43 protein-coding genes and 1 pseudogene are annotated in these 44,608 nt (G+C 66.9%); 29 read left to right on the forward strand and 15 right to left on the reverse strand.

Translation table 11 applies throughout. From position 1 onward, the window contains the following. The 6 genes and pseudogenes from G3O06_RS25405 to G3O06_RS25430 all read left to right on the forward strand — a co-directional run. A pseudogene (locus tag G3O06_RS25405) lies at positions 1–254 on the forward strand (acetyl-CoA C-acetyltransferase); the annotation flags it as partial. Between the two features lie 121 nt (positions 255–375). Next, on the forward strand, positions 376–1,116 hold the full coding sequence (locus tag G3O06_RS25410; protein WP_166964704.1) for a 3-ketoacyl-ACP reductase: 741 nt from the start codon (positions 376–378) through the stop codon (positions 1,114–1,116). 119 nt (positions 1,117–1,235) lie between these two features. Further along, on the forward strand, positions 1,236–1,802 hold the full coding sequence (gene phaR / locus G3O06_RS25415) for a polyhydroxyalkanoate synthesis repressor PhaR (protein WP_027784564.1): 567 nt from the start codon (positions 1,236–1,238) through the stop codon (positions 1,800–1,802). A 415-nt stretch (positions 1,803–2,217) separates the two neighbouring features. Next, entirely contained in the window at positions 2,218–3,063 is an 846-nt protein-coding gene (locus G3O06_RS25420; protein ID WP_205817865.1) for a lysozyme inhibitor LprI family protein, read from the forward strand. A gap of 215 nt (positions 3,064–3,278) precedes the next feature. Next, positions 3,279–4,319 (forward strand): FAD-binding oxidoreductase, encoded by a 1,041-nt coding sequence (locus tag G3O06_RS25425; protein ID WP_205817866.1) that lies wholly within the window; start codon positions 3,279–3,281, stop codon positions 4,317–4,319. Between the two features lie 160 nt (positions 4,320–4,479). Further along, the gene (locus G3O06_RS25430; RefSeq protein WP_205817867.1) at positions 4,480–5,013 is read left to right on the forward strand and encodes a dihydrofolate reductase family protein; all 534 of its coding nucleotides are present in this window, start codon (positions 4,480–4,482) and stop codon (positions 5,011–5,013) included. An 85-nt stretch (positions 5,014–5,098) separates the two neighbouring features. Here the strand turns inward: G3O06_RS25430 and G3O06_RS25435 are convergent, their stop codons facing one another. Both G3O06_RS25435 and G3O06_RS25440 read right to left on the reverse strand, forming a co-directional pair. Beyond that, entirely contained in the window at positions 5,099–5,353 is a 255-nt protein-coding gene (locus G3O06_RS25435) for a hypothetical protein (RefSeq protein WP_174979843.1), read from the reverse strand. Positions 5,354–5,579: 226 nt separating this feature from the next. Then, a complete protein-coding gene (locus G3O06_RS25440; protein WP_205817868.1) occupies positions 5,580–6,521 on the reverse strand; it encodes a hypothetical protein in 942 nt (313 codons plus the stop codon). A gap of 533 nt (positions 6,522–7,054) precedes the next feature. On the opposite strand from G3O06_RS25440, the gene rimO reads away from it, so the two are divergent. From rimO to G3O06_RS25465, 5 genes are all read left to right on the forward strand, one after another. Beyond that, positions 7,055–8,416: a 30S ribosomal protein S12 methylthiotransferase RimO gene (gene rimO, locus G3O06_RS25445; RefSeq protein ID WP_027787268.1), complete on the forward strand. Its 1,362-nt coding sequence runs from the start codon at positions 7,055–7,057 to the stop codon at positions 8,414–8,416. Between the two features lie 3 nt (positions 8,417–8,419). After that, a complete protein-coding gene (locus tag G3O06_RS25450; protein ID WP_174916969.1) occupies positions 8,420–9,346 on the forward strand; it encodes a sugar kinase in 927 nt (308 codons plus the stop codon). Between the two features lie 69 nt (positions 9,347–9,415). Next, on the forward strand, positions 9,416–10,606 hold the full coding sequence (gene bktB / locus G3O06_RS25455) for a beta-ketothiolase BktB (protein ID WP_205817869.1): 1,191 nt from the start codon (positions 9,416–9,418) through the stop codon (positions 10,604–10,606). Positions 10,607–10,624: 18 nt separating this feature from the next. Next, the gene (locus tag G3O06_RS25460) at positions 10,625–11,167 is read left to right on the forward strand and encodes a hypothetical protein (RefSeq protein WP_205817870.1); all 543 of its coding nucleotides are present in this window, start codon (positions 10,625–10,627) and stop codon (positions 11,165–11,167) included. 113 nt (positions 11,168–11,280) lie between these two features. After that, positions 11,281–12,462 carry a cystathionine beta-lyase gene (locus tag G3O06_RS25465; RefSeq protein ID WP_174973033.1) on the forward strand — a complete coding sequence of 394 codons (1,182 nt, stop codon included), beginning with the start codon at positions 11,281–11,283 and terminating at the stop codon, positions 12,460–12,462. 90 nt (positions 12,463–12,552) lie between these two features. Here the strand turns inward: G3O06_RS25465 and serB are convergent, their stop codons facing one another. Both serB and G3O06_RS25475 read right to left on the reverse strand, forming a co-directional pair. Beyond that, the gene (serB, locus tag G3O06_RS25470; RefSeq protein WP_205817871.1) at positions 12,553–13,398 is read right to left on the reverse strand and encodes a phosphoserine phosphatase SerB; all 846 of its coding nucleotides are present in this window, start codon (positions 13,396–13,398) and stop codon (positions 12,553–12,555) included. A gap of 205 nt (positions 13,399–13,603) precedes the next feature. After that, on the reverse strand, positions 13,604–14,542 hold the full coding sequence (locus G3O06_RS25475; RefSeq protein WP_205817872.1) for a LysR family transcriptional regulator: 939 nt from the start codon (positions 14,540–14,542) through the stop codon (positions 13,604–13,606). A gap of 122 nt (positions 14,543–14,664) precedes the next feature. On the opposite strand from G3O06_RS25475, the gene G3O06_RS25480 reads away from it, so the two are divergent. The 3 genes from G3O06_RS25480 (at position 14,665) to G3O06_RS25490 (ending at position 17,117) form a co-directional block, all read left to right on the forward strand. Further along, positions 14,665–15,681, forward strand: a complete 1,017-nt coding sequence (locus G3O06_RS25480) for a zinc-binding alcohol dehydrogenase family protein (RefSeq protein ID WP_205817873.1) — start codon at positions 14,665–14,667, stop codon at positions 15,679–15,681. Between the two features lie 159 nt (positions 15,682–15,840). Continuing rightward, positions 15,841–16,392: a DUF6013 family protein gene (locus G3O06_RS25485; protein ID WP_174916963.1), complete on the forward strand. Its 552-nt coding sequence runs from the start codon at positions 15,841–15,843 to the stop codon at positions 16,390–16,392. A gap of 251 nt (positions 16,393–16,643) precedes the next feature. Then, positions 16,644–17,117, forward strand: coding sequence for a PliI family lysozyme inhibitor of I-type lysozyme (locus G3O06_RS25490; protein ID WP_205817874.1), 474 nt, complete (start codon positions 16,644–16,646; stop codon positions 17,115–17,117). Between the two features lie 41 nt (positions 17,118–17,158). On the opposite strand, the gene fetB is transcribed toward G3O06_RS25490, so the two are convergent. Together fetB and G3O06_RS25500 are read right to left on the reverse strand one after the other, a co-directional pair. Continuing rightward, positions 17,159–17,962, reverse strand: coding sequence for an iron export ABC transporter permease subunit FetB (gene fetB / locus G3O06_RS25495; protein ID WP_174916961.1), 804 nt, complete (start codon positions 17,960–17,962; stop codon positions 17,159–17,161). After that, on the reverse strand, positions 17,959–18,660 hold the full coding sequence (locus tag G3O06_RS25500; protein ID WP_205817875.1) for an ATP-binding cassette domain-containing protein: 702 nt from the start codon (positions 18,658–18,660) through the stop codon (positions 17,959–17,961). Before G3O06_RS25500 ends, fetB begins: the two co-directional genes overlap by 4 nt. A 152-nt stretch (positions 18,661–18,812) precedes the next feature. On the opposite strand from G3O06_RS25500, the gene G3O06_RS25505 reads away from it, so the two are divergent. Further along, a complete protein-coding gene (locus tag G3O06_RS25505) occupies positions 18,813–21,110 on the forward strand; it encodes an AsmA family protein (protein ID WP_205817876.1) in 2,298 nt (765 codons plus the stop codon). A gap of 6 nt (positions 21,111–21,116) precedes the next feature. Here G3O06_RS25505 and G3O06_RS25510 read toward each other — a convergent pair whose 3' ends face one another. Further along, entirely contained in the window at positions 21,117–21,569 is a 453-nt protein-coding gene (locus tag G3O06_RS25510; RefSeq protein WP_205817877.1) for a lipocalin-like domain-containing protein, read from the reverse strand. 170 nt (positions 21,570–21,739) lie between these two features. Between G3O06_RS25510 and G3O06_RS25515 the strand changes: the two genes are divergently transcribed. Beyond that, a complete protein-coding gene (locus tag G3O06_RS25515) occupies positions 21,740–23,332 on the forward strand; it encodes an ABC-F family ATPase (protein WP_174916957.1) in 1,593 nt (530 codons plus the stop codon). Positions 23,333–23,350: 18 nt separating this feature from the next. On the opposite strand, the gene G3O06_RS25520 is transcribed toward G3O06_RS25515, so the two are convergent. Continuing rightward, complete coding sequence (locus tag G3O06_RS25520; protein WP_205817878.1) at positions 23,351–23,488, reverse strand: hypothetical protein; 138 nt, start codon at positions 23,486–23,488, stop codon at positions 23,351–23,353. A gap of 82 nt (positions 23,489–23,570) precedes the next feature. Between G3O06_RS25520 and G3O06_RS25525 the strand changes: the two genes are divergently transcribed. The 5 genes from G3O06_RS25525 to G3O06_RS25545 are packed head-to-tail and all read left to right on the forward strand — an operon-like array spanning position 23,571 to position 28,467. After that, positions 23,571–24,320 carry an FkbM family methyltransferase gene (locus G3O06_RS25525; RefSeq protein ID WP_205817879.1) on the forward strand — a complete coding sequence of 250 codons (750 nt, stop codon included), beginning with the start codon at positions 23,571–23,573 and terminating at the stop codon, positions 24,318–24,320. Further along, positions 24,321–25,313, forward strand: coding sequence for a phosphotransferase (locus G3O06_RS25530; RefSeq protein ID WP_205817880.1), 993 nt, complete (start codon positions 24,321–24,323; stop codon positions 25,311–25,313). Continuing rightward, the gene (locus tag G3O06_RS25535; RefSeq protein WP_241020237.1) at positions 25,258–26,193 is read left to right on the forward strand and encodes a 4Fe-4S cluster-binding domain-containing protein; all 936 of its coding nucleotides are present in this window, start codon (positions 25,258–25,260) and stop codon (positions 26,191–26,193) included. Before G3O06_RS25530 ends, G3O06_RS25535 begins: the two co-directional genes overlap by 56 nt. Further along, the gene (locus G3O06_RS25540) at positions 26,190–27,251 is read left to right on the forward strand and encodes an asparagine synthase-related protein (protein ID WP_205817882.1); all 1,062 of its coding nucleotides are present in this window, start codon (positions 26,190–26,192) and stop codon (positions 27,249–27,251) included. The genes G3O06_RS25535 and G3O06_RS25540 overlap by 4 nt, the downstream gene beginning before the upstream one ends. A 7-nt stretch (positions 27,252–27,258) precedes the next feature. Then, on the forward strand, positions 27,259–28,467 hold the full coding sequence (locus tag G3O06_RS25545; RefSeq protein WP_205817883.1) for a glycosyltransferase: 1,209 nt from the start codon (positions 27,259–27,261) through the stop codon (positions 28,465–28,467). Here the strand turns inward: G3O06_RS25545 and G3O06_RS25550 are convergent. After that, the gene (locus G3O06_RS25550) at positions 28,424–29,113 is read right to left on the reverse strand and encodes a CmcI family methyltransferase (protein WP_174916951.1); all 690 of its coding nucleotides are present in this window, start codon (positions 29,111–29,113) and stop codon (positions 28,424–28,426) included. The genes G3O06_RS25545 and G3O06_RS25550 overlap by 44 nt on opposite strands. 25 nt (positions 29,114–29,138) lie before the next feature. Here G3O06_RS25550 and G3O06_RS25555 point away from each other — a divergent pair, with 25 nt between their 5' ends. Beyond that, positions 29,139–30,104, forward strand: a complete 966-nt coding sequence (locus G3O06_RS25555; RefSeq protein WP_346779554.1) for a phosphotransferase — start codon at positions 29,139–29,141, stop codon at positions 30,102–30,104. 12 nt (positions 30,105–30,116) lie between these two features. Here the strand turns inward: G3O06_RS25555 and G3O06_RS25560 are convergent, their stop codons facing one another. The 6 genes from G3O06_RS25560 to G3O06_RS25585 all read right to left on the reverse strand — a co-directional run bounded on the left by G3O06_RS25560 (position 30,117) and on the right by G3O06_RS25585 (position 35,493). Continuing rightward, on the reverse strand, positions 30,117–30,692 hold the full coding sequence (locus G3O06_RS25560; RefSeq protein ID WP_205817885.1) for a polysaccharide deacetylase family protein: 576 nt from the start codon (positions 30,690–30,692) through the stop codon (positions 30,117–30,119). Between the two features lie 85 nt (positions 30,693–30,777). Continuing rightward, positions 30,778–31,197: a hypothetical protein gene (locus G3O06_RS25565; protein WP_241020238.1), complete on the reverse strand. Its 420-nt coding sequence runs from the start codon at positions 31,195–31,197 to the stop codon at positions 30,778–30,780. A 353-nt stretch (positions 31,198–31,550) separates the two neighbouring features. Beyond that, complete coding sequence (locus G3O06_RS25570; protein ID WP_205817886.1) at positions 31,551–32,360, reverse strand: ABC transporter ATP-binding protein; 810 nt, start codon at positions 32,358–32,360, stop codon at positions 31,551–31,553. Further along, the gene (locus G3O06_RS25575) at positions 32,353–33,435 is read right to left on the reverse strand and encodes an iron ABC transporter permease (RefSeq protein WP_205817887.1); all 1,083 of its coding nucleotides are present in this window, start codon (positions 33,433–33,435) and stop codon (positions 32,353–32,355) included. The genes G3O06_RS25570 and G3O06_RS25575 overlap by 8 nt, the downstream gene beginning before the upstream one ends. Further along, positions 33,432–34,373, reverse strand: a complete 942-nt coding sequence (locus G3O06_RS25580) for an alpha/beta hydrolase-fold protein (protein WP_205817888.1) — start codon at positions 34,371–34,373, stop codon at positions 33,432–33,434. The genes G3O06_RS25575 and G3O06_RS25580 overlap by 4 nt, the downstream gene beginning before the upstream one ends. A 1-nt stretch (position 34,374) precedes the next feature. Continuing rightward, the gene (locus G3O06_RS25585) at positions 34,375–35,493 is read right to left on the reverse strand and encodes an ABC transporter substrate-binding protein (RefSeq protein ID WP_205817889.1); all 1,119 of its coding nucleotides are present in this window, start codon (positions 35,491–35,493) and stop codon (positions 34,375–34,377) included. Between the two features lie 159 nt (positions 35,494–35,652). On the opposite strand from G3O06_RS25585, the gene G3O06_RS25590 reads away from it, so the two are divergent. The 7 genes from G3O06_RS25590 to G3O06_RS25620 all read left to right on the forward strand — a co-directional run. Next, complete coding sequence (locus tag G3O06_RS25590; protein WP_241020239.1) at positions 35,653–36,627, forward strand: helix-turn-helix transcriptional regulator; 975 nt, start codon at positions 35,653–35,655, stop codon at positions 36,625–36,627. Positions 36,628–36,743: 116 nt separating this feature from the next. Further along, the gene (locus G3O06_RS25595) at positions 36,744–38,906 is read left to right on the forward strand and encodes a TonB-dependent receptor (RefSeq protein ID WP_205817890.1); all 2,163 of its coding nucleotides are present in this window, start codon (positions 36,744–36,746) and stop codon (positions 38,904–38,906) included. 49 nt (positions 38,907–38,955) lie between these two features. Continuing rightward, positions 38,956–40,140: an isochorismate synthase gene (locus tag G3O06_RS25600; RefSeq protein ID WP_205817891.1), complete on the forward strand. Its 1,185-nt coding sequence runs from the start codon at positions 38,956–38,958 to the stop codon at positions 40,138–40,140. After that, entirely contained in the window at positions 40,137–41,753 is a 1,617-nt protein-coding gene (locus G3O06_RS25605; RefSeq protein ID WP_205817892.1) for a (2,3-dihydroxybenzoyl)adenylate synthase, read from the forward strand. Before G3O06_RS25600 ends, G3O06_RS25605 begins: the two co-directional genes overlap by 4 nt. Positions 41,754–41,816: 63 nt before the next feature. After that, on the forward strand, positions 41,817–42,692 hold the full coding sequence (locus G3O06_RS25610) for an isochorismatase family protein (protein ID WP_205817893.1): 876 nt from the start codon (positions 41,817–41,819) through the stop codon (positions 42,690–42,692). Further along, the gene (locus G3O06_RS49805; protein WP_254607974.1) at positions 42,689–43,012 is read left to right on the forward strand and encodes a DUF2218 domain-containing protein; all 324 of its coding nucleotides are present in this window, start codon (positions 42,689–42,691) and stop codon (positions 43,010–43,012) included. Before G3O06_RS25610 ends, G3O06_RS49805 begins: the two co-directional genes overlap by 4 nt. A gap of 44 nt (positions 43,013–43,056) precedes the next feature. Next, positions 43,057–44,608: condensation domain-containing protein (locus G3O06_RS25620; protein ID WP_241020240.1), on the forward strand; the 1,552-nt coding region annotated here is incomplete at its 3' end.

The raw sequence follows: 44,608 nt of genomic DNA on the forward strand, positions 1-44,608 counted from the left end.
ACCTGGACCTGATGGAAATCAACGAGGCGTTCGCGGCGCAGGCGCTGGCGGTGCACAAGCAGATGGGCTGGGACACGTCGAAGGTGAACGTGAACGGCGGGGCGATCGCGATCGGCCACCCGATCGGCGCGTCGGGCTGCCGGATCCTGGTGACGCTGCTGCACGAGATGGCCAAGCGCGATGCGAAGCGCGGGCTGGCGTCGCTGTGCATCGGCGGCGGGATGGGCGTCGCGCTCGCGGTCGAGCGTCCGTAACCGGCCGTCGGTCACCGGCGAACCGAATCCGGGCGCCGGCCGATTGCGGTTTCGGCCGGCGCCACGTGAAGTCAGAGGGGCCTCAGGCAGCTCTCGAAACCAAGAAAATGGAGTGAGATTCATGTCTCAGCGAATTGCGTATGTAACGGGCGGGATGGGCGGCATTGGCACCAGCATCTGCCAGCGCCTGTTGAAAGACGGTTTCAAGGTGGTCGCGGGTTGCGGCCCGAACTCGCCGCGCCGCGTGAAATGGATCGAGGACCAGAAGGCACTCGGGTACGATTTCATCGCGTCGGAAGGCAACGTCGGCGACTGGGACTCGACCAAGGAAGCATTCGACAAGGTCAAGGCTGAAGTCGGCGAGATCGACGTGCTGGTCAACAATGCGGGCATCACGCGCGACGTCGTGTTCCGCAAGATGACGCACGAAGACTGGACGGCCGTGATCGACACCAACCTGACGAGCCTGTTCAACGTGACGAAGCAGGTGATCGACGGGATGGTCGAACGCGGCTGGGGCCGGATCATCAACATTTCGTCGGTGAACGGCCAGAAGGGGCAGTTCGGCCAGACCAACTACTCGACCGCGAAGGCCGGCATCCACGGCTTCACGATGTCGCTCGCACAGGAAGTCGCGACGAAGGGCGTGACGGTCAACACCGTGTCGCCGGGCTACATCGGCACCGACATGGTGAAGGCGATTCGCCCGGACGTGCTCGAGAAGATCGTCGCGACGATCCCGGTGCGGCGTCTCGGCGGGCCGGAGGAAATCGGTTCGATCGTCGCGTGGCTCGCGTCGAACGATTCCGGTTTCGCGACGGGCGCCGACTTCTCGCTGAACGGCGGCCTGCACATGGGCTGAGCGTCCGCGCTGCGCGGGCCGGGTGGCCGCGCAGCCGGGCGTTTTCCGAAGGCCCCCGCCTCCCGGATTCGGGCGGCGGGGATTCGTCACTTCCGCTACGCTGCACTCAAAGGCGTTACATGACTACTACAAAGAAGACGGCCGAACGGCTCATCAAGAAGTACCCGAACCGTCGGCTCTACGATACCGAGACAAGCACGTACATTACGCTGACCGACGTGAAGCAGCTCGTGCTCGAGCAGGAGGACTTCAAGGTCGTCGATGCGAAATCCAACGAAGACCTGACGCGCAGCATCCTCCTGCAGATCATCCTCGAAGAGGAAAGCGGCGGCGTGCCGATGTTCTCGTCGTCGATGCTGTCGCAGATCATCCGTTTCTACGGGCATGCGATGCAGGGCATGATGGGCACGTACCTGGAAAAAAACATCCAGGCGTTCATCGACATCCAGAACAAGCTCACGGATCAGTCGAAGAACCTGTACGAAGGCAATGCGATGAATCCGGAAGTCTGGTCGCAGTTCATGAACATGCAGGCGCCGATGATGCAAGGGATGATGACCAGCTACATCGAGCAGTCGAAGAACATGTTCGTGCAGATGCAGGAACAGATGCAGAACCAGGCGAAGTCGATGTTCAGCACATTCCCGTTCAAGCAGCCGGGCGCGTCGGAGCCGGAAAAGAAGTAACGGTTTCGCGGCAGGCCGACCGCGGCGGGCAACCCGTCGGGCGTCGGTGCCGCGAAGCAGCGCGGTGCGGGTCGGCCGATCGTGCGTTCGGGCGCGACGATGTGCGGCCGCCGCCTGCCGGACCCTCTCGCCGACGGTCGTTCATGACCGTCGGTACCGCATGCACGCGCCGGGTTCGGGCGGGCACGACCGTTGTCCAGTCGATCGAGATCCAGTCACCTGCGAAGGAACACCGGGGCGCACCACGCCCGATGGTGTGCGTTCGTGCAGGCGCGCGTACCATAACGGCGCTGCTCGGTGACGCGTGGAAGCCGCCTTCGGCGAAATGCGATCACAGCGCCCGGGCATGACAGGCCGTGACGGGCGATGCCGTATCGATGCAGTGCGGCCAAGAAAAAACCGACTGAGAGAGAGCATGCGTGGGATTCGAACGGCATGGGCCGGCAGGCTGGCTGGTCTTGCTTCGATGTTCATGATGGGCATTGGCGTGGCGATACCTGCCTTCGCGATCGATTGCGCCAAAGCCGTGCAGCCGATCGAGAAGCGCATCTGCGCGAGCTCCGTACTTCGCGCGGCCGACGCGCGCATGAATTCGGCGTACGTGGGTGCGCTGAAGGCCGCGCCGGACACGGCTATCCGCGACATGCTGGTGCGCAGCCAGCGCCGCTGGGTCGACGCGCGCAACAACCGTCTCGACGCCGATTACGAAGGCCGCCCGCTTGCCGTCGACGAAGTGCGCAAGGCAATCGATCGGCGCACCGCCGTGCTGGCCGATCAATCGAACAAAGGGTTGATCGCGCGTGCGCAGGCCGAGCGTAAATGGCTCGCGAATTACACGGGCGGCCCGCTCACCGGTTTCGACGCAAACTGCGATTTCATTCCCGACGATGCGAGTGGCGCGCACATTTCCTATGCGTGCTTCGGCGCGGTCCATGTGCAGCATCGTGCGCGGGTCTGCAGCCAGAGCGAGGACTGGGCGACCGGTGCGGTTTATCAGTACCGCTCGGTGAGTGCGGTCGACGGCGGGAAGGTGCGGCCGGTGGCGTTCTGCGAAGCGCAGGCGCATGCGAGTGCGTGCGACACCGGCGGAAGGCAATCGGCGTGGATGCGTGCGGGGGCGTCCGGTGACGATAACCGCGCTTCAGCGCCGGTGACCGGGTTGCCGCAACTCGATGCGGAAATGTGGCCGATCGGCGATGGAGACGATGCTTTGTGGTTCGATCGGTGCCTGAGGGCGCCGGTGTTTCCGGACATGCGGTGAAGTGCCGAGTCTGGTGTTTCAGCAAGGCCCGCCTCGGCGGGCTTTTTTGATTCGTGAGCCGGAACGGCACGTGCAGCGGATGTCGATTGATTGATCGTCTTGATGCCAGGCGCGAGAAGGCGAGACGATGCGCGATGATAGGTGCCCGGCAACCTCACAGCGGCGAAGAGGGGCGGACGGTATAGTCGGAATCCCGCAACTTCCGGACGTTACTCATGGGAAACAACCCGCTGCGCGTCGTCGTGGTCGGCGGTGGCATCGTCGGGGCATCCATCGCATGGCACCTTGCGCGATCGGGCGCACAGGTCACGCTGCTGGAACGGCACACGGCGCCTGCCGGCGGCGCGACTCATTGGTCGTTCGGCTGGGTGGGTACCGGCAGCGCGCTTCCTTCCGAAAACCCGTCCAGGTTCTCCCGCACGCTCGAAGCACTTCCGGAGTTCGCGAGGCTCGAGCGTGAGCTGGGCCCACTGCCGGTGACGACGCGCGGGGCACTTGTCTGGCTGGACTCAGATGCGCAGACCGCTGCCCTGATCGACGAGCAGCGTGCGGCGGGCGTGCAAATGGACGCGTTGGGGCGTCGAGAGGTGGCCCGGATGGAGCCGCGTCTTGCTCGGCTTCCCGAGTTGATCGCGTGGGCACCGGATGATTTCGTGGTCGAGCCGATCGACCTGACGCATCAGTTGCTGGCCGGTGCACAAGCCGCCGGCGCACAGGTTCGGTGCGGTTGCGCAGTCGAAGCGGTCGAAATGCGCAATGGGCATGCTGTCGGCGTACATACCTCGCACGGGCAGGTGCCGGCGGATGTCGTCGTCCTGGCGAACGCTGCTTCCGCGGTTGCCATCGCCGCGGGACTGGGCGTGTCGTTGCCTGTTCGCGAGGAGCCGGCTGTCTTGATGCGGTTCTCGGCCGAGCCGGGTCTCGTCAGCCACTTGCTCTACGGGCGGGACCTGGAGGTTCGTGTCGGCCCGTCGGGCAGCCTGCTGTCGGCCGCGGATCCACCGGAAGAGGGGCACAGCGGGCTTGCCGATCTCGCTGCCCGTACGGCATCGGATATTTCAGCGCTGTTTGCCGATCGGCCGACCCTCACGCCGCTCTCCGCGAAATCGGCGCTTCGGCCGATGACGAACGACGGGGCGCCGATCAACGGATTTTTGCCGGGCGTTGCCGGGGTTTATGCCGTCGTCGCGCATCCCGGCGTGATCCTGGCGCCCCGGCTTGGGCGGCTGGCCGCGAGCGCGATCATGAGTGCGTAATTCGACACTGGAGAGCGGGGCGGCGATCGACCGGATGGCGGGCGACACCGCACGCGAGCGAATGCCACAACCGTAAACGGGGACGTCCTGCCAACGTCGCGGCAGAGCACGTCGATCGTGGCTATACTCGTCGTCCTTACATTTATGAAAGGATTCCCGTATGCGCCCTCGAGTCAGCGTGTTTCTCGCCCTCAGTCTCGATGGATTCATCGCCGGTGAGAACGGTGATTTGTCATGGCTGGAGGCGTTTTCGTCGGACTCGCCGGATGAAACCGGCTATACGTTGATGATGAACGACATCGACGTGATCGTGATGGGCCGCAACACGTACGACACGGTGATTGCATTTGACCCGTGGCCCTATGCCGGCAAGCGGATGGTGGTCATGACCCGTCGGGAACTGGCTTCGCGCCACGGCGAAGAACCATTCGACGGGGCGCTCACGACGCTGCTCGGCCAGTTGGCGGAGCAAGGCCATCGTCACGTCTATCTGGACGGCGGCATGACGGTGCGGGAAGGCATCGCGGCCGGCGTCGTCGACAGCATCACGCTCAGCTGGGTGCCGATCGTGCTCGGGAAGGGGATTCCGCTGTTCAGCAATGACCTGCCGCAAACGCTGCTGCGGCTCGACGATACGAAGCGGTTGCCGAGCGGGTTGATGCAGGCCCGGTATGTGCCGGCCAGACAGGATTGACGCGGGTTGTGATGCTGACGCAACGCCGGGGCAGGCGCTGCATGGTCATCGGTTCAGACTGGCGTAACGCGACTCTCGTCGTCCGTCAGTGCGCCTGATCGAAATCCTGCTCGCCGTCCGGCGGAGGAAGGTCGAGCACGAGTTTGACGGCGCTGTAGTTGGCCTTGAGCGAAAACACGCGGCCGATCACGAAAAACGTCTGGCGAGAATTCTCGAGTTCGACGAAGTCGCCCGGTTGCGGCACGTGCGCGCCCTGGTCATACGAAAAGCTGGTGCTGGTCTGCTCGCCGATGGCTTCTGCCGCGTGTTCAGTGAATTCGATCGTGATGTGAGTGGTCATGCGAACCCCGTAGTAGGTGGATTGAAGTGGTCAACGGGTTCGATTTTCTCACCAGATTGCGGCGGCAGATGACATTCGAGGCGGGTTGTCGATCATGTCCTTCGGGCCGGCCGACAGCGGACTGCAGCTATCGGCCGGGCGCGTGCCTGATCCGCGATGCAGGCGCGCTTACGGCCCGTTGAACCATCCGGGACCTTGCAAACACCCTGGCATGCGCCCGATTGCGTCAATTTGTTGCCGTCGATGCCTCGGGAACGGTTTGTACCGGCCCCCAACTGCCCCCGTCGAACGTTGCATAATGAATGCTCGAGTTGTTGGCATCCTTGTAGGCCACGTACAGCTCGTCTTTGAAAACCGCCAGGGTGACTGGTTCGCTGGTGATGGCGCCGGAAATGCCGGCGTCCGATCCCCAGCTGGCCCCATCGAACGAATTGAAATAAACCTGATTGTCGGCGCCGCCGCCTTTATGCGCCATATATAATTTTCCCTTGAATGGCGCTAATGCTACCGCTTGAGTGGTCCAGTCCCAGTCGTTGATTTTCTTGGGGCTGTCCCAAGTATTTTCGTTGAGATTGTAGCGAGTGTAATAAATGCTGTTGTTGTCGACGCCTTTGAATGCAAGGTACATCTTGTCGTTGAAAACCGCCAGGGCCACCGGCAGCGTGGTCTCGGCGCCGGCGACACCGACATATCCGCCCGAATGCCAGTTTGATCCGTCGAACGAGTAGAAGTGAATGCGGGTGTCGTTCGAGCCTTTATGCGCCATGTACAACTTCCGGTTGTATGTCTGCAATGCGACCGGCTGGAGTGTGCTGTCACCGGGGACGGTGTGTTCCCGAGCCGGCCATTGCGTGCCATCGAACGATGCATAGTAGACGTGGTTGTTGTCGAGGCCACCCTTGTGCGCCATGTACAGCTTGCTGTCGAATGCTGCCAGCGTAACTGCCTGGGTGGTCCAGAACGCGCCGTTCTTGACGATCGTATCCCGTGACCAGCTTTTTCCGTCGTACCATGTGAAGTGAATGTTGTTGTCGCTGCCGGCGCCTTTGTGTGCCAAATACAGCGTGTCGTTGAGTACCGCCAGGGAGGGCCAATTCAGTACCTGAGCGACGCCTGAAGAAATGGCGTGATTAATGCGCTCATCAATAAATTGAGTATGATCATTCATGATATTTCTCGATTTAATGTTTATAAGATAAGATTGGTCGATTTTTAAAGGTCGGCGATACTCGGGCTCTCAGCGTGAAATTTGAGAATTCACGTGCAATAAACTTAGTCTTGCTCGTGCTGGATATCCATTACACTCGATTACGCGTTTGCGCCGTCTGGATGTGGCACGATTCAATTGATTTGCAGACGTTGATCCCTTCGGTGCACCAAGCGAAAGACATAACGAAGACGGCGCCGAAGCGCCGTTGTTCTCATGCAGAGGCGGGTTTCGACAACATTTGAATATGCTCGCCGCCGATCGGTGCGCAGGAGGTCGCCAAGCGCCTCTTGCTCGAGGCACCGCTGACGACAGGCCAACAAGGTTCTGATCCCAATGAGAAACGGACGGATCCGCCCCGTCCACAGAATCCGCCGCCGATCGGGTGCCTGTCCGATCAGGCATGCCACGGCCGCTTTCCCCCGCTCATTTTGGCTCGCCGCCCCTAAATCGCTGTAAACTCACGCTTTTGCTGCCACGCCCCCACATTCCAGATGTCCCAATCCCCCAAAGTAGGGTTCGTATCCCTCGGGTGCCCGAAAGCGCTCGTCGACTCCGAACAGATCATCACGCAACTGCGCGCCGAAGGTTATGAAATCTCCGGCACGTACGACGGCGCCGACCTCGTCGTCGTGAACACCTGCGGCTTCATCGACGAAGCCGTGCAGGAAAGCCTCGACGCGATCGGCGAAGCGCTGACCGAGAACGGCAAGGTGATCGTCACCGGCTGTCTCGGCGCCAAGTCGAGCGCCAGCGGCTCGAACCTGATCGAGGAAGTCCACCCGAAGGTGCTCGCCGTCACCGGCCCGCACGCAGTGGGCGAAGTGATGCAGGCCGTGCATTCGCACCTGCCGAAGCCGCACGACCCGTTCACCGATCTCGTGCCCGCGGCCGGCATCAAGCTCACGCCGCGCCACTACGCGTACCTGAAGATTTCCGAAGGCTGCAACCACCGCTGCACGTTCTGCATCATCCCGTCGATGCGCGGCGACCTCGTGTCGCGCCCGGTCGCCGAAGTGATGCTCGAAGCCGAGAACCTGTTCAAGTCGGGCGTGAAGGAACTGCTCGTGATCTCGCAGGACACGAGCGCGTACGGCGTCGACGTGAAGTACCGCACGGGCTTCTGGAACGGCAAGCCGATCAAGACGCGCATGACCGACCTGGTCGCCGCGCTCGGCGAACTCGCCGCGCAGTACGGCGCATGGGTGCGCCTGCACTACGTGTATCCGTATCCGAGCGTCGACGAAGTGATTCCGCTGATGGCCGAAGGCCCGTTCAAGGGCCACGTGCTGCCGTACCTCGACGTGCCGTTCCAGCACGCGCACCCGGAAGTGCTGAAGCGCATGAAGCGTCCGGCGAACGCCGAGAAGGTGCTCGAGCGCGTGCAGAAGTGGCGCGAGATCTGCCCGGACCTGACGATCCGCAGCACGTTCATCGCGGGCTTTCCCGGCGAGACGGAAGAGCAGTTCGAAACGCTGCTCGACTTCATCCGCGAGGCGGAACTCGATCGCGTCGGCTGCTTCGCGTATTCGCCGGTCGAAGGCGCAACCGCGAACGAACTCGACGGCGCGCTGCCGGATGAAGTTCGCGAGGAACGCCGTGCGCGCTTCATGGAAGTTGCCGAGGAAGTGTCGGCGAACCGCATCCAGCGCAAGGTCGGCAAGACCCTCAAGGTGCTGATCGACGAAGTCAGCGAGGAAGGCGGCATCGGCCGTACGGCCGCGGATGCGCCGGAGATCGACGGCGTCGTCTATGTCGAGCCGGCGGCGAAGGCATCGAAGCGCTACAAGGTCGGCGATTTCGTGTCCGTGAAGATCACGGGCGCCGACGGCCACGATCTGTGGGGCGAGGTGTAAGCGATGACCGCCGCATTTCCGGAGATCCTCGCGCTCGGCGAGGCGATGATCGAATTCAACCAGTCGCAGCCGGGCCGGCCTGAATTCCTGCAGGGCTTCGGCGGCGACACGTCGAACTTCTGTATCGCCGCGGCGCGCCAGGGCGCGTCGACGGGCTTCGTGTCGGCGATCGGCGACGATCCGTTCGGCCGGCTGCTGGCCGACATGTGGCGCGCGGAACACGTCGACGCGACGTACGTGCGTGTCGATCGCACGGCGCCGACCGGCGTGTATTTCGTCACGCACGGCGCCGACGGCCACCAGTTCGACTACCTGCGTGCAGGCTCGGCGGCGAGTCGCTATGCAACGGGCGACCTGCCGCTCGACGCGCTGGCTGCTGCGAAGGCCGTGCACCTGTCGGGCATCAGCCTCGCGATCAGCACGGCCGCATGCGATGCCGCGTTCGCGGCGATCGACCACGCGCGCCGCAATGGCGCGAAGGTCAGCTTCGACACGAACCTGCGGCTGAAGCTGTGGCCGCTGGCGCGCGCCCGCGCGGTGATGCGCGAAGCGCTGCGCCAGACGGACATCTGCCTGCCGAGCTGGGACGACGTGACGGCGCTCACGGGCGCGAACGATCGCGACGCGATCGTCGATGCGATGCTCGAACACGGGCCACAGGTCGTCGCGCTGAAGCTCGGCAAGGAAGGCGCGTACGTGGCGACGCCGAACGAGCGGCGCGTCGTGCCGGGCTTCGCGGTCGAGGCCGTCGATGCGACGGGCGCGGGCGACTGCTTCGGCGGCGCCTTCGTCGCGCGGATCGTCGCGGGCGACGATCCGTTTGCGGCGGCGCGTTATGCGAACGCCGCGGCGGCGTTGTCGACGACGGGCTACGGCGCGGTCGCGCCGATCCCGCACCGCGATGCGGTGGAGCGCCTGATGCAAGGCTGATGCGGGATGCGCACGCCGGCCACGGCACCGCACGAACGATTCATTCGATCAGCAGGATGAGGAGACGACATGCAACGTGAAGTGGTGGTGGTGAGCGGCGTGCGTACCGCGATCGGCGATTTCGGCGGCAGCCTGAAGGACATCGCGCCGACCGCGCTCGGTGCGAAGGTCGTGCGCGAAGTGCTGCAGCGTGCGCAGGTGTCGGGCGACGAGGTCGGCCATGTGGTGTTCGGCAACGTCGTGCACACGGAGCCGAAGGACATGTATCTCGCGCGTGTCGCCGCGATCGATGGCGGCGTCGCGCAACATGCGCCGGCGCTCACGGTCAACCGGCTGTGCGGCTCGGGGCTGCAGGCGATCGTGTCGGCCGCGCAGGGCGTGCTGCTCGGCGACGCGGACATCGCGATCGCGGGCGGCGCGGAAAACATGAGCCGCGCGCCGTATTCGATCCCGGCCGCGCGCTTCGGGCAGCGCATGGGCGACATGCGTGCGGTCGACATGATGGTCGGCGCGCTGAACGATCCGTTCCAGACGATTCACATGGGCGTGACAGCCGAGAACGTCGCGGCGAAGTACGGCATTTCACGCGACGCGCAGGATGCGCTCGCGCTCGAATCGCACCGTCGCGCGTCGCATGCAGCAAAGGCCGGCTACTTCAAGGAGCAGATCCTGCCGGTCGAGCTGATCGGCTCGAAGAAGGGCACGCCGGTGGTGTTCGATCACGACGAACACGTGCGCCACGATGCGAGCCTGGAGGATTTCTCGAAGCTGCGACCCGTATTCTTGAAGGAGAACGGCACGGTGACGGCCGGCAATGCGTCGGGCATCAACGATGCCGCTGCTGCCGTGCTGCTGATGGAGCGTGGTGTCGCCGAGAAGCGCGGCGCGCAGCCGCTCGCGCGTCTCGTCGCGTATGCGCATGCGGGTGTCGATCCGGCCTACATGGGGATCGGTCCCGTGCCGGCGACGCAGAAGGTGCTCGCGCGCGCGGGGCTGACGGTCGCCGATCTCGACGTGATCGAGGCAAACGAGGCGTTCGCCGCGCAGGCATGCGCGGTGACGCAGGAACTGGGTCTCGACCCGGCAAAGGTGAATCCGAACGGGTCCGGCATTTCGCTCGGCCACCCGATCGGCGCGACGGGTGCGTTGATCACCGTCAAGGCGCTGTACGAACTGCAGCGTGTCGGCGGCCGATATGCGCTCGTGACGATGTGCATCGGCGGCGGGCAGGGCATCGCCGCGATTTTCGAGCGAATCTGAAGCAAGGAGCAACACAAGGTGGGTCGATATTCGCAATGGCAACGGGCGCTCGTCGTCGCGGGCGCGCTGGCGGCGGGCATGGCGATGCCGGGCGTGGCCGCCGCGCAGGCTGTCGCGCCTGGCGTGCAGCAGGATGAACCGGCAATGGCGCGGCCGCTGAAGCCGAATCCCGAGTTCGCCCGCCTGCCGCGCTATGAAGGCACGCTCGGCGACCGGCCGATCGTCGTGCATCTCGGCCCGAAGACGGACGAGGAAGGCGTGCACGGCGAATACCAGTTCGCCGATACGGGCGAGGTCGTGCTGCTCGCGGGCGATCGCGACGGCGACACGCTCGAAATCGAGGAATCGAACGACGGCACGAACATCACGGGCGTGTGGGTCGGCCGCTTCGACGCGACGGGCGACCTGAAGGCCGACCGGATGAATTCGGACGAGTCGGATCCGCAGCCCGTCGTGCTGCGTCTCGCGCCGGGCAAGCGCGCGGCGCTGCAGGTGCGCGACGGCCGCGTGCAGGAAATCGAGACGGTGAGCGGCGTCGTCAACCTGCGCACCGACGACTGAACCCGCGCTGGCTCGGTGCGCGCGGCGCGCATTGTACCGGGCCAATTGCGCCGATTTTGGCTAATCTAGCGACATATTCCGCAACCGAACGGCCTCGTGCCCGGCTTCCTGTCATGACTGCATCCACTCCCAAGCGCGCGCTGCAAACCCGCATCGTTCAACCCGACGACGTGATCCCGGAAGGCTTCCGTTCGTTCGTGCCGCCGGTCGCGCGTGCGTCGACGGTCGTGTTCCCCGATCTCGCGACGATGCGCGCGCTCGTCTGGCACAACGACAACCAGTGGCGCTACGGGCTGCATGCGACGCCGACGTCGCTCGCGCTCGCGCAGCGGCTCGCCGAGATCGAGGGCGGCACGCATGCGCTGCTGCAGCCGTCGGGCCTCGCGGCCATCATGAACGTCTACTTCGGGATCGTGAAAGCCGGCGACGACGTGCTGATCCCGCACAACGTGTACGGGCCGAACGCCGATTTCGGCAACTGGCTCGCGAAGGATTTCGGCATCACCGCGCGCTTCTACGATCCGCTGATCGGCGCCGGCATCGCCGACCTGATCCAGCCGAACACGCGGCTGATCTGGATCGAGGCGCCCGGCTCGGTGACCATGGAAGTGCCGGACGTGCAGGCGATCGCGGCGGCCGCGAAGGCGCGCGGCATCGTCACCGCGATCGACAACACGTTTTCGGCCGGGCTCGCGTTCAAGCCGTTCGATCACGGCGTCGACATCTCGGTGCAGGCGCTGACCAAGTACCAGTCGGGCGGCAGCGACGTGCTGATGGGCGCGACGATCACCGCGAATGCGGAACTGCACGCGAAGCTGAAGCTCGCGCGGATGCGCTGCGGGGTCGGCGTGTCCGTCGACGATTGTTCGCTCGTGCTGCGCAGCCTGCCGAGCATGCAGGTGCGCTTCGACGCGCACAGCAAGAGCGCGCTCGCGCTCGCGCAATGGCTGAAGGCGCGGCCGGAGATCGCATCGGTGCTGCACCCGCAGATTGCCGATTGCCCGGGGCACGCGTCGTTCATGCGCGATTTCACCGGCGCGGGCGGGTTGTTCTCGGTGGTGTTCGACGAACGCTACAGTGCGGAGCAGATCGACCGCTTCGTCGAGTCGCTCGAGCTGTTCGCGATCGGCTGGAGCTGGGGCGGCGCGTGCAGCCTCGCGATGCCCTACGACGTGGCGTCGATGCGTCCGGACTGGCCGCATCGCGGCACGCTGGTGCGTTTCTATGTCGGCCTGGAAGACGAAGCCGACCTGCGCGCGGATATCGAGCGCGCAATGCAGGCCGCACTCGGCTGATCGCCAGCCGATAACGCTGCTCCGCAGAAAAACAAAACGCCGGCGCGATGCAACATCGCGCCGGCGTTTTTCATTTCGGATTCCGCGGAATCAGAACAGCCGCAGCAGCCCGTCGAGGCCGACGTGATCGAACGCGACCGTCGCCGCATCGCGCACGACGGGCTTCGCGTGGAACGCGACCGACAGCCCGGCTTCTGCCATCATCTTCAGGTCGTTCGACCCGTCACCCATCGCGATCGCACGGCTCGGCTCGAGGCCGAGCGACGCGCAGGTCTCGCGCAGCAGGCGCGCCTTCACGTCGGCGTTGACGATCTCGCCGAGCACCTTGCCGGTCAGCTTGCCGTCGACGATCTCGAGCGTGTTCGCATGCGCGTAGTCGAGGCCGAGGCGCGCCTTCAGCCGCTCGGTGAAGAACGTGAAGCCGCCCGACACGAGCAGCGTCTTCATGCCCGCGGCCTTCACGCCGGCGAGCATCTTCTCGGCGCCCGGTGACAGTTGCAGCCGTTCCTCGTACACGCGTTCGAGCGCGTGCGCGTCGAGCCCGGCCAACAGTGCGACGCGGCGCGTCAGGCTTTCGTTGAAGTCGCGGATCTCGCCGCGCATCGACGCTTCGGTGATCTCGGCGACCTGCGTTTTCAGCCCGCAGAAATCGGCGATCTCGTCGATACATTCGATCGTGATCAGCGTCGAATCCATGTCCATCACGGCGAGCCCGAAATCGCCGAGCGTGAGGCCGGCCTCGACGAACGCGAAGTCGAGCGCGTGCGTGCCGCAGTACGCGTCGATATCGAGGCGCTGCGCCGGGTTCGCGTTGTCGATCCGCAGCGCGTGATCGTCGGTCTGCACGATGCGGGTGCCGCGCGACAGCGCGAGCAGCGGTTTGTGATGGGCGTCCGACAGCGGCGCAAGACTCTGGATGACGAGGTTGTGGGTCATGACGGGATGGTTGGGAGGCGAATGAAAAGCGTGCGCGGCCAATGGGCGGCCGTCTGCGAGCGCGGCCCCTCGGCAGCGGGCCATGGCGTCGCGAACGCGTCATTGTAGCCGGTTGGTATCGGATAGCTATCGGATAGCCGCCAGATCCCCCACGGGTAGCCACCAGGGCAGTGCGTACGGCGGATCCCCGGGCGTATGCCGGCGTTCACCCGTCCGCGCGATCCCAGTACGGCGGATCGCCGAAATGCTCGGCCAGGTACGCGATGAACGCGAGGGTCTTCAGCGGAACGTGCGCGCGGCTCGGGTAGACGGCCCAGATCGCAATGTCTTCCGCGAACGGATAGTCGTCGAGCACCGTGACGAGCGCGCCGCTCGCGAGCAGCGGGCCGACGTCCCAGGTCGACTTGATCGCGATCCCGAAGCCGTCGACGAGCGCTTCGCGGATCGCCTCGCCGTTGCTCGCGACGAGCCGGCCGTCGACCCGCACGGTGAGCGGGCCTTGCGGCGTGGCGAACGACCAGTCGCGCTGGTCGCCGAGGATCACGCACTCGTGCTGCGCGAGGTCGGCCGGATGGCGCGGCGTGCCGTGCTCGGCGAGGTACGCGGGCGAGCAGCACAGCACGCGGCGATTCACGGCGAGCTTGCGCGCGACGAGCGTCGAATCCTTCAGCGTGCCGAGGCGGATTGCGACGTCGTAACCGTCGTCGACGAGATCGACGATCTCGTCCGACAGCCGCAGGTCGAGCGACACGGACGGATAGCGGCGCAGGAACGCGGGAATCACCGGCGCGACATGCTGGCGGCCGAACGACGACGACATCGATACTTTCAGCCGCCCGTACGGCTCGGTGCGGCCGTGGCCGACCGACGCGCGCGCGGCGTCGGCGGCCGACAGCAGCGTGTCGGCGTGGGCCATGAAGACTTCGCCGTCCTGCGTGAGGCTGATGCGGCGCGTGGTGCGGTGCAGCAACCGCGCGCCGAGCTGGCGTTCGAGCTGCGCGATGCGCGCGCTCGCGACCGCGGCCGACACACCGAATTCGCGCCCGGCCGCGGTGACGTTCGCGAGCAGCGCCGCGCGCACGAACAGCGCGACGTCGAGCAGGTCGAGCGGCTTGTCGGGGGCCGGAATCGGATCGGAGGCCATTATTCTGAAATTCCTGAAAATGTTTCAGGAAATATAGCGGTTTTCTCGAATGATCGGGTTGCCTACGATGACGTTCATGGGGCTGCGTCGCGGCCCCCAGGTTTCCCTGAAGGAGTTTCGTGATGAAAGCCGTTGGACTGACCCGTTATTTGCCGATCGACGACCCGCAAGCGCTGCTCGACGTGGAGCTGCCGCAGCCCGTGCCGGGCCCGCGCGACCTGCTCGTGAAGGTCGAGGCGATTTCCGTGAACCCGGTGGACACCAAGGTGCGCGTGCCGAAGCCGAAGGTCGAGGACACACCGCGCGTGCTCGGCTGGGATGCGGCCGGCACGGTGGTCGCGGTCGGCGCCGACGTGACGCTGTTCCGGCCCGGCGACGCAGTGTTCTACGCGGGCAGCATCACGCGGCCCGGGGCGAACAGCGAATTCCATACGGTCGACGAGCGGATCGCCGCGCTGAAGCCGCGCACGCTCGATTTCGCCGCGGCGGCTGCACTGCCGCTCACCGCGCTGACCGCATGGGAGGCGCTGTTCGACCGGCTGCACGTGTCGCCGCAGGGCGCGGACGCCGGCAAGTCGGTGCTGATCATCGGCGGCGCGGGCGGTGTGGGCTCGATCGCGATCCAGCTCGCGAAGGCGCTCGGCAAGCTGCACGTGATCGCGACGGCGTCGCGGCCGGCGTCGGCCGACTGGGTGCGCTCGCTGGGCGCGGACACGGTGGTCGACCATTTCGGCGACCTGCCTGCACAGTTGCGCGAGGCCGGGCATCCGAACGTCGACTACGTGCTGATTTTCAACGATACGGATCGTCATTTTCCTGCCGCTGCGGAAGTAATCCGGCCGCAGGGCGGCATTTGCACGATCGTCGAGAACGACAAGCCGGTGCCGGTCGAGCTGCTGAAGGCCAAGAGTGCCGCGTTTCACTGGGAGTTCATGTTCACGCGCGCGATGTTCGAGACGCCGGACATGATCGAGCAGCACCGGATCCTCGGCGAAGTCGCGCGGCTCGTCGATGGCGGCACGCTGCGCACGACGCTCGGCGAGCAGCTCGGCACGATCAATGCCGCGAACGTGCGGCGTGCGCACCAGATGCTCGAGGCCGGGCGTTCGATCGGCAAGCTCGTGCTGAGCGGCTTCTGAGCGGGCATCGCGCGTAAGGTTGCAGCGCTGCGAACGCAAGCGGGGTAACACCCGATGCGTTTGCGGCGCACTGCATGCCGCTTGGCGGTAGACTGGCAGCGCATCATGCATCGAAAACCGCGCGGCACGCGCGTGCCGCCGCATACCAAGGAGGTCAGCATGAGCCAACGCAGCTTGTCAGTCGCCGCATCGTGGTCGGTCGTGTTCGCGGCGGCGTGCGTCAGCGCGAGCGTATTCGCGGCGCCGCCGGTCAAGGGCAGCCTGAAGGGCGGCGGTACCGGACAGCTCGAATACACCGTCAAGGTCGATTCGAAGACCTTCGGCAATACGCAGGAGACCCGCAAGATCCGCTCGGGCGAGACGGACGACTTCAACTGGAAGTCGGTGCCGCCGAGCGGTGCGGTCGCGATGCCGGACGGTTGCCCGAGCGCCGACAGCCTGCCGCGCGACGAGAACGGCGCGATGGTGCGCCAGACCCAGGTGCGGCTCGCGCCGTCGATCGACGCAAAGGGGATCGCCAACGTGCAGTTGAGCTTCCAGGCGGCCGCGCCGAAGGGCACGCGCAACGTGACGGCCGGCGGCAAGTCGCTGCAATGCCCGGACGTCGTGTCGGTGAGCCAGGTGAAGTGGGTATCGATCTCGACCAACGGCGGTTCGAAGTCCGTCACGATGAGCGACGGCACGAAAGTGACCGTGTCGATCAAGCGCTGAGCGGCGCGCGCGGGCCGGCGCCGGAGCCGGTGTGCGCGCAACGGATTCGACCTGCGGGCCGGCCCGGCGACACGTGACCGTTTCGTGTCGCCGTCACGATGCTCTCCTGCTACCTGCCGCGCGGTACCGTGTTGCTGCAACGGCATGACAGTCGTTTGACGTCCGACAGCGTCGCGTGGCGACCTGCGTGACGTCATGCGAATGTCGCGCTATGCTCGCCCGCATCCTCACCTTCCTGTCACGACATCCCGATGAAATGCCGAATGCGCGCGTTGCTGTATGCCATCGCGTTCGTCGCCGTGCACGCGCACGCGGCGGACGATTGCGGTTTCGCGAAGAAGGTCGAGCTGCCGTCGCGGCAGCAGGTGGCGGTCGTGTCGAGCGGCGCGCTCGAACCGTGCTCGACCGGCAGCTACGCGGTGCGCGTGTATTCGACCGCGCATGCCGCACCCGGCTTCGATACCGACGACTACGTGACGGGCGCGCTGCATGCGCGTGACGGGACGGTCACCGATGCGTTCACTGCCGACCTCGGCGCGCGTGCGCCGCAGGCGCTCGTCGTGACGACGCGCTCGGCCGGCAGCGGCGGCTATGTCGGCGCGCAGGCCTACGTGACGACGCCGCGCGCGGTGCGGCTCGTCGCATCGGTCGACGGGCTCGCGCCGGACGCGGACATCGCGGCCGCGTTGAGGCAATCAATCGGCAAGCGCCGCAGCGCGCGCTGACCGGCAAACCGCGCGAACGCATCGCGCGGTGACGCTGCGTGTCAGTGCGCGCGTTCTTCGAGCCGCGCTGCGAGAAAGCGATGATCGGCGGAGAACAGCCGGCGATAGGTCATCAGCACTGCGCCGACGGTGCCGAGCGCCGAAGCCGCGGCGATCAGGAACATGATCACGATCTGGTAGCGCACGGCCTGCAGCGGCGACTGGCCGGCCAGCACCTGGCCCGTCATCATCCCCGGCAGGCTCACGACGCCGACGACGGCCATCTGGTTCAGCGTCGGCAGCATGCCTGCGCGCACGGCCTGGCGTGCTGCGTCCTGCGCGGCTTCCCAGCGCGTCGCGCCGAGCGCGAGTGCGGTTTCGACACGATCGCGACGCGCCGTGAGTTCTTCCATCATCCGCTCGACACCGAGCGACACGCCCGTGAGCGTATTGCCGAGAATCATCCCGAGGATCGGAATCGCGTATTGCGGCGCGTACCACGGATGGATACGGATCACGACGAACAGGCCGACCGCTGCGACGAACCAGCTGCTGAACCAGATCGATGCGATGCTGTCGATGCGCTGGCCGCGATACGTGCGCTTGCCGCGCCCCGCGCCGGCGAACCCGGCGATCAGCGTCATCAGCGCGGTGAGCGGCAGCACGACGTACCAGTGCGGATGGCCGAACACCCAGCCGAGCACGTAGCCGATCGCGAGCAACTGCACGACGGTGCGCACGGCCGCGAGCGCGAGCTTGCGGCCGAGGCCGAGCGACAGGGCCATCGAGATCGCGCCGTTGACCGCGACGAGCGCAGCGGCGATGCCGACGTCGACGAGGCTCAGGTCCTGCAGTGCGGGGCTCATTGCGTTGCCTCCGTCGGGTTGGCAACGTGCATCACGCCGGCCTGCATCACGAGCCGCATCGTGCCGATTCGTGCGGCCTGGGCCGGATCGTGCGAGATCCACATATAAGCGCGGGCGTCGGGCGCCGCGTCGAACCATGCGCCGACGAGCGCCTCGATCGCACGCGCCGATTCGGGATCGAGCGCGGACGTCGGCTCGTCGAGCAGCAGCACGTCGGGATCGAGCTGCAGCACGCGCAGCAGCGCGGCGATCTGCGCTTCGCCGCCCGACAGGTCGCTCGCGCGCTTGTCGAGAAAGTCGGGGCCGCGGCCGGCCTGCGCGGCGAGCGCTTCGGCGCGCGCGCGATCGAACGCCGCATCGCGATAGATCGCGAGCGAATACGGATAGCGCAACTGCGATTCGACGGTACCGTCCATCTGCGCGGGACGCTGGCGTACATAGGCGACGCTGCGCCGGTAACGCGGGATCGCATTGCGCCGGATCCGTTCGCCGCGCCACAGGATGTGGCCGCCGTCGAGCGGATCGAGCAGCGCAAGCGCGCGCAGCAGCACGCTCTTGCCCGACCCGGACGGCCCGGTGATAGCAATGCGCGATCCCGCTGCGAGGCTGAAATCGGTCGGGGCGAGCAGGGTCTTGCCGCTGCTGGCATCGCGCCGCGTGATGCGCTCTGCATCGATGAGGCCGGTGGGGGCTGTCATGTCACAAATGAAAAAAAGCGTTAATGGCGCCAAAACGTCACCATGGCGTGCGTCATAATACCGATTGAAAAGCCGCGGGTGTCGTGCGCCGTTCGTCCACGCAAGCGGCCCGGCATGGTGCGGCATCATTTCAGAACAACAACGGAACCGCCATGACGCTAACCCGAGCCATCGGCAAATCGGCTGCATGGATCGTCGGTATCGTCGCGGTGCTCATCGCGGCGGCCGGCGTCTTTCTCTTTATCTTCGACTGGAACCGCGCGAAGCCGTGGGTCAACGAGCAGGTCACAGCCGCACTCGGCCGCCCGTTCGCGATCAACGGCGACCTGAAGGTCGGCTGGCGCCGCCCCGACGGCGAAACCGGCTGGCGCGCGTGGGTGCCCTGGCCGAGCTTCACGGCTACGCAGCTCGAGATCGGCAACCCCGACTGGGCAAAGACGCCCAAGTTCGTCACGCTCGATGCCGCGCACTTCGATCTCGCGATCCTGCCGTTGCTCGCGCATGAAATCGTGATTCCGTCGATCGACGTCGTGAATCCGGCCGTCGACCTCGAGCGGCTTGCCGATGGCCGCAACACGTGGACCTTCCAGTTCAAGCAATCGTCGCAACCGTCGCCGTGGAAAGTGCGGCTCGACAGCTTCGGCTTCGCGAAGGGCACCGTCACGTATCGCGACGCGATCACGAAGGCCGACCTGAGCGTCGCGATCGACACGCTCGGGCAGCCGATTCCGCTCGGCGACGTGCTGAAGGAGCAGGAGCAGACGTCGCGCGCGGCATCGGCGCAGCGGGTCGGCAAGCACGGCGCCGCGCAACTGAGCGCGAAGGCCAACGCGGAGGCCGCGTCGAGCGCTTCCGCCGCGCAGGCTGCGAGTGCGGCGTCGGCCACGGGTGCTTCGGCCGCGTCTGCGGTGGTGTCGGCTTCGTCTTCTTTGTCCACCTCGTCGGCATCGGCTGCTGCTGCCGCGTCTGGTGCAAGCGGTGCAAGCAGCGTCGCGGCACCCGCGAAGCCGTCGGGCCCGACCTACGCGTTCGGGCTGAAGGTCGACGGCCGCTACAAGAACGTGCCGATCAGCGGTACCGGCAAGCTGGGCGGCGTGCTCGCGATCCAGGACGCGTCGCGCCCGTTCCCGCTGCAGGCCGACGTGAAGGCCGGCGACACGCGGCTCGCGATCGTCGGCACGCTGACCGATCCGATGCATCTCGCGGCCATCGACCTGCGGCTGTGGCTGCAGGGCACGTCGATGTCGCATCTCTATCAGCTCAGCGGCATCACGCTGCCCGATACGCCGCCTTACGCGACCGAAGGCCGGTTGATCGGTAACTTCAAGCGCAAGGCCAGCACGTTCCGCTACGAGAACTTCAATGGCCGCGTCGGCGGCAGCGATCTCGGCGGCACGCTCGCCTACGAGCAACGCGAGCCGCGGCCGAAGCTGTCGGGCGAGCTCGTGTCGAACCTGCTGCAGTTCTCCGATCTCGCGCCGGTGATCGGCGCGGATACGGCCGCGAGCAAGGCCAAGCGCGGCGACACGACGAAACAGCCGTCGAGCCGCGTGCTGCCGGTCGAGACGTTCCGCACCGACCGCTGGCGCGCACTGGACGCTGACGTCAAGTTCACGGGCCGCAAGCTGGTCAAGAGTTCGGACCTGCCGATCACCAACCTGTACACGCACATCGTGATGACGGACGGCGTGCTGTCGCTCGAGCCGCTGCAGTTCGGCGTCGCGGGCGGCACGCTCGCAACGACCGCGCATCTCGACGGCAGCAGTGCGCCGCTGAAGGGCCGCTTCACGGTGGCCGCGCGGCACCTGAAGCTGAAGCAGCTGTTCCCGGCGCAGAAGGTCATGCAGTCGGCGCTCGGCGAGATCAACGGCGATGCGTCGCTGTCGGCGACCGGCAACTCGCCGGCCGCGCTGGCAGCGACGTCGAACGGCGAAGTGAAGGCACTCGTGACGGACGGTCGCATCAGCCGCCTGCTGATGGAAGCGGCGGGGCTGAACGTCGCGAACGTCGTCTACGAGAAGCTGTTCGGCAACAACGACGTGAAGATCAACTGCGCGGCGATCGACTTCGTCGCGACCAACGGCATTCTCGACCCGAAGGTGTTCGCGCTCGATACGGACGACGCGCTGATCAACGTCGACGGCCCGATCAGCCTGCGCGACGAAACGCTGAACCTGAAGATCCACCCGCACACGAAGGGTTTCCGGATCTTCTCGCTGCGCTCGCCGCTGTATGCGAAGGGCACGTTCAAGAACCCGGACGTCGGCGTCGATGCGGGCGCGCTCGCGCTGCGCGCCGGCGCAATGATCGGCCTCGGGCTGATCAACCCGTTCGCGGCCTTGATTCCGCTGATCGCGCCGAGCAACAACCGCGACGTGCCGTGCTCGGAGCTGTTCGGTCAGATGAATGCGAAGGCAGCGCAGCGGGCGGCGGCGAAGGTCGGCAAGTAACGGGCGTCAGCGGCCCGCGCGCACCCAGAGCAGCAAGACGTCGACCTCCCGGCCGTCGATCCGGACCGGTGCCGCGGGGCCGAGCTGCAGGCGATCGCCGTCGATCACGGCGATCCGCTGCTGGACGTTCCCGACCCAGTTCGGGAACAGGCTGACGTCCATTTCGTGAGTCAGTGTGCCGTCGTCGGCGACCTGAAAGGGGCCCGAATAGGCGATATAGCCGCGCGCGGCCGCCGCGCACTCGTCGTCGGCGCCGTGGTGCGGATCGCCGATCGCGTAGGGCGGCCGGCCGGCGGCCATCAACTGGGCGGACATGTAGCCGTCCCGCGTATAGAGAAGCCAGCCGCGCACGTCGCGACCGAGCGGATAGGCGACCGCGCTGCCGTCGCGCGGGCGGACTTCGTAGGACACGAGGCGCCATGCGCCGACGAGTTGTTCGCGAAGCTGGCTGGCAAGCATGCGGGATTCCGGTAAGGCGGCGGTGGGGCGCGTGCCGTCGTGTTGGCAGGCCGCCGGGCGGCGGGCCAGGGGGCCTGAAACGCGCTGCCGGAACGGCGTGGTCGGCAGTTTCTCCGACACCTGCTAAAATACACGGTTTTCCGTCGATTTATCCTTTAACGGGACCTGCCGTGCTTTCTACTGCCAACATCACGATGCAATTCGGGCCGAAGCCCTTGTTCGAGAACATCTCGGTCAAATTCGGCGAGGGCAACCGCTATGGTCTGATCGGCGCGAACGGCTGCGGGAAGTCGACGTTCATGAAGATCCTCGGCGGCGACCTCGAGTCGAGCGCCGGCAACGTCGCGCTGGAGCCGAACGTGCGTCTCGGCAAGCTGCGCCAGGACCAGTTCGCATACGAAGACGTGCGCGTGCTCGACGTCGTCATGATGGGCCACACCGAAATGTGGGCCGCGATGACCGAGCGTGACGCGATCTACGCGAACCCGGAAGCCACCGACGACGACTACATGCACGCCGCCGAACTCGAAGGCAAGTTCGCCGAATACGGCGGCTACGACGCCGAGGCGCGCGCGGGCGCGCTGCTGCTCGGCATCGGTATCGAAGAGAAATTCCACACCGGCACGATGAGCGACGTCGCGCCGGGCTGGAAACTGCGCGTGCTGCTCGCGCAGGCGCTGTTCTCGAAGCCGGACGTGCTGCTGCTCGACGAACCGACCAACAACCTCGACATCAACTCGATTCGTTGGCTCGAGCACACGCTCAACGAGTACAACTCGACGATGATCATCATTTCGCACGATCGTCACTTCCTGAACGCGGTGTGCACGCACATGGCCGACATGGACTTCGGCACGCTGAAGGTCTGGCCGGGCAACTACGACGACTACATGCTCGCATCGGCACAGGCGCGCGAGCGCCAGGCCGCGGCGAACACGCGGGCGAAGGAGCGCGTCGCCGAACTGCAGGACTTCGTGCGCCGCTTCTCGGCGAACAAGTCGAAGGCCCGTCAGGCGACCAGCCGCGCGAAGCAGATCGACAAGATCAAGATCGAGGAATTCAAGCCGTCGTCGCGCCAGAACCCGTTCATCCGTTTCGAGTTCGAGAAGAAGCTGCACAACGTCGCGGTGGTGGCTGAAGACATCACGAAGAAGTACGAGCGCACGATCTTCCAGAACTTCAACCTGTCGGTGCAGCCGGGCGAGCGGATCGCGATCATCGGCGAGAACGGCGCGGGCAAGACGACGCTGCTGCGTTCGCTGCTCGGCGCACTCGCGCTCGAGCACGGCACGGTGAAGTGGTCCGAGAACGCGAATGTCGGCTACATGCCGCAGGACACGTACGAAGAGTTCCCGAACGACATCACGCTGATGGACTGGATCGACCAGTACCGCAAGGACGGCGACGACGAAACGATGGTGCGCGGCACGCTGGGCCGCCTGCTGTTCTCGTCGGACGACATCAAGAAGTCGGTGAAGGTGCTGTCGGGCGGCGAGAAGGGCCGCATGATCTGGGGCAAGCTGATGCTCGGCCGCCACAACGTGCTGCTGATGGACGAGCCGACCAACCACATGGACATGGAGTCGATCGAGTCGCTGCAGATCGCGCTCGAGCAGTTCGAAGGCACGCTGATTTTCGTGTCGCACGACCGTGAGTTCGTGAGCGGGCTGGCGAACCGGATTATTGAAGTGAAGACGGACGGCAACCTGTTCGACTTCGGTGGCAATTACGAGGAGTTCCTGACGAGTCAGGGGCAGGAGTAATTGTCCTGACGCTTCCGTTCATGTGTTGCGGCCAGACAGTACGAAGCCGGGGTGCATAGAGCAAAGCCGCCAGAAGCGCATCGGGCCCGCATCGACAGTATTGTCGATGCGGGCTTTTTCATTTCCACGCAGGCAAAGTGCAGCAGCGTCGCGCATTCCGGTTTCCTTCGGTCCATCGACTTCGGGTAAATTACGCTCCGAATACCACCCTCAATTCCGACCCGGAGCCGCCCCCTCGATGCAGGACCATCCTCTCCCGCTCGACCTGTCCGGCCTTGCGCAAAGCCTGTATGCGCAGGGCACCGAGGAAGGCATCCTGTCGCGCCTGATGGAGCGGATCGCACCGACCAACCGCTTCTGCGTCGATATCGGCGCAAGCGACGGCCTGCGCAACAGCAATACCGCGCGGCTGCTGCGCGAACAGGATTGGTCCGGCGTGCTTGTTGAAGGCAGCGCGTACCGTTTCGGCAAGCTGGCCACCCACTACGCCGGCGCGGACCGCGTCCGCTTGCACCACGACCGCGTTCAGCCCGACACGATCGACACGTTGCTCGCCGATGCGAACACGCCAACCGACTTCGACCTGCTGTCGATCGACATCGACGGCAACGACTACTGGGTGTGGCGCGGCCTGCAGGCATTCCAGCCTCGCATTGTCGTGATCGAATACAACCCGTACTACACGCCGCCCGAGCGTTGGGTGATGTGCTTCAACCCGGGCCACGAATGGGACGGCTCGACGTATTACGGTGCGAGCCTCGAATCGCTCGTCCATCTCGGCCGGCAGAAGGGCTATGAACTCGTCTGCTGCGACGACATGGGCAACAACGCGTTCTTCGTGCGGCAGGACCTGTATCCGCTGCTCGGCATCGCGAACAACGATCCTTCGGTGCTGTTCCGCCCGGCGATGTACAAGGTGCGCTACGTCGGGCACAACACGTTCCTGAGCGGCCATCCGTATCGATACGGGCCGGCCGAGCACATCTGAATGGACTCGCTCGCCGCAACCTTCGACGAGATCCGCGAGGCCTATGCGCTGGGCCGAATCGGGCAGCCGCGCCAGGTCGGCGAACGCGTGTGGCACCTGCCGACCGATGACGGCGGCGTAGCGGTCAAGCTCTACGCGCCAGGGCATCATGCGCGTGCGGCCAAGGAGGCCGCCGTGCTCGCGCACTTCGAGACGCACGGCGATGCACGTTTCCATGTGCAGGCGTTGAAACGCACGGCAGCCGGCGAACCGCTGTGGGCGGGGACAAACTCCCACGCGATGCTGACGCGCTGGGAAGCCGGGCAGTTCAGAACCTACGACACGTTTTCACCGGCCGAATGGGATGCGCTCGGCGCGAGTCTGGGAGCGTTGCACACGAGCCTCGAACAGCTTCATCTGCCGCAGCTCGACACGATCCGCACACGGCTGACCGCGATCGACGCGGACGCGGTGCGCCGCAGCCTGCTCGACGCGCTGGATCGCGCCCGCTCGAACGACGGCGCCGAGAACCTGCGCCGCTACGTCGATCTCGCGCTGCGCATGCTCGACCGCTACTATCCGGGCAGCATCGACGCGTTTCCCGCCGCCGATCCGCAGCACCCGATCCACAACGACTACAACCAGTTCAACTATCTGTTCACGGGCACGCTGCCGCCGCTCATCCTCGACTGGGAAGCGTCGATCGGCGCACCGCGCGAATACGAACTGGTGCGTTGCCTGAACCATCTGCCGCTGGAGGCACCGCATCTGGCGGAAGCGTTCGTGCAGGCATACCGGCTGACCCGGCCGATAGATCCCGCGCGCATTGCATGGGCGGTGGATGCAGCGTGCCTGCAGCACGCGCTCAAGCTCTGGATCGTGCAAGGCTGGCTCGACGACCCGTCGCGGTTTGGATCGCATCTGAACGGCGCGGTGACGATGGCATCCGCGATGGTGGATGCGCGCGACCGTCTGGTCGATTTCTTTTCCCGTTGTGTGGAAGCAGGACGCTGAAGTGAATGCGAATCTGAACCGGACTTCGAATCCGACGCCGCGGGCCGAGCGGCAGCATGTGTTTCCGCCGCCGCTGGATCGCGATTACCGCGTCGAAGACGGGCGCGTGCTGACGCGCTCGCTGGAAGCGCACATCGTCGATCACTGCAACCTGACCTGCGCGGAATGCTGCTCGCTGTCGCCGCTGCTGCCCGAGTGGTATGCGAGCCCCGAATCGCTCGAGGCCGATCTGCGCAAGGCGGCGAAGGTGCTGCGTCCGCGCATGTTCAAGCTGGTCGGCGGCGAGCCGCTGCTGCATCCGGCGCTCGTCGAACTTGTCCGGTGCGTGCGCGCCACGGGCATCGCGCCCGTGATTTCCGTCACGACGAACGGCCTGAAGCTCGGTGAGATGACGGACGCGTTCTGGCAGGCGGTGGATGCACTGACGATCTCGCGCTATCCGAAACCGGCGCTGTCGCCCGACCTGGCCGCGCACATCGAGCGCCAGGCCGCGCGCTTCGACGTGCGCCTGAACTGGAAGGTGCAGGACGTGTTCACGACGATGAACCGAGCGCAGCCCGGCACCGATCGCGATGAAGCGCAGCGCCTTTATCAGGATTGCTGGATCCGCGAGCGCTGCCATATGATTCGCGACGGCATGTTCTACACGTGCACGCGTCCGGCGCACTTCCATACGCTCTACAAGGGCGAGAAGGATTTTCAATCGGACGGCCTGCCGCTGCGCGACGACGCCGGCATGCTCGACGCGATGCTCGCCTATCTGCAACGCGAGGCTCCGCTCGAAGCGTGCCTGCATTGCCAGGGCGGCAGCGCGCCGGTGGCGCCGCATCGCATCCTCAAACGCATTGTAGTGGACTCCTTAAAGGCCCGTTATCCATGATCGTCGGCACGCGCGACCTGTTCGGCTTCGACCGGCTTCACTACCATCCGCGCAGCGGCACGACGGCGTCCGGCATCGGGGCCGTCCTGCGCGCAGCGGGGCTGCCGGCCGGCGAGCCGGACGCGGCGGCCATCGCGGGCTACCTGAGCGGCGAGCGGCTGGTGGGCCGCACCGTGTTGCGCGACGTGCGCGCGGTGCCGCCCGGCCATGCGCTGGCCCGTTCGACGGAAGGGCTGACCGTGCAGCCGGCACCCGGGCAGCCACAGCACGCGGATCTTGAAACCGTGCTGCGCGCATCGCTGCAGCGTGCACTCTACAGCGGCAAGCGCGTCGCGCTGGCGCTGAGCGGCGGGCTCGATTCGGCGCTGCTGCTCGCGTTGCTGCGCGAACTCGGCGCGCAGCGGCTCGTGACGTCCTACATCCTCGTGACCGACATGCCGGACTATTGCGAACGCGATGCCGCACTCGAACTGGCTGAGCAGATGCAGGCGAACGTGAAGATCGTGCGCGCGAACGAGGCCGATTTCGTCGCGGCGCTGCCGAGAACGACCCATGCGGTCGAGGAGCCGATGTTCAACCTGCATCCGGTCGCGAAGCTGCTGCTCGCCGAGGCGATGGCCGCGGACGGCGTCGAGGTGGCCATTACCGGCGACGGCGCGGACCAGGTGCTGCGCCGCGACCAGTCGGCCAACTATCTGCCGCTGTGCCATGCGTTGTTCGATGCGGCGTCGGTCGATCTGCATCCGCCGTTCGTCGACGATACAGTCGTCGCGCATCTGACGAGCATCGCGCCCGATCCGGACAAGCAATGCCTGCGCGATCTCGGCGCGCGCCTGAACCTGCCGGACCGTCTCGTGCACGGCCCCAAGCGCGGACGGCTCGCCCCGGCGATGGACCTCGCGGCGCTGCTCGATCGCGACCGCACGCACGCGTTGGCCGATAAGCTCGGCCTGGCCGCCCCCACGCTGCAGACGGACAACGAACGCGTGCTGTGGACGACGCTGTCGCTGATCCTCGATCATTTCGACCACCTCGATGCCGCGCATCGCCCAACCTGAGCCGCTCATGAAACGCATCCTGTTCTGCGTAGTGCCCGAGAAAGGGCACGTCAATCCGTGCATCGGCCCGGCCCAGCATCTGCGCGCCGCCGGCTGCGACGTCGCGTTCTACGCGCCGGCCGACATCAGCGCGCAGCTCGACGGCGCCGGTGGCTTCGCGTTCGTCGGGCCGCGCGAGACGCCCGAGCGCCACGACCTGTCGCGCGGCGCGAGCTTCGCCGCGAACATTCGCGACGCGGACTGGCTGCGGCACTGGATTCGCACGCTGCTGATCGACCTTGCGCCCGCGCAGGTGGACGGCATCCGCGCGGTGCTGCGCGACTGGCAGCCCGACGTGGTCGTGATCGATCCGCTGCTCTATGCGGCGGCGATTGCCGCGGAGCTGGAAGGGCTGCCGTGGGTCTCGATGTCGAATTCGCTGAATCCGGTGCTCCCGGACGATCTCGATTCGGAACTGCTGCGCACGGTGCGATGGCTCGCGCCGGAACGCACGCGCCTGTTCGCGCGCTACGGGCTCGATGCGCGTTTTCGCGGTTGCGACATCCTGTCTCCGCACCTGACGCTCGCGTTCACGACCGATGCGCTGGTCGGTGCGCCGCCGCCCGGTGTCGAGCTGGTCGGCCCGGCACTGCCGTCAGGCCCCCGTGGCGACGAAACCGCGTTCCCGTGGGAGCGCCTCGACGCGGATCGACCGCTCGTCTACATGTCGCTCGGCAGCCAGCTTTACTACCATCCCGATGTGTTTGCGAAGGTCATCGACGCCACGCGCGCGACATCGGCGCAACTGGTGCTGTCGGTGGGCGAGCTGGTCGATTCGGATCTGCTGCCGGCCGGCGACGAGCGCGTGGTCGCCGTGCGTTACGTGCCGCAACTGGCGCTGCTGCGGCGCACGCACGCGTTCGTCAGCCATGGCGGCGCGAATTCGGTGATGGAGTCGCTTGCATGCGGTGTGCCGATGCTGCTGTCGCCGTTCTGCAACGACCAGTTCCATTCGGCGCACTTCGTCGAGCGGGCCGGTGCGGGGTGCGTGCTGAATCTGCAGCAGGCCGGCGTGGCGGACATCGCCGATGCGCTCGAGCGGCTGTTGCGGCCCGGATCGTTGCGCGAGCAGGCGGCGCGGATCCGCGCGAGCTATGCGGCGCGCGACGGTTCGGCCGAGGCGGCGCGCCTGATCAACGCACTCGCTTCAGGAAACCGCCTGGCGACAGCGTCATGAGTACGCGGTCTTCGATGTCGTAGTCGACCTCGAACCGGTCGTCGCGGGCGAGGAATTCACGCGCGGCGGTGGCCGGGTTGTTGCCTTTGCCGTACGGCTTGCCGTCGAACATCGACGCGGGCAGGTACTCCATGATGGTGTCCATCACGATCGCGTAGCTGCCGCGCGTCACGAGCGGCGCATAGCATTCGAGTTCGCGCAGCACGTGCGCATGGGTGTGCGTGAGATCGAGGATCGCCATCACGCGCGCGCCGTCGCCGATCTGTGCGCGCACCGACGCGAGCGTGTCGGCCGCGCACGATTCGCCTTCGATCAGCGTCATGCGATGGGCGAGCCGGTGCGATTGCAGGCGCTGCCTGACTTCGTCGCGCAGGCGCGGTTCGATCGCGACGACGCGGCCGCTGTCGCCGGCCAGTTCCAGCATCGACGCGGAGAACACGACACCGCCGCCCGCCGCGATGCCGGTCTGCACGATGCAGTCGGGACGCTCGCGCCAGATCAGTTCCTGGAGCGCGAGCATGTCGCCGGGCAGATGGAAGAAGCGCTCGCCGAGCCAGCGGGTCTGGAACAGATGGTCGAATTCGGCAGCGCGCGTCAGCCATTCGATGTTGATGTCCCGCATGCGGGCCGAAGGACGCTCTGACATGGTCAATGCAATGAGTAGGAGTGACGTGAAAACGCTGGAACCGTGGCTTCACCGGTACTGGAACATCGGGCCGGCGCGCATGCAGGCGCTGGCGTCGGGCCATACTAACAAAACGTACCTCGTCGAGTGCGAGGCGGGGCGCGCGGTGCTGCGCGTGTCGTGGTCCGGGAAGCCGGTCGAGCAGGTGCATCGCGAGGCGGCAATACTCGGCCATCTCGGCCATCCGCGTACGGCACCGATGCTGCCCGTGCTGCCGCGCCTGCGGCCGACCGTGGATGCGCAATCCGGTGTGCAGTTGCCCGATGGAAGCTGGCTGCATCTGTTCGAGCATATCGACGGCAGCCCCGGCCTGCCGGAGGACGTGGAGGCGGGCGCGAGCGATGCGATGCGCGCACTCGCGCATCTGCATGCGGCGCTGGCGGTGATACCCGCGACCGAATCGGCGCCGCTGGCGTGGCTGTCGGCGCGCTACGCACGCGTGGCGGCGCGTCCGGCACCGTCGTTGCCGGGCGATCTGATCGGCCACTACGGGACGATGGTCCGGCGGATCGGCGCGCACCTCGACGCTGCCTCACGCTGGCTGACGGGGGCGGTGCACTGGCTGCACGGCGATTATCACGCGGGCAATCTGCTGTACGTGGGGCACGCGGTGAACGGTGTGCTCGATTTCGACGATGTCGGGCAGGGTGCGCAGTGGCTCGAAGCGGCCTTTGCGCTGTTCGCGCTGTCGCGCGATGCGGGCAGGGATGATCGCTTCGTTTTCGATGCGCAGCGCTGGGACGCCGGCCTGCAAGCCTATGCAGCGACGCGCTCCGATGCCGCGCCGGACTGGATGCACGACCGCCGCGATGCGCTGACGGCCCTGTTCTGCGCGGACCAGACGCTGATCCATCTCGAAGCCGCGCAGCGCGGCTTGTGGACGCCGGGGCCCGGCATCGGCTTTCTCGGCGGCTGGTGGCAGTTGCTGGATGGCACGACACCCGGACGTTAGCCGGCTGCTGCGTCAACGCTGCCGATTCAGGAACAGGCGCACCGCTTCGACCGTGTTGGGCCGCGCCTCGCCGTGCCGCGATCCGTCGTGCATGCAGAACAGCACGTCGCGCTGCCGTGCCGCGCTGGCGTCGACATGCGCGCACATCGCGTCGTATAGCGCCTGCGGCGACGGCGCCGGCCGCTGCCAGTCGTCCAGTATCGTGGTCCAGCCCGTGTGTTCGCGCTGCAGCTGCGCGAGCACGCCGGCGCGATTGTCCTGCGGCATCAGTCCATAAGGCAGGCGCAGCGGGATCGTGTCCGGCGCGGGAACACCGGCGCGGCGATAGGCTTCGCGGATCAGCGCGTCGGTCGTCTCGATCTCGTCGATCAACGCATCGTCTGCCAACGCGCCGGGCTTCGCGTGCGAATGCGTGTGATTGCCGAGACGATGGCCGTCACACGCCATCCTCGCTGCGACGTCGAGCGCGCCCGCCAGATTCTGGCCGAGCAGGAAGAAGGTCGTCTGGCAGGATGCGGCGCGCAGGACGTCGAGCAAGGGGAGCGTCGAAGGGCCGGGGCCGTCGTCGAAACTGAGGCGAATGGACATCGCGGGTGGGGGCGCCGTTCAAGGTGTACTGGAGGAACGATAGCGCAAGTCGCGGCGAGCGGCGGCCGGCGCAATCATCTGCCGCCTACTGGGTCGGCTCGATGGCCAGCGGACAGGTGCCGACCCGACGCAAGCGCGTGCCGGTCCACTCGTAGAAGAACCGGGCGGCCTTCGTGCTGTTGTAGTCGCAATCGTCGTTGAAGCAGCCCGCGACGATCAGCAGCGTACTGCCGGGCCGGAAATCGACGCGCTCCTCGTCGTTGCCCATCACACCCGCGATGGCCTGCACGCCGGGCATCGTGTACGTCGCGCCCGTGTACTTGTCGACGATCGCGAAATTCCGGCAGTCCGTTCCGCAACCCCAGATCGCGACACGGTAGTGGCCGGCAAAATTGGCCGGCTGCGTGAATTCGTCGCGAATCACGGTGCGGTAGAGGCGGGCTTCCTTGCTGGTCAGGCGGGGCGCATGGGCCGTGGTGTGCGGCGCGCGCGGGATAGCGATCAAACGATGGCGACGGGCAGTTTCGGGCGGACGCCGCGGTGACGGGCACCGGCTGGGCAGCCACGGCCCAGCCGGCAAGCATGGCCGTGGCGCCGGCCGTCAGCAGAAGTCGGTATGCACGCATCACGCGATCGTCCTTGCAGGGAAGAGGAGCGGGCCGCCGCGCGCACGGCGGCCGTGCGGTCGTTTGCCGATGTCGCGGCGGGTCGGGACCTGACGGCCCCGCCGCGCGATTCTATGACGCTTCGCGTGCGCCGGCACGCGTTGTTGTCGGCGTCCGGTGCGACTGCGCGAACGGCATGGCGGCCTGATGCCCGCAAGCCGGGCCGGTCGTCAGCGCGACGACCGGTCCGCGCTCAAGCGTCGCACGCTTCTCGCGCGTCATCCGTAATGGCTCGCTCCGCGAGCGCGACATAATCGCCGGCCGCCGTGCGTTCGACCCGGGCGTCGACACGATACGCGCGCCGCAGGTGCGGCGGTGTCAGGACTTCGGCAGGTGCGCCGTCGGCGACGAGGCCGTCGGTGCCCAGCAGCACGAGCCGGTCGCAGAATCGCGACGCGAGATTCAGGTCGTGCATCGCAACGAGCACGACCGCACCGCATCTGCGTGTCGCGTCCCCGACCGCTTCCAGCGCGAGCAACTGCCAGCGCAGGTCGAGCGCGCTCGTCGGTTCGTCGAGCAGCAGCAGCGGCGTGTCGCGCACGAGTACCTGCGCAAGCCCGACCATCTGCCGCTGTCCGCCGGACAGCCGCTCGAGTGGCGACATCGCGAGCGCTTGCAGCCGCAGGCGCTCGAACACGTTCTGCAGGCGCAGGTCGCGTGCCGCGTCGGACAAACCGGGACAGGTCGCGCGCAATGCGCTGCGGACGGCCTCGTACACGAGCAGCGACGACGGTTGCGGCAGCGTCTGCGGCAGGTAGCCGACCTGTCGCGTGTGTTCCCGGCGCGCGCCGCGCAGCAGGTCCAATCCGCCGAACGTCGCGTTGCCATGCGCGGCCACGAGCCGGGCGAGTGCGCGCAGCAGCGTCGACTTGCCGACCCCGTTTGGTCCGAGCAATCCGACCATCGTGCCGGGCGTAACGGGCGCGAGCGACAACCGGTCGAGCACGACCTTCGCGCCATAGCGCGCGACCAGGTCGTCGATGTACAGGGTGCCCTTATCCATCGAGCCTCCTGCGCCGGCTGACGAGGATCATGAACAGCGGCACGCCGACCAGCGCGGTGATGATCCCGATCGGCAGCGTCACTCCCGGGATCAGCGCCTTGCTGAGCACGGATGCGCCAGCCAGCATGATCGCGCCGGCGAGGGCGGCGCCGGGCAGGTAATAGCGATGCTCGTCGCCGACGAGCAGCCGTGCGACGTGCGGCCCGACGAGACCGACGAAACCGATCGTGCCGACGAACGACAGCGCGGTGGCCGACAGCAGGCTGATACGCACCAGCGCGACGAGTCGCAGCCGCTCGACGGCGATGCCCATGCTGCGCGCCTGTTCGTCGCCGGCGCGCAGCGCCGTCAGCGATGCGACGTCGAAGCTCGCCCACAGCGTGCACGCGGCGAGCACGCACGACAGCAGCGCGATCTTGCCCCACGTCGCGCGCGAGAGACTGCCCATGCTCCAGAACACGATCTGCTGGAGCGCGTTCGCGTCCGCGAGAAACTGCAGCAACCACAGCAGCGCCTCGAAACTGAACATCAGGCCGATACCGAACAGCACCACGGTTTCGGTCGTCGCGCCATGGCGCCACGCGAGCCAGACGATCAGCAGCGTCGCGAGGCTCGCGCAGCAGAACGCGCCGAGCGACAGCGCGATGTTCTCGTTCCAGAGCACGACGTGCCAGCCCGAGATCACGACGAGCGACGCACCGACGCTCGCGGCGGCCGACATGCCGAGCGTGAACGGGCTCGCGAGCGGGTTGTTCAGCACGGTCTGCATTTCCGCGCCGGCGATGCCGAGCGACGCGCCGACGAGCACGGCCATCAGCGCATACGGCAGGCGCACGTCCCAGAGGATCACGCGCTGTTCGAGCGGCAGCGCGTCCGGCCGGAACAGCCCGGCGACCAGATCCGCGATCGGGAACGGCGACGGGCCGGTGCCGATGTCGACGACGAGCAGGGTGCCGAGCACGCAGGCGAGGAACATCAGTGCGCCGACCCGCCGCGCGGCGATTGCGCGGTAGCGCAGCTTCAGCGAAGCGGACGAACGGGACGAAGGCGACGATGCGGGCGACGCGGCGCTCATGCGGCCTCTCCCGCGTCGGTTTCGGCCGCGATGCGCGCGGCCAGCATCGCGCTGGGCACCACGACGCCGCCATGATCCTCGCCATCGATCAGGCGGAACGTCGCGTCGAGCCCCGGGCGGGCACCGACGCGCCGGACGAACTCGCGCGCGGAACTGACCTGCTTGCGCGCCTGTTGCCGGCGCATGCGTTCGACGTCGGGATTCGGCGCGCCTTCTTCGAGGCTACCCGCTGTGACGAGCAGCCGCAGCGCCGGCGCCAGCGGCGCCGTTTGCGCGGCGAAGCGGTCCGCATAGGGCAGCAGCGCGCGGTCGCCCCACCAGATCGACGGGCTCGCCGCGACATACCGCGTGAACAGGTGCGGGCGCGTCAGCATCGCGTACAGCGTCAGCAGGCCGCCATACGAATGGCCGAACAGCGTCCGGCGCGCCGGGTCGACCGCCACCTGTTGCGCGAGCCAGGGCTGCACGTCCTGCTCGATGAAATCGAGCAGGCGGTCGGCGACGACACCGTGGCCGTCCTTCAGCGGTGCGAGCGTGTAGTCGTCCGCGCGGGCCGCCATGTCGTATGCGGCATCGGTCGGGTAACCGATGCCGATCACGACGGGCTCCGCATCGGGCGTCGCGTCGGGGCGCGCGCGCCGGTTGCGCACGAGTTGCGCGGCGAGCGGGAAGAGCGCGTTGCCGTCGAGGACGATCAGCACCGGATGGGATGCGGCAACAGCCCGCTCGGCGGGCAGCGCGACGAACAGGCGGCGGGGCTTGCCGCCGACCGTCACGTCGAACTGGCGGCTGTTCGGCACCTGCACGGCGGGCGCTGCGTCGAGCGCGGGCCAGTCCGGTGCGCGAGCGGCGAGTGCGGGGGCGATGCGGGCGCCGAGCGGGCCCGCGAGGCCGGCGACGAGCAGCGAGCGGCGCATCGTGGAAGCAGGGAGCGACATGTCAGGAGCCTTCCTGTACCCAGTATTCGCCCTGCAATGGAACCGGCTGGAAGCGTTGCACCATCGTGTCGAATGTGCGGCGCGGGTCAACGTCGGCGAACAGCGCCGGATGCAGCCATTTGGCCAGAGCCTGCACCGCGACGACGTTGAACGGCGAGTTGTAGAAGTGATGCCAGATCGCATAGGCCCGGCGTTCGCGGACCGCGCGCAGCGGCGTGATCTGCGGGCGCTGCAGCGACTGGTCGAACGAACGGGCGGCGGTTTCGCGGGACACGCCGGCGCCGAGCGCGATGCGCAGCGGCGCACTTTGCAGCGTCTGCGTCGAGCCGATCCCCGTGCCGATGTAGAAATCGGGCTGGCGGCTGAGCAGGTATTCGGGATTCAGCGTGCCGTGCTCGCCGGGCACGCGGCCTTTCGCGATGTTGTTGCCGCCGGCGGCGTCGAGCAGGCGCCCCATCATGCCCGTCATCGTGTCGCAGCAGTCGCTCGACAGGCCGACGCGGCTTTCGAGGAACACGCTCGGCGCGACCGCGTGCGCGTTTGCCAGCCGCGTGCGGACGAGGTCGAATTGTGCCTGCCAGTACGCGTTGAAATCCGCCGCGCGCTGCGGCGTGCCGAGGACTTGGCCGAGCAGCGCGATGCTGCGCGTCGTATTGACGAGCGGGTCGTGCCGGAAATCGACGAAGACGATCGCGACGCCGGCGGCTTCGAGCCGCGCCAGCGTCTCGCGATCGCGCTCGCCGGGGCCGTGGCCGCCGCCGAGGCCGAAGATCGCGACTTGCGGGCGCAGCGCGAGCGCGCGTTCGTCGCTGAAGCTGCCGGCTTGCGAGCGGCCGATGCGCGGCACGTCCTTCAAGCGCGGAAACCGCTCGAGCCATTGCCCGTAGCTGGCCGGATCGAGCTGTTCGAAATCGCCCATCATGCCGACCAGACGACGGGTGGGGTCGTCGGCGTCGACGACCGCCAGCGCGGGCAGCAGACGCCCTTCGCCGAGCAGGACGCGTTCGACGCGCGCGGGAATCCGGACCTGCCGACCGGCAAGATCGGTCACGGTGGTGTCCGCGCATGCCGCTTGCGCAACGAGCCAACTGCACAGCCATGCGCCGAGCATGGCCCACATTCCACTTGTCTTTCTCACACGACTCCCGATACGATAGAAATGAGAATAATTCTCATTTGATTGTAACCGAGCAGCCGGCCATTGCAGGAAGCCGGCTGTTTGATCCAGCGACTAAATAGTTTGTGCGGGCGCAGCGCGCACGCCACGGGGTATCACGACATGACAGCGCAGACGCAAGCTGCTTTCCAATCCGGCGGCAATCGCCACGATGCGCACGTTGCGCGGATCCGCGAGGTGCGTCCGGGCTTGCGCATCCACGCGGACGACGCGACCGACGAATTCGATGCGGTGATGTCGGGGCAGTGCACGCCGGGCCTGCATCTCGTGCTGCTGCTCGAAGGCGCGCTCGACGTGTCGTACGGCGACCGGCGCGTGGTGCTGACGACGGACGCGCGCCGGGCGAATCGGGCCCCGGTGCCGCGGCCCGCGGTGCGGATGCAGTCGTTCCTGCTCAACGCGGTGCAGCCGGATACGTTCCGCCGACGGCTCAGCAAGGGCGGCTATGCGCGGCGGCTCAGCCTTGCGATGTCGGGCGAGTGGCTGGGGCATCTGCAGGCCGCGAGCAGTGGTGTGTTGCCGGAGCGCCTGGACGCGATGCTGTCCGCGCATCTGGCGATTCGCTTCTGGCAGCCGACGCCGCGTGCGACCGCGCTGGCCGAGCAGATCGTGCGTCCGCCGACCTATCAGCCGATGCTGCAGGCGATCTATCTCGAGAGCCGTGTGCTGGAATTGCTTGCCGAGGCGTTCGCGCCGCTCGAGGTGGAGGCGGTGGACGCAGCGCAGGTGCCGGATAAGGCGCTCGGATCGCGCGATTACCGCCGGATGGCGGAATTGCGGGCCTTCCTGGCGAGCGATGCCGCACAGGATTTGTCGCTCGACGATATCGCGCGCCATGCCGGAATGAGTACGAACGCGATGCAGCGGCAGTTCCGTGCTGCCTACGGCACGACGGTGTTCGACTTCATTCGCGAACATCACCTGCAGCGCGCGCGGCTGGCCCTCGAGCGTGACGCGGTGAGCGTCAAGCAGGCCGCGGCGCTTGCCGGCTATACGAGCGCGGCAAACTTTGCGACCGCCTACAAGCGCCGCTTCGGCGTCACGCCGACGCTCGCGCGCCGCAGCGACCATCGCTGACGGTGCGGCGGCCGTCGCTCAAACGAGTTCGTAGCTTACGCAAAGATTTCGGCGCATTACATGTTTCATAATGTAAATGAGAATCAATCACATTACGAAACATCGAAAGCGCCACCATGTCGAGTCAAGCTGCAAACCTTGCATTGAAGCCGGTTGTCGTCGCCGGCCTGTACCTGATGGGCGTGTCGAGCGCGTGGGCGCAGACGCCTGATCAGCCCGCCGGGCCCGCCGGCGCATCCGCCGTCCCGGTTCAGACGGTTGCCGGCGATCCACCCGATCCGGCCGTACTGAAGGAAATCGTCGTGACGGCCAGCCGTCGCGAGCAGGCGATCCGAGAAGCGCCCGCGAGCATCTCCGTGATCGGTCGCGACGATATCGCGGCGAAGCCTTATACGTCGGTTGCCGAGATCGTCAGCAACGTCGAGGGCGTAAGCGTCGTTGGCGCGTCGCCGAACGACCAGGACATCTCGATTCGCGGGATGCCCGGCGAATACACGCTGCTGCTGGTCGACGGCCGCCGCCAGAACACGCGCGAAACGATGAACCGCGGCACCTCGGGCGTGCAGTCGAACCTGATGCCGCCGCTGTCCGCGATCGAGCGGATCGAGGTGGTGCGCGGGCCGATGTCGTCGCTGTACGGCGCGGATGCGATGGGTGGCGTGATCAACGTGATCACGCGCAAGGTACCGAAGCGCTGGGGCGGCACGATTACGGCCGGCAGCGTGTGGCAGCTTGAATCGAACCAGGGCGATACGCAGAGCGTCGACTTCTGGCTCGGCGGCCCGCTGAAATCCGACGTGCTCGGGCTGCAGGCGTCCGGTCGCCTCCTGCACCGTGGCGAGGATGACATCTATTACGCGAACAGCGGCACCGGCGGCGCGAACGGGCAGCGGATCGGCAGCTTCGACGTGAAGCTCGCGGCGAAGCCCACGCGCAACCAGGACGTGAGCGTGAACATCGGGCGCGAGCAGCTGACCTACCTGAGCACGCCGGGCAAGAGCGCGGCGCCGCTCACGCCGCGCACGGCCGCGTCGGCGGTGACCGAGACGCGCCACGTTCGCGACTACTGGGGCATCACGCACGACGGTCGCTGGGGATTCGGCAACACCACGCTGTCGCTCTATGGCGAGCGCGGCGTGCAGGATCAGTGGACGCCGGCCGGTCGCGCGGAGATCCGGCCCGCGCTGACCGACACGATCCTCGAAGGCAAGGCCGAGGTGCCGTGGTGGGGCGAGCGCAACATCCTGACGGTCGGTGGCCAGCATATCTGGTCGACGCTGTCGGGCGTGGCCCGCCAGGACGCGGTGCCGAAGGGCCATGCGGCGAACTCGGACCGGATCCGGCGCAATGCCTGGGCGTTGTTCGGTGAAAACGACTACTTCTTCAACGACCGATTCACGCTGACCACCGGCGTACGGCTCGATCACGATGATCGTTACGGCAGCCACGTGAGTCCGCGCATTTACGGCGTCTACAAGCTCAGCCAGGCGTGGACGGTGCGCGGCGGCGTATCGACGGGCTTCCGGCCGCCGTCGTTGCGCCAGAGCACGGGCGGCTACTGCATGACGTCGGGCGGCGCGGCGGGGGCGATGCCCGGCACGCTGTGCGGCAATCCGGATCTCAAGCCCGAGACGAGCCTGACCGAGGAACTCGGCGTGCGCTACGACCTGGGCGACACGTATGCGGGGTTGACGCTGTTCAACAACCTGTTCAAGAACAAGGTGGCCAGCTACGACACGGGCAAGGCCGATCCGCGCTCGCCGGGCCGCAACATCTACGTGTACGACAACATCGACCGGGTCAAGCTGTACGGCCTCGAACTCGGCGCGGGCACGCGCGTGCTGCGTACGCTGAAGGTGTCGGGCACCTACACGCTGACCCAGTCGCGCCGCGAGGGCAGCGGCGAGAAGGCGTTCAACGGCGGGTCGCTCGACGGCTATCCGCTCGACAAGACGCCCAAGCACAAATTCAACGTGCAGGTCGACTGGACGCCGACTGCCAAGCTCGATCTGTACGCGACGGCGAACTACATCGGCAGCGAATACTGGGCGGCGTTCCGCAACGGCGCGCAGGGTGTTCGCGAGCGGCCGTCGACGACCACCTTCGATCTCGGCGGCCGCTACCGGATCGACAAGCGTTTCTCCGTCAACTTCGCGGTGCTGAACCTGACCAACAAGATGGTTCCGATCGACGATCGCACGCGCACGACCGGCCTGAGCGGCAACTGGCTGATCGATCAGGGGCGCCGCGTCGCGGTGAGCCTCACCGCCGAAATGTGACGGCACGGCCGGTGCGATGCGCCGGCTCTTCAATCTGGAGATGAATGCGATGAATGCGATATCCCATCCTTCTAGTCTTTTAGTACCCCATAACATATGGGATCTCTATCGTGCCGATGCGGCGCTGTTCCTGGCGACTCCGGCCCATACGCTGCTCGCGGCCGATCCGGCGGAAGCGATTCCGCATGCGGATACGCCGCTGGCCACGCGCGTGGCAGAGGCGCTGCGTCGTGCGCAGGCGAATGGGTATGACGGCGCAGCGGTGGTCGGCGCCGTGCCGTTCGACGCAGATACGCCGGCCGCGCTGCGGGTGGCGCACACGATGCTGCGTGCGGCACCGTCCGGCGTGCCGCGGGTGCCGGAGCCGTCCGGAATGCGCTATGCCACGCGCGAGGTGCCAGCGGCCGACGCCTATGGCGACGCGGTGGCGCATGCGGTCGCGCGCATCCGCGCGGGCGAACTCGACAAGGTCGTGCTGGCGCGCACGCTCGAAGTCGACGGCGAGCAGCCGGTCGACGTCGCACCGCTCGTCGCGCGTCTCGCGGCACGCAATCCGCACGGCTATACGTTTTCCGTCGATCTCGGCGCGGGGTGCACGCTGCTCGGCGCAAGCCCGGAACTGCTCGTGAACCGCTTCGGCGGCGTCGTGCGCGCGAATCCGCTGGCCGGCTCCGCGCCGCGCAGCCTCGACCCCGTCGAGGACCGCCGTCGCGCGGAGGCGCTGCTGGATTCGGCCAAGGATCTCGACGAGCACCGGGTCGTCGTCGAGGCGGTGCGGGACAGCCTCGCGCCGTTCTGCTCGCATCTCGACGTGCCGGCGCGCCCGTCGCTGATGCACACCGAGACGATGTGGCACCTGTCCACCGAAGTGCGCGGCGAAACGCAGGCCGACGCATTGACGCTCGCGCTTGCGCTGCATCCGACGCCCGCGGTCTGCGGTGCGCCGCGTGACGCGGCCCGTGCATGCATTCGCGCGGCCGAGCCGTTCGACCGTGGGTTCTACGCGGGGATGCTCGGCTGGGTCGATACGCGCGGCAATGGCGAATGGATCGTGACGATCCGCTGCGCGCAAGCGTTCGATCGCACGCTGCGGCTCTATGCAGGGGCAGGCGTCGTCGCCGAGTCGACGCCCGACGGCGAGCGGACCGAAACGGCGGCCAAGTTCAGGACGATGCTGGATGCGCTGGGGATTCGCCACGACGCCGCATCGGGCGGCGCCCGGGAGGCGGCATGACGATCGCGCACGGCACGCCGTGGCCGGCCGCGCTGGCCGACACGTACCGGAAGAAGGGCTATTGGCGCGGTGAATCGTTCACCCGTTGGTTCGATGCGCGCGCCGCGCAATTCGCCGAACGCACGGCGCTCGTGCAGGGCGATCTTCGCTGGTCGTACCGGACGCTCGCGGCCGAGGCGCAACGCATTGCGCGCGCGCTGAGCGCGGCGGGCATCGCGCCGGGCGATCGCGTGGTGTTGCAACTGCCGAACTGCGCGGCCTTCTTTGCGACGACGTTCGCGCTGTTCCGCATCGGCGCGCTGCCGGTTTTTGCGTTGCCCGCGCACCGGCGTCGCGAGATCGGCTTCTTTTGCCGGCACGCGGGTGCGGTGGCCTACATCGCGGCGCAATCGCACGACGGTTTCGACTACCGGTCGCTCGCGCGCGACGTACAGGCCGACGCGCCGACGCTGAAGCACGTGCTGTTCACGACGCCGGGCAACGCAGGGCTCGATCTGCCCGATGCACCGGAGGCCGCATTGCCGCCCGGGCCGGCCGCGCACGAGGTGGCGTTCCTGCAGTTGTCGGGCGGGAGCACGGGCACGCCGAAGCTGATTCCGCGCACGCACGACGATTATCTGTACAGCGTGCGGGAGAGCGCGCGCATCTGCGGGCTGAGCGAACGCACCGTCTATCTCGCTGCGCTGCCGGCCGCGCACAACTATGCGCTCAGCTCGCCGGGCTCGCTCGGTGTATTCGACGCGGGCGGCACGGTCGTGCTGTGCGACAGCGCCAGCCCCGACGTTGCGTTCGAGCTGGTCGAGCGTGAACGTGTAAACGTGGTCGCGCTCGTGCCGCCGCTCGTGCTCGTCTGGCTGAACGCCGCTGCGCGACGCGGCGGCGCGCCGGCGAGTCTCGAACTCGTGCAGGTCGGCGGGGCGCGGTTCGATCCGGCACTGGCCGCGCGCGCGGCGGATGGCTTCGGCGCGCAGCTTCAGCAGGTGTTCGGGATGGCGGAGGGGCTCGTCAACTACACGCGGCTGGGCGATCCGCGCGACGTCGTGATCGCCACGCAGGGGCGGCCGATCTCGCCGGACGACGAGATTCTCGTGGTCGACGACGACGATCGTCCGGTCGGGCCGGGCGAGGTCGGTCACCTGCTGACGCGCGGCCCGTACACGATCCGCGGCTACTACGACGCGCCGGTACACAACGCACGCGCTTTCACGGGGGACGGCTTCTACCGCACCGGCGATCGCGTGCGGATCACCGACGGCGGCTATCTCGTCGTCGAGGGGCGCGCGAAGGACCAGATCAATCGGGGCGGCGAGAAGATTCCCGCGGAGGAGATCGAGCATCTGCTGCTCGCGCATCCCGGCGTTGCCGACGCGGCACTCGTGCCGATGCCGGACCCGTATCTCGGCGAACGCAGTTGCGCGTACGTGATTCGCGGATCCGCGGCGCCGAGCGTGGCAGATCTCGTGCGGTTCGTGCGCGAGCAGGGCGTTGCGACCTACAAGGTGCCGGACCGGATCGAGTTCGTCGACGCGTTCCCGAAGACCCCGGTGGGCAAGATCGACAAGCGGGCGTTGCGGCAACGCATCGCTGATTGCCTGGCAGACGCGCCTGCCTGAGGTCCGGTGCTCAGGTAACGCCGAAAGCATTCATTTTCACGACGCTTCACCACACATTCCAACATGGCCATTCCGAAAATCGCTTCCTATCCGATGCCGGCAGACCTGCCGGCCAACCGCGTGACCTGGCAGTTCGATCCGCGACGCGCGGCGCTGCTCGTGCACGACATGCAGGACTATTTCCTCGATTTCTACGATCGCGGCGCATCGCCGGTGCCGTCATTGCTTGCCGGTGTGCGGCGCCTGATCGATTTCGCGCATGCGACGGGGATGCCGGTTTACTACACCGCGCAGCCGGCGACCCAGGCGCCGGCGGATCGTGCGCTCCTGACCGACATGTGGGGCCCGGGCCTGACCGCGCAGCCGGCGCGCGCGGCGATCAGCGAGATCGTCGCGCCGGCGCTCGGCGACACAGTGCTCGACAAGTGGCGCTACAGCGCCTTCCGGCGCTCGGATCTCGACACCCGGCTGGGTGCACAGGGGCGCGACCAGCTCGCGATCTGCGGGATCTACGCGCACATCGGCTGCCTGATGACCGCATGCGATGCGTTCATGCGCGACATCAAGCCGTTTTTCGTCGGCGATGCGCTCGCGGATTTCTCCGAACGTGAGCACCGGATGGCGCTCGATTACGTCGCGGGGCGCTGCGGCAGCGTCGTGTCGGTCGACAGGCTCGTCGGCGCAGCCCATGACGATCTCGCGACGCCGATGCTCGACGACGTCGCGCGGCTGGTCGCCGGAAGCCTGCGCGTTCCGGCCGCGACGCTGCGCGCGGACGCCAACCTCGTCGATTGCGGCATCGATTCAATCCGCATGATGACGTTCGTCGAGCAGTGGCGGGCCGACGGACACGACGTTACGTTCGTCCAGCTCGCCGAACAGCCGACGCTCGAAGCATGGGCGCGCCTGCTGCAACGCACCGCACAGGTGCCGGCGTGACGGTGCGGGACGCGCCCGGCATCCATCCGGCGCCGTTTGCCAGCACGGCGGAAGTCACACTGGCGCATGCCGATCGCGTGCTGTTCAAGCTGTGCAAGCACTACGCGATCAAGGTGCCTGTCGTATTCGACGAGCACCGCGCGACCGTCGACTTCCCGTACGGAACCTGCCGGATGCAGCGGGTCGACGATCGGCTGTGGCTGCGCTGCGAAGCCGATGCGGCCGACAAACTCGCGCAGATCCAGTACGTGATGGACGAGCACCTGGTGCTGATGTCGCGCAATCGCGAGCTCGTGATTGCGTGGCAGCAGGCCGACTGACGGCCTGAATTCCGGTTCAACGCTTATTCGCGATATCTCCATTCATGCAACTCGAAGAACAACCGATACGCGCGACATCCGCGCAATACGGGATCTGGGTCGCGCAGCAGGTCGATCCCGACGATCCGGGCTACCTGACAGCCGAAATCATCGAACTCGACGGCGCGCTCGACGTTGACGCGCTCACCGGGAGCGTCGAGGCGGTGCTCGATCATGCCGATGCGCTGCACATGCGTTTTGCATGGGCCGACGATACGCTCTGGCAATGTCGCCGCGCACCGGCCACGCGGTTGTCGCTCGTGGACCTGTCGACGCAAGCGGATCCCGAGCAGGCGGCACGGGACTGGATGATGGCAGCGCTGTCGGTGTGCTGCGATGTCACGTCCGATCCGCTGTATCGCACGATGCTGTTGCGGCTCTCGCCGACGCGGCACTGGTGGTATCTGCAGGTTCATCACATCGCGCTGGACGGCTTCGGCTACGGGCTGCTGCAGCAAGCCGTCGCGGCGCGCTACAACGCACGGGTCGGCAATGTGCCCGTGCCGGAACTGCCCGATTGGCGCGTGGATCGCGTTGTCGAAGCCGAGGCGCGTTATCGCGCGAACGGCGGCTTCGAAGCCGATCGTGCATTCTGGAGCGCATACCTGCGCGACATGCCCGCGCCGCTCGTGCTCGCGCCGAAGCAGGACGTGGCCCCTGAAGCGGCGCGGGCCACGCGCGTGGTCGACGGCGCCCGGCTGGCCCGGCTCAGGGACGCCGGGGTGCACGCGGGCGTCGACTGGAACGCGTGGCTGTTGTGCGCGACCGGGATCTGGCTGGCAAGACAGGGCGGGCAGCGCGACCTGACGCTCGGGCTGCCGGTGATGAACCGGCTCGGCACGGCGGCCCTCGGTGTGCCCTGCATGGCGATGAACATCGTGCCGTTTCGCGTGCATGTCGACGCGGGCCATTCGCCGCGCGATCTCGCGCGCGCCTGCTCGGAGCAGCTGCGCGCGATCCGGCCGCATCTTTACTACCGCTACGGCTGGATTCGCGGCGATCTGGGCCTGCTCGAGCGCAACGTGTTCCTGTTCAACCAGGCCGTCAACGTGATGCCGTTCGAGCGGCAGGTCGCGTTTCGCGGGCTGGCGAGCGATACGCACGCGGTGAGCGGCGGGCCGGTGAAGGACCTGAACGTGACGCTCGCCGTGCGTGGCGGCGCGTGGCATCTGACGCTCGAGGCCAATCCGAACGCGTACGACGCCGACACGCTCGCGGCGTACGCGCAAAGCTTCGTGGAGTGGCTCGACACGTTCGCCGCCTGCGAGGCGGACGAACCGGTCGCGCGCCTGATCGACGACCTGCCGCCGCCATCGATCATGCGCGGCGCGGTGCTGCCCGGGCCGCACGACGACGTGATCGCGCTGATCGAACGCGCGGCGCGCGACGCACCTGCGAACACGGCGATCGAAGCCGGCGAGTGTCGCGTCGACTATCGCACGTTGCTCGCCGAAACCGCGGCGCTGGCGGACGAGCTCGTCCGGCGTGGCGTGACACAGCAGACGCGCGTCGCGCTCGCGGCGCCGCGCGCGCCGGACGTGATCGCGGCGATGCTGG

Source organism: Burkholderia sp. Ac-20345 (assembly GCF_017104825.1).
Taxonomy (GTDB): domain Bacteria; phylum Pseudomonadota; class Gammaproteobacteria; order Burkholderiales; family Burkholderiaceae; genus Burkholderia; species Burkholderia lata_B.

Excerpts from the sequence above, each read along its gene's own strand:
- G3O06_RS25600 (WP_205817891.1), top strand. The coding sequence starts at position 38,956 with ATGAATGCGATATCCCATCCTTCTAGTCTTTTAGTACCCCATAACATA.
- G3O06_RS25490 (WP_205817874.1), top strand. The coding sequence starts at position 16,644 with ATGAAATGCCGAATGCGCGCGTTGCTGTATGCCATCGCGTTCGTCGCC.
- rimO (WP_027787268.1), top strand. The coding sequence starts at position 7,055 with ATGTCCCAATCCCCCAAAGTAGGGTTCGTATCCCTCGGGTGCCCGAAA.
- G3O06_RS25605 (WP_205817892.1), top strand. The coding sequence starts at position 40,137 with ATGACGATCGCGCACGGCACGCCGTGGCCGGCCGCGCTGGCCGACACG.
- G3O06_RS25575 (WP_205817887.1), bottom strand. The coding sequence starts at position 33,435 with ATGAGCGCCGCGTCGCCCGCATCGTCGCCTTCGTCCCGTTCGTCCGCT.
- G3O06_RS25505 (WP_205817876.1), top strand. The coding sequence starts at position 18,813 with ATGACGCTAACCCGAGCCATCGGCAAATCGGCTGCATGGATCGTCGGT.
- G3O06_RS25475 (WP_205817872.1), bottom strand. The coding sequence starts at position 14,542 with ATGGCCTCCGATCCGATTCCGGCCCCCGACAAGCCGCTCGACCTGCTC.
- G3O06_RS25465 (WP_174973033.1), top strand. The coding sequence starts at position 11,281 with ATGACTGCATCCACTCCCAAGCGCGCGCTGCAAACCCGCATCGTTCAA.
- G3O06_RS25590 (WP_241020239.1), top strand. The coding sequence starts at position 35,653 with ATGACAGCGCAGACGCAAGCTGCTTTCCAATCCGGCGGCAATCGCCAC.
- G3O06_RS25580 (WP_205817888.1), bottom strand. The coding sequence starts at position 34,373 with ATGTCGCTCCCTGCTTCCACGATGCGCCGCTCGCTGCTCGTCGCCGGC.
- G3O06_RS25420 (WP_205817865.1), top strand. The coding sequence starts at position 2,218 with ATGCGTGGGATTCGAACGGCATGGGCCGGCAGGCTGGCTGGTCTTGCT.
- G3O06_RS25440 (WP_205817868.1), bottom strand. The coding sequence starts at position 6,521 with ATGAATGATCATACTCAATTTATTGATGAGCGCATTAATCACGCCATT.
- G3O06_RS25430 (WP_205817867.1), top strand. The coding sequence starts at position 4,480 with ATGCGCCCTCGAGTCAGCGTGTTTCTCGCCCTCAGTCTCGATGGATTC.
- G3O06_RS25425 (WP_205817866.1), top strand. The coding sequence starts at position 3,279 with ATGGGAAACAACCCGCTGCGCGTCGTCGTGGTCGGCGGTGGCATCGTC.
- G3O06_RS25610 (WP_205817893.1), top strand. The coding sequence starts at position 41,817 with ATGGCCATTCCGAAAATCGCTTCCTATCCGATGCCGGCAGACCTGCCG.
- G3O06_RS25570 (WP_205817886.1), bottom strand. The coding sequence starts at position 32,360 with ATGGATAAGGGCACCCTGTACATCGACGACCTGGTCGCGCGCTATGGC.
- G3O06_RS25560 (WP_205817885.1), bottom strand. The coding sequence starts at position 30,692 with ATGTCCATTCGCCTCAGTTTCGACGACGGCCCCGGCCCTTCGACGCTC.
- G3O06_RS25545 (WP_205817883.1), top strand. The coding sequence starts at position 27,259 with ATGAAACGCATCCTGTTCTGCGTAGTGCCCGAGAAAGGGCACGTCAAT.
- G3O06_RS25435 (WP_174979843.1), bottom strand. The coding sequence starts at position 5,353 with ATGACCACTCACATCACGATCGAATTCACTGAACACGCGGCAGAAGCC.
- bktB (WP_205817869.1), top strand. The coding sequence starts at position 9,416 with ATGCAACGTGAAGTGGTGGTGGTGAGCGGCGTGCGTACCGCGATCGGC.
- G3O06_RS25540 (WP_205817882.1), top strand. The coding sequence starts at position 26,190 with ATGATCGTCGGCACGCGCGACCTGTTCGGCTTCGACCGGCTTCACTAC.
- G3O06_RS25595 (WP_205817890.1), top strand. The coding sequence starts at position 36,744 with ATGTCGAGTCAAGCTGCAAACCTTGCATTGAAGCCGGTTGTCGTCGCC.
- G3O06_RS25500 (WP_205817875.1), bottom strand. The coding sequence starts at position 18,660 with ATGACAGCCCCCACCGGCCTCATCGATGCAGAGCGCATCACGCGGCGC.
- G3O06_RS25520 (WP_205817878.1), bottom strand. The coding sequence starts at position 23,488 with ATGCGCGACGCTGCTGCACTTTGCCTGCGTGGAAATGAAAAAGCCCGC.
- G3O06_RS25525 (WP_205817879.1), top strand. The coding sequence starts at position 23,571 with ATGCAGGACCATCCTCTCCCGCTCGACCTGTCCGGCCTTGCGCAAAGC.
- G3O06_RS25410 (WP_166964704.1), top strand. The coding sequence starts at position 376 with ATGTCTCAGCGAATTGCGTATGTAACGGGCGGGATGGGCGGCATTGGC.
- G3O06_RS25530 (WP_205817880.1), top strand. The coding sequence starts at position 24,321 with ATGGACTCGCTCGCCGCAACCTTCGACGAGATCCGCGAGGCCTATGCG.
- G3O06_RS25550 (WP_174916951.1), bottom strand. The coding sequence starts at position 29,113 with ATGTCAGAGCGTCCTTCGGCCCGCATGCGGGACATCAACATCGAATGG.
- G3O06_RS25535 (WP_241020237.1), top strand. The coding sequence starts at position 25,258 with ATGCGCGCGACCGTCTGGTCGATTTCTTTTCCCGTTGTGTGGAAGCAG.
- G3O06_RS25480 (WP_205817873.1), top strand. The coding sequence starts at position 14,665 with ATGAAAGCCGTTGGACTGACCCGTTATTTGCCGATCGACGACCCGCAA.
- G3O06_RS25510 (WP_205817877.1), bottom strand. The coding sequence starts at position 21,569 with ATGCTTGCCAGCCAGCTTCGCGAACAACTCGTCGGCGCATGGCGCCTC.
- serB (WP_205817871.1), bottom strand. The coding sequence starts at position 13,398 with ATGACCCACAACCTCGTCATCCAGAGTCTTGCGCCGCTGTCGGACGCC.
- G3O06_RS25485 (WP_174916963.1), top strand. The coding sequence starts at position 15,841 with ATGAGCCAACGCAGCTTGTCAGTCGCCGCATCGTGGTCGGTCGTGTTC.
- G3O06_RS25585 (WP_205817889.1), bottom strand. The coding sequence starts at position 35,493 with ATGTGGGCCATGCTCGGCGCATGGCTGTGCAGTTGGCTCGTTGCGCAA.
- phaR (WP_027784564.1), top strand. The coding sequence starts at position 1,236 with ATGACTACTACAAAGAAGACGGCCGAACGGCTCATCAAGAAGTACCCG.
- G3O06_RS25450 (WP_174916969.1), top strand. The coding sequence starts at position 8,420 with ATGACCGCCGCATTTCCGGAGATCCTCGCGCTCGGCGAGGCGATGATC.
- fetB (WP_174916961.1), bottom strand. The coding sequence starts at position 17,962 with ATGAGCCCCGCACTGCAGGACCTGAGCCTCGTCGACGTCGGCATCGCC.